49 protein-coding genes, 1 pseudogene and 2 riboswitches (1 of these 52 running past the window's edge) are annotated in these 57,254 nt (G+C 74.7%); of the genes and pseudogenes, 24 read left to right on the plus strand and 26 right to left on the minus strand.

What is annotated here, in order from left to right:
• Positions 1-64 precede the first annotated feature (64 nt).
• Positions 65-646 carry a peptide deformylase gene (locus AC0GKK_RS18085; protein ID WP_489882171.1) on the plus strand — a complete coding sequence of 194 codons (582 nt, stop codon included), beginning with the start codon at positions 65-67 and terminating at the stop codon, positions 644-646.
• A gap of 106 nt (positions 647-752) precedes the next feature.
• Positions 753-1,019 (plus strand): hypothetical protein, encoded by a 267-nt coding sequence (locus AC0GKK_RS18090; RefSeq protein WP_489882172.1) that lies wholly within the window; start codon positions 753-755, stop codon positions 1,017-1,019.
• Positions 1,020-1,030: 11 nt separating this feature from the next.
• Here the strand turns inward: AC0GKK_RS18090 and AC0GKK_RS18095 are convergent, their stop codons facing one another.
• Both AC0GKK_RS18095 and AC0GKK_RS18100 read right to left on the minus strand, forming a co-directional pair.
• The gene (locus AC0GKK_RS18095; protein WP_251783011.1) at positions 1,031-1,636 is read right to left on the minus strand and encodes a response regulator transcription factor; all 606 of its coding nucleotides are present in this window, start codon (positions 1,634-1,636) and stop codon (positions 1,031-1,033) included.
• A gap of 35 nt (positions 1,637-1,671) precedes the next feature.
• Positions 1,672-2,826 (minus strand): sensor histidine kinase, encoded by a 1,155-nt coding sequence (locus tag AC0GKK_RS18100; RefSeq protein WP_489882173.1) that lies wholly within the window; start codon positions 2,824-2,826, stop codon positions 1,672-1,674.
• 121 nt (positions 2,827-2,947) lie between these two features.
• On the opposite strand from AC0GKK_RS18100, the gene AC0GKK_RS18105 reads away from it, so the two are divergent.
• Entirely contained in the window at positions 2,948-3,760 is an 813-nt protein-coding gene (locus tag AC0GKK_RS18105; RefSeq protein WP_226367756.1) for an ABC transporter ATP-binding protein, read from the plus strand.
• Positions 3,757-5,871, plus strand: coding sequence for an FtsX-like permease family protein (locus tag AC0GKK_RS18110; RefSeq protein WP_489882174.1), 2,115 nt, complete (start codon positions 3,757-3,759; stop codon positions 5,869-5,871). The genes AC0GKK_RS18105 and AC0GKK_RS18110 overlap by 4 nt, the downstream gene beginning before the upstream one ends.
• Positions 5,872-5,918: 47 nt before the next feature.
• Here the strand turns inward: AC0GKK_RS18110 and AC0GKK_RS18115 are convergent, their stop codons facing one another.
• Complete coding sequence (locus AC0GKK_RS18115) at positions 5,919-6,350, minus strand: nitroreductase family deazaflavin-dependent oxidoreductase (RefSeq protein WP_251782921.1); 432 nt, start codon at positions 6,348-6,350, stop codon at positions 5,919-5,921.
• Between the two features lie 199 nt (positions 6,351-6,549).
• On the opposite strand from AC0GKK_RS18115, the gene thiC reads away from it, so the two are divergent.
• The 5 genes from thiC to AC0GKK_RS18140 all read left to right on the plus strand — a co-directional run bounded on the left by thiC (position 6,550) and on the right by AC0GKK_RS18140 (position 13,055).
• A complete protein-coding gene (gene thiC / locus AC0GKK_RS18120) occupies positions 6,550-8,187 on the plus strand; it encodes a phosphomethylpyrimidine synthase ThiC (protein WP_251782920.1) in 1,638 nt (545 codons plus the stop codon).
• A gap of 195 nt (positions 8,188-8,382) precedes the next feature.
• Complete coding sequence (gene thiD, locus AC0GKK_RS18125) at positions 8,383-9,234, plus strand: bifunctional hydroxymethylpyrimidine kinase/phosphomethylpyrimidine kinase (protein WP_489882175.1); 852 nt, start codon at positions 8,383-8,385, stop codon at positions 9,232-9,234.
• Between the two features lie 190 nt (positions 9,235-9,424).
• The gene (locus AC0GKK_RS18130; RefSeq protein WP_489882176.1) at positions 9,425-11,695 is read left to right on the plus strand and encodes a xanthine dehydrogenase family protein molybdopterin-binding subunit; all 2,271 of its coding nucleotides are present in this window, start codon (positions 9,425-9,427) and stop codon (positions 11,693-11,695) included.
• Complete coding sequence (locus tag AC0GKK_RS18135) at positions 11,692-12,240, plus strand: (2Fe-2S)-binding protein (RefSeq protein ID WP_073576649.1); 549 nt, start codon at positions 11,692-11,694, stop codon at positions 12,238-12,240. Before AC0GKK_RS18130 ends, AC0GKK_RS18135 begins: the two co-directional genes overlap by 4 nt.
• A complete protein-coding gene (locus AC0GKK_RS18140) occupies positions 12,237-13,055 on the plus strand; it encodes an FAD binding domain-containing protein (RefSeq protein WP_482638461.1) in 819 nt (272 codons plus the stop codon). Before AC0GKK_RS18135 ends, AC0GKK_RS18140 begins: the two co-directional genes overlap by 4 nt.
• Before the next feature lie 51 nt (positions 13,056-13,106).
• On the opposite strand, the gene AC0GKK_RS18145 is transcribed toward AC0GKK_RS18140, so the two are convergent.
• Both AC0GKK_RS18145 and AC0GKK_RS18150 read right to left on the minus strand, forming a co-directional pair.
• Positions 13,107-13,793 carry a response regulator gene (locus AC0GKK_RS18145; RefSeq protein WP_489882177.1) on the minus strand — a complete coding sequence of 229 codons (687 nt, stop codon included), beginning with the start codon at positions 13,791-13,793 and terminating at the stop codon, positions 13,107-13,109.
• On the minus strand, positions 13,790-15,130 hold the full coding sequence (locus AC0GKK_RS18150) for a sensor histidine kinase (RefSeq protein ID WP_489882178.1): 1,341 nt from the start codon (positions 15,128-15,130) through the stop codon (positions 13,790-13,792). The genes AC0GKK_RS18145 and AC0GKK_RS18150 overlap by 4 nt, the downstream gene beginning before the upstream one ends.
• A gap of 110 nt (positions 15,131-15,240) precedes the next feature.
• On the opposite strand from AC0GKK_RS18150, the gene AC0GKK_RS18155 reads away from it, so the two are divergent.
• Both AC0GKK_RS18155 and AC0GKK_RS18160 read left to right on the plus strand, forming a co-directional pair.
• Positions 15,241-15,840, plus strand: a complete 600-nt coding sequence (locus AC0GKK_RS18155; RefSeq protein ID WP_489882179.1) for a hypothetical protein — start codon at positions 15,241-15,243, stop codon at positions 15,838-15,840.
• Positions 15,830-16,966, plus strand: coding sequence for a DUF418 domain-containing protein (locus AC0GKK_RS18160; RefSeq protein ID WP_489882180.1), 1,137 nt, complete (start codon positions 15,830-15,832; stop codon positions 16,964-16,966). The genes AC0GKK_RS18155 and AC0GKK_RS18160 overlap by 11 nt, the downstream gene beginning before the upstream one ends.
• Here AC0GKK_RS18160 and mftM read toward each other — a convergent pair.
• Together mftM and AC0GKK_RS18170 are read right to left on the minus strand one after the other, a co-directional pair.
• Positions 16,920-17,630: a mycofactocin oligosaccharide methyltransferase MftM gene (gene mftM / locus AC0GKK_RS18165; protein WP_073576643.1), complete on the minus strand. Its 711-nt coding sequence runs from the start codon at positions 17,628-17,630 to the stop codon at positions 16,920-16,922. The two genes, AC0GKK_RS18160 and mftM, sit on opposite strands and share 47 nt — an antisense overlap.
• A gap of 128 nt (positions 17,631-17,758) precedes the next feature.
• Positions 17,759-18,319, minus strand: a complete 561-nt coding sequence (locus tag AC0GKK_RS18170) for a hypothetical protein (RefSeq protein ID WP_482638459.1) — start codon at positions 18,317-18,319, stop codon at positions 17,759-17,761.
• Positions 18,320-18,496: 177 nt separating this feature from the next.
• On the opposite strand from AC0GKK_RS18170, the gene AC0GKK_RS18175 reads away from it, so the two are divergent.
• Positions 18,497-19,492 carry a zinc-binding alcohol dehydrogenase family protein gene (locus AC0GKK_RS18175; protein WP_251782914.1) on the plus strand — a complete coding sequence of 332 codons (996 nt, stop codon included), beginning with the start codon at positions 18,497-18,499 and terminating at the stop codon, positions 19,490-19,492.
• A gap of 54 nt (positions 19,493-19,546) precedes the next feature.
• Here the strand turns inward: AC0GKK_RS18175 and AC0GKK_RS18180 are convergent, their stop codons facing one another.
• The 3 genes from AC0GKK_RS18180 to mdo (AC0GKK_RS18190) all read right to left on the minus strand — a co-directional run bounded on the left by AC0GKK_RS18180 (position 19,547) and on the right by mdo (AC0GKK_RS18190) (position 23,802).
• Entirely contained in the window at positions 19,547-21,088 is a 1,542-nt protein-coding gene (locus AC0GKK_RS18180; protein ID WP_489882181.1) for a VWA domain-containing protein, read from the minus strand.
• A gap of 13 nt (positions 21,089-21,101) precedes the next feature.
• Complete coding sequence (locus tag AC0GKK_RS18185; RefSeq protein WP_350663360.1) at positions 21,102-22,373, minus strand: AAA family ATPase; 1,272 nt, start codon at positions 22,371-22,373, stop codon at positions 21,102-21,104.
• 136 nt (positions 22,374-22,509) lie between these two features.
• Complete coding sequence (gene mdo, locus AC0GKK_RS18190) at positions 22,510-23,802, minus strand: NDMA-dependent methanol dehydrogenase (RefSeq protein WP_073576638.1); 1,293 nt, start codon at positions 23,800-23,802, stop codon at positions 22,510-22,512.
• A 233-nt stretch (positions 23,803-24,035) separates the two neighbouring features.
• Positions 24,036-24,244: riboswitch (cobalamin riboswitch) on the plus strand.
• A gap of 127 nt (positions 24,245-24,371) precedes the next feature.
• Between mdo (AC0GKK_RS18190) and metE the strand changes: the two genes are divergently transcribed.
• The 4 genes from metE (at position 24,372) to AC0GKK_RS18210 (ending at position 30,051) form a co-directional block, all read left to right on the plus strand.
• Complete coding sequence (gene metE / locus AC0GKK_RS18195; RefSeq protein ID WP_489882182.1) at positions 24,372-26,681, plus strand: 5-methyltetrahydropteroyltriglutamate--homocysteine S-methyltransferase; 2,310 nt, start codon at positions 24,372-24,374, stop codon at positions 26,679-26,681.
• A gap of 90 nt (positions 26,682-26,771) precedes the next feature.
• Positions 26,772-28,295: an ABC transporter substrate-binding protein gene (locus tag AC0GKK_RS18200; protein ID WP_489882183.1), complete on the plus strand. Its 1,524-nt coding sequence runs from the start codon at positions 26,772-26,774 to the stop codon at positions 28,293-28,295.
• Positions 28,292-29,236, plus strand: coding sequence for an ABC transporter permease (locus AC0GKK_RS18205; RefSeq protein ID WP_489882184.1), 945 nt, complete (start codon positions 28,292-28,294; stop codon positions 29,234-29,236). The genes AC0GKK_RS18200 and AC0GKK_RS18205 overlap by 4 nt, the downstream gene beginning before the upstream one ends.
• 8 nt (positions 29,237-29,244) lie before the next feature.
• Positions 29,245-30,051 carry an ABC transporter permease gene (locus AC0GKK_RS18210; RefSeq protein WP_405421500.1) on the plus strand — a complete coding sequence of 269 codons (807 nt, stop codon included), beginning with the start codon at positions 29,245-29,247 and terminating at the stop codon, positions 30,049-30,051.
• Between the two features lie 2 nt (positions 30,052-30,053).
• On the opposite strand, the gene AC0GKK_RS18215 is transcribed toward AC0GKK_RS18210, so the two are convergent.
• Positions 30,054-30,185, minus strand: coding sequence for a hypothetical protein (locus AC0GKK_RS18215; RefSeq protein WP_255624188.1), 132 nt, complete (start codon positions 30,183-30,185; stop codon positions 30,054-30,056).
• Positions 30,186-30,271: 86 nt separating this feature from the next.
• Between AC0GKK_RS18215 and AC0GKK_RS18220 the strand changes: the two genes are divergently transcribed.
• Positions 30,272-31,273: a DUF6925 family protein gene (locus AC0GKK_RS18220; RefSeq protein ID WP_489882185.1), complete on the plus strand. Its 1,002-nt coding sequence runs from the start codon at positions 30,272-30,274 to the stop codon at positions 31,271-31,273.
• 118 nt (positions 31,274-31,391) lie between these two features.
• On the opposite strand, the gene AC0GKK_RS18225 is transcribed toward AC0GKK_RS18220, so the two are convergent.
• Together AC0GKK_RS18225 and AC0GKK_RS18230 are read right to left on the minus strand one after the other, a co-directional pair.
• Entirely contained in the window at positions 31,392-32,468 is a 1,077-nt protein-coding gene (locus AC0GKK_RS18225) for a ribonucleotide-diphosphate reductase subunit beta (RefSeq protein ID WP_489884033.1), read from the minus strand.
• Between the two features lie 5 nt (positions 32,469-32,473).
• Positions 32,474-35,362, minus strand: a complete 2,889-nt coding sequence (locus AC0GKK_RS18230) for a ribonucleoside-diphosphate reductase subunit alpha (protein ID WP_489882186.1) — start codon at positions 35,360-35,362, stop codon at positions 32,474-32,476.
• Positions 35,363-35,493: 131 nt separating this feature from the next.
• A riboswitch (cobalamin riboswitch) is annotated at positions 35,494-35,696 on the minus strand.
• A 169-nt stretch (positions 35,697-35,865) separates the two neighbouring features.
• Between AC0GKK_RS18230 and AC0GKK_RS18235 the strand changes: the two genes are divergently transcribed.
• On the plus strand, positions 35,866-36,615 hold the full coding sequence (locus AC0GKK_RS18235; RefSeq protein ID WP_489882187.1) for a class I SAM-dependent methyltransferase: 750 nt from the start codon (positions 35,866-35,868) through the stop codon (positions 36,613-36,615).
• Here AC0GKK_RS18235 and AC0GKK_RS18240 read toward each other — a convergent pair whose 3' ends face one another.
• Together AC0GKK_RS18240 and AC0GKK_RS18245 are read right to left on the minus strand one after the other, a co-directional pair.
• Positions 36,616-38,136, minus strand: coding sequence for an ABC transporter substrate-binding protein (locus AC0GKK_RS18240; RefSeq protein ID WP_489882188.1), 1,521 nt, complete (start codon positions 38,134-38,136; stop codon positions 36,616-36,618). It abuts the gene before it with no gap.
• Positions 38,133-38,519 (minus strand): hypothetical protein, encoded by a 387-nt coding sequence (locus AC0GKK_RS18245; protein WP_482638450.1) that lies wholly within the window; start codon positions 38,517-38,519, stop codon positions 38,133-38,135. Before AC0GKK_RS18245 ends, AC0GKK_RS18240 begins: the two co-directional genes overlap by 4 nt.
• Positions 38,520-38,639: 120 nt before the next feature.
• On the opposite strand from AC0GKK_RS18245, the gene AC0GKK_RS18250 reads away from it, so the two are divergent.
• Positions 38,640-39,002 (plus strand): four-helix bundle copper-binding protein, encoded by a 363-nt coding sequence (locus tag AC0GKK_RS18250; RefSeq protein WP_073576628.1) that lies wholly within the window; start codon positions 38,640-38,642, stop codon positions 39,000-39,002.
• Here the strand turns inward: AC0GKK_RS18250 and AC0GKK_RS18255 are convergent.
• The 7 genes and pseudogenes from AC0GKK_RS18255 to AC0GKK_RS18285 all read right to left on the minus strand — a co-directional run bounded on the left by AC0GKK_RS18255 (position 38,956) and on the right by AC0GKK_RS18285 (position 46,687).
• Positions 38,956-40,458 (minus strand): ABC transporter ATP-binding protein, encoded by a 1,503-nt coding sequence (locus AC0GKK_RS18255; RefSeq protein WP_489882189.1) that lies wholly within the window; start codon positions 40,456-40,458, stop codon positions 38,956-38,958. The genes AC0GKK_RS18250 and AC0GKK_RS18255 overlap by 47 nt on opposite strands.
• A complete protein-coding gene (locus tag AC0GKK_RS18260) occupies positions 40,455-41,261 on the minus strand; it encodes an ABC transporter permease subunit (protein ID WP_346104739.1) in 807 nt (268 codons plus the stop codon). Before AC0GKK_RS18260 ends, AC0GKK_RS18255 begins: the two co-directional genes overlap by 4 nt.
• The gene (locus tag AC0GKK_RS18265; protein ID WP_476652902.1) at positions 41,258-42,232 is read right to left on the minus strand and encodes an ABC transporter permease; all 975 of its coding nucleotides are present in this window, start codon (positions 42,230-42,232) and stop codon (positions 41,258-41,260) included. Before AC0GKK_RS18265 ends, AC0GKK_RS18260 begins: the two co-directional genes overlap by 4 nt.
• A complete protein-coding gene (locus AC0GKK_RS18270; protein WP_489882190.1) occupies positions 42,229-42,600 on the minus strand; it encodes a hypothetical protein in 372 nt (123 codons plus the stop codon). The genes AC0GKK_RS18265 and AC0GKK_RS18270 overlap by 4 nt, the downstream gene beginning before the upstream one ends.
• A gap of 74 nt (positions 42,601-42,674) precedes the next feature.
• A pseudogene (locus AC0GKK_RS18275) lies at positions 42,675-43,475 on the minus strand (ABC transporter substrate-binding protein); the annotation flags it as partial.
• Between the two features lie 282 nt (positions 43,476-43,757).
• Entirely contained in the window at positions 43,758-45,047 is a 1,290-nt protein-coding gene (locus tag AC0GKK_RS18280) for an MFS transporter (protein ID WP_489882191.1), read from the minus strand.
• Entirely contained in the window at positions 45,044-46,687 is a 1,644-nt protein-coding gene (locus AC0GKK_RS18285) for an ABC transporter substrate-binding protein (protein ID WP_489882192.1), read from the minus strand. The genes AC0GKK_RS18280 and AC0GKK_RS18285 overlap by 4 nt, the downstream gene beginning before the upstream one ends.
• 42 nt (positions 46,688-46,729) lie before the next feature.
• Here AC0GKK_RS18285 and AC0GKK_RS18290 point away from each other — a divergent pair, with 42 nt between their 5' ends.
• Positions 46,730-47,317 carry an NADPH-dependent FMN reductase gene (locus tag AC0GKK_RS18290; protein WP_489882193.1) on the plus strand — a complete coding sequence of 196 codons (588 nt, stop codon included), beginning with the start codon at positions 46,730-46,732 and terminating at the stop codon, positions 47,315-47,317.
• Positions 47,318-47,324: 7 nt separating this feature from the next.
• Here AC0GKK_RS18290 and madC read toward each other — a convergent pair whose 3' ends face one another.
• From madC to AC0GKK_RS18310, 4 genes are all read right to left on the minus strand, one after another.
• On the minus strand, positions 47,325-48,857 hold the full coding sequence (gene madC, locus AC0GKK_RS18295; RefSeq protein WP_489882194.1) for a MadC family VWA domain-containing protein: 1,533 nt from the start codon (positions 48,855-48,857) through the stop codon (positions 47,325-47,327).
• On the minus strand, positions 48,854-49,972 hold the full coding sequence (locus AC0GKK_RS18300; RefSeq protein WP_251786786.1) for a MadB family AAA-type ATPase: 1,119 nt from the start codon (positions 49,970-49,972) through the stop codon (positions 48,854-48,856). The genes madC and AC0GKK_RS18300 overlap by 4 nt, the downstream gene beginning before the upstream one ends.
• 104 nt (positions 49,973-50,076) lie before the next feature.
• A complete protein-coding gene (mdo, locus tag AC0GKK_RS18305) occupies positions 50,077-51,348 on the minus strand; it encodes an NDMA-dependent methanol dehydrogenase (protein ID WP_489882195.1) in 1,272 nt (423 codons plus the stop codon).
• A 134-nt stretch (positions 51,349-51,482) separates the two neighbouring features.
• Positions 51,483-52,619, minus strand: coding sequence for a GNAT family N-acetyltransferase (locus AC0GKK_RS18310; RefSeq protein WP_251786784.1), 1,137 nt, complete (start codon positions 52,617-52,619; stop codon positions 51,483-51,485).
• Between the two features lie 158 nt (positions 52,620-52,777).
• Here AC0GKK_RS18310 and mftA point away from each other — a divergent pair, with 158 nt between their 5' ends.
• The 4 genes in view from mftA to AC0GKK_RS18330 are tightly spaced (at most 36 nt apart) and all read left to right on the plus strand, a layout consistent with a single transcriptional unit that may run on beyond the window.
• On the plus strand, positions 52,778-52,864 hold the full coding sequence (gene mftA / locus AC0GKK_RS18315) for a mycofactocin precursor MftA (protein ID WP_060710386.1): 87 nt from the start codon (positions 52,778-52,780) through the stop codon (positions 52,862-52,864).
• The gene (mftB, locus tag AC0GKK_RS18320; protein ID WP_405414622.1) at positions 52,854-53,165 is read left to right on the plus strand and encodes a mycofactocin biosynthesis chaperone MftB; all 312 of its coding nucleotides are present in this window, start codon (positions 52,854-52,856) and stop codon (positions 53,163-53,165) included. Before mftA ends, mftB begins: the two co-directional genes overlap by 11 nt.
• 36 nt (positions 53,166-53,201) lie before the next feature.
• The gene (gene mftC, locus AC0GKK_RS18325; RefSeq protein ID WP_100878817.1) at positions 53,202-54,437 is read left to right on the plus strand and encodes a mycofactocin radical SAM maturase; all 1,236 of its coding nucleotides are present in this window, start codon (positions 53,202-53,204) and stop codon (positions 54,435-54,437) included.
• 11 nt (positions 54,438-54,448) lie between these two features.
• On the plus strand, positions 54,449-57,254 hold the 5' portion of the coding sequence (locus AC0GKK_RS18330) for an oxidoreductase (protein ID WP_489882196.1). 1,742 nt of this gene lie beyond the right edge of the window; 2,806 of the gene's 4,548 nt are visible here — the first part of the coding sequence; its start codon is at positions 54,449-54,451; the stop codon falls past the right edge of the window.

Raw genomic sequence — 57,254 nt, forward strand, 5'->3', positions numbered from 1 at the left:
CGGGTCGGACGACACCGAAACCGCCCGGCCGGGTCACGCCCGGCGGCGACCGTAGGCTGCTCCGGTGACGGTTCTGCGCATCCGCATGGTCGGCGACCCCGTGCTCCACACCCCCACCCGCCCCGTCGGCACGGTCGACGACACGATCCGGACGCTGGTCGAGGACATGTTCGAGACGATGGCCGCGGCGAACGGCGTCGGGCTCGCGGCCAACCAGGTGGGAGTGGACCTGCGGCTGTTCGTCTTCGACTGCCCCGACGAGGGGACGCGCACGATGCGGCGCGGTGTCGTGGTCGACCCGGTGCTGGAGACCGACGGGATCCCGGAGGTCATGCCCGACCCGGACGACGACCAGGAGGGCTGCCTGTCGGTGCCCGGCGAGAACTTCGCGACCGGCCGGGCGGCGTGGGCCCGGGTCACCGGCACCGATCTCGACGGTGCGCCGGTCTCCTACGAGGGGCGCGGGTTCTTCGCCCGGTGCCTGCAGCACGAGACCGACCACCTCGATGGTCACCTGTACCTGGACCGGCTGATGGGCCGCCACCGGCGCGCGGCGAAGAAGATGCTCAAGCGCAACGGCTGGGGCTCGCCGTCGGACTCGTGGGACCCGTCGGCCGTCGAGGCCGAGGACGTCCCCCGGGGATGACCCCGGGTCCGACCCCGGGAGTCATACCCCGGTACTAGGGGTCGGCCCGGGAGACCGGCCCCGCGGCCGATGTGGCGGGGCGCCCCCGGCGGGCACCGTGGTCCCCATGCTGCTCTCGATCCTCGCCGTCGCCCCCGTCCTCGCGGTGCTGCTGGTCATGGCCGCGCAGCCGCTGTTCGAGCTGTGGGACGCCCACGCCTCCGACCACGACCGCGCCCGCTCCGCCGGTGCCGTGCTCGACACCGACGTCCCCGCGCTGCCGGTCGCGCCGGCCGCCTACCCGGAGGCGCTCGGCGACGTCGCCGCATCGCTGCGGATCCCCGCGCCGCGCGGCCCGCTCGCCCCGGTCGGCCGGAGCGCGGCCCGGGCCTGAGGGGTCCGGCCCTACTCGACCAGCCGGTTCTCCCAGGCCCACGCCGCGATCTCCACCCGGTTGCGGGCGTCCAGCTTGGACCCGATGTTGGCGATGTGGGTCTTCACCGTGGACAGCGAGACGAACAGGTCCCCGGCGATCTCGGAGTTCGTCCGGCCCCGGGCGACCGCCTTCACCACCTCCAGCTCGCGCGGTGACAGCGCGGCGTGGACCTCGGCACGGGCCGGCTCCGGCTCGGTCAGCCGCTCCAGCAGCCGCACGGTGACCGACGGCGACACCAGGGCGTCGCCCGCCGCGGCGGCCCGGACCGCCTCGACGAGCAGCCGCGGGCCTGCCGTCTTCAGCAGGAACCCGCAGGCCCCCGAGCGCAGCGCGCCGTAGACGTACTCGTCGAGGTCGAAGGTCGTCACCACCACGATCCGCGGGGGGAACGGGTCCGCGGTCAGCGCGCGGGTCGCGGCGATCCCGTCCATCCCCGGCATCCGGACGTCCATGAGCACGACGTCCGGGCGCAGCTCGCGGGCCATGGCGACGGCGTCGGTGCCGGTCGCGGCCTCGCCGACGACCTCGATGCCGTCCTCGGCGGAGAGGATCAGCCCGAAGCCGGTGCGCACCATCTCCTGGTCGTCGGCGAGCAGGACGCGGATCGCGGTCACCGGCCCGCCCCGGCGGGCACCTCGGCGACGACGATCCACCGGCCGGGCCCGTCCGGCCCGGCGTGCAGCGAGCCGTCGAGGGCCTCCACCCGCTCACGCATCCCGGCCAGCCCGAACCCGCCCGGGTCGCGCAGCGGGTTCTCGGTCCCGGTCCCGTCGTTGTGCACCACGGTCACCAGTCTCCCGGCCTGCAGGTGCACGCCGACCGACACCGTCGTCGCGCCGGGGGCGTGCCGGTGCACGTTGGTCAGGGCCTCGCGCACCACCCGGAACGCGGTCGCCGCGACCGCGGGCCCGAGCACGGCGGTCCGTACCTCGGGGGCGATCTCCAGCCGGGTGCGGGTCCGCTCGGGGTCGAACCGCGCGACGACGTCCTCGACGTCGGCGACGTCGTGGCCGGGGGCGCGGTCGGCGCCGCCGTCGGCACCGGCGCGCAGCACCCCGACCATGCGGCGCATCCCGTCGAGGGCCTCGGCGCCGGCCCGCTCGATGGACTCCAGCGCCCGGCCGGCCTCCTCCGGGCGGCTCCCCGCGACGACGACCCCGGCCTGCGCGGCCACCACGATCGCGGTCACGTGGTGGGCGACGGTGTCGTGCAGCTCGCGGGCCAGCTCCAGGCGCTCGTCGTTGCGGGCCTGGGCGAGCCGGGCCGAGCGGCGCTGCCACAGCTCGCGCGCCGCGGTCGCGACGACCATCGTCCCGGCCCAGCCGACCACGGTCAGGCTGGCGAACACCTCGCGGTCGATGTCCGGCACGCGCAGCAGCGGCATGCCCACGATGAGGCACAGCGACACCACCGCCGTCGCGAGCACGACCCGGACCGGTGCGGTCCGCACGACCGACACCGTGACCACGGCCAGCGCGAACAGCTCGGTCAGCGACACGAACGGGATCCCGCCGGTCACCAGCCCCGCGACCGAGCCGGCTGCGGACAGCCCGTAGGCGACCACCGCCACGGGGAGTGCCGTGCTGCCCGTCCGGTACCGGAGGAGCACCACGCCTGCCACGAGCAGGCCGTACACCGCTCCGCTCGGCACCCAGAAGCCCACGTAGTTCATCGCCAGGACGGCGTCGCACCCCGCCCAGAACAGGTAGGCGAGCAGCTCGAGCCCGGCCAGGAGCGGGCGGCCGCGGCGTGGTGCGGTGCTCATGGGACACACCGTAGGGCGGGCGGCGACCCTCCGACCTCGGTCGGAAGTACGACGACCCGGTCGGGCAACGCCCTACCACGGGCCGATGCCCCGGACCCCGTCGAGCGGCAGCCTCGTCGTCATGATCGAGGGGTTGAGGAATCCGGCCGACGTGCCGTCGCAGGTCGCCGCGGCGACGGTGAACCTGGTGCGCACCTACGGGCGGGGGCGCGCCACGGTCCGCGCGCTCGACGGCGTCACCCTGTGGCTGCCCGCGGGGCGGTTCACCGCGGTGATGGGCCCGAGCGGATCGGGCAAGTCGACACTGCTGCACTGCCTGGCCGGGCTGGACCGGCCCACGTCCGGGCAGGTGCTGCTGGGCGGGACCGACCTCGGGAGCCTCGACGACACCGCGCTGACCCGCGTCCGGCGCGACCGGATGGGCTTCGTCTTCCAGGACGGCAACCTGCTGCCGCACCTCACCGCGGGCGAGAACATCGACCTGGCCGCCTCCCTGGCCGGGCGCAGGCCGAACCACGCCTGGCGGGCCGAGCTCGTCGAACGGCTCGGCATCGCCGACCGGCTCACCCACCTGCCCTCGGAGCTGTCCGGCGGGCAGCGTCAGCGCGTCGCGGTGGCCAGGGCGCTGCTCGGCCGCCCGGAGATCGTCGTCGCCGACGAGCCGACCGGTGCGCTCGACACGCGTTCCGGGCGCGAACTGCTGGGTCTGCTGCGGGCCTGCGTCGACGACTACGGCCAGACCGTCGTCATGGTCACCCACGACCCGATCGCCGCCTCCGCGTCGGACCAGGTCCTGCTGCTGCGCGACGGCCGTGCCGCCGGCCGGTTGGACCGGCCCACCCCGGACCGGGTGCTGTCCGCGATGGGCGCGCTGACCGGCGCCGACGACCCCGCCCTGTCCGACGTCACGGCCACCGGGCCGGTGACCCGGTGAACCCCGCCACCCGCGCCGCGGTCGCCGGTGCCCGGCGCAGTCCGCGGCGGCTGCTGCTGACCGGGCTGGCCGTGCTGGTGGCGACGGTGTTCGCCGCCGGTGCGGTGCTGCTGACCGCGAGCCTGCGGGCCGACCTCGTCGGGAGCACGTCCTCGGTGCCCGCGGGCGCGACGTTCGCCGTGGAGACCGACACCTCTGCCGGGGCCGCCACCACGGAGCTGGAGGACCGGCTGCGCGCGGTGTCGGGCGTGACCGCGGTGTCGACCGCCCGGTCGGGGACGGCCGCCGTCGTCGCGGGCGGTGCGAGCGGCACCTGGCTGCTGAGCACCGACCCGATGACCGGGCCGCTGCAGGGGCTGGAGCCGGTGACGGCCGGTCGCCTGCCGTCCGGGCCGGGGGAGGCGCTGATCGGGGCGGGCACCGCGGAACGCACCGGGCTCGCCCCCGGCGCCACCGTCGGCCTCGGCGACCGCACGCTGACCGTCACCGGGGTGGTGCCGGTCCGGTCGGAGTACGGCGACGTGCTCGTCGTGCGCGACGACGACCCGGCCGCCGCCGGTCTGTCCGGCTTCCGGACCGCCGTCGCGGGGGACCCGGACCCGGCCGCGCTCGCCGCCGTCCCGGGCGTCACCGGGGTCCGGACCGCCGACGACCAGCGCACCGAGGACCTGGCGTCGGCCTCGGCGTCGGCGGACGCGCTGCTCGCCGGGCTGTCGGTGTTCGTCGGGCTGGCGCTGGTCGCCGCGGCCGTGGTGGTCGCCTCGACGTTCCGGATCGTCCTGGCCCGCCGTACCCGTGAGCTGGCGCTGCTGCGCTGCGTCGGCGCGGGCCGCGGGCAGGTGACGCGGTCGGTGCTGGTCGAGGCGGCGCTCACCGGGCTGGTCGCGGGGGTCGCCGGGGCGCTCGTGGCCGTCGCGGGCGGGTGGGCCGTCCTCGCGGCGGCGGGCGCGGCCGGGCTGGACGCCCCGGCGCTCGTGGTGCCGTGGGGGCGGCTCGCGGGGTGCGTACTGCCGGCGGTCCTCGTGACGGTGGCGGCCGCGCTGGCCCCGGCCCTCGCCGCCGGGCGGACCCCGCCGGTGGTGGCGCTCGGCGCGGCGGACGCGAGCGGGGCCCGTGCACCGCGGGCCCGGGTACGGCTGCCGCTCGCCGCGGTCGCGCTCGTCCTGGCCGTGGTCCTCGCCGTCGCCGGGGTGGGCATGGGGAGCCCGCTGGCGGGGACGGCGCTGGCCGCGCTGTCCGGGATGCTGGTGTTCGCGGCGCTCGTGGTGACCGGGCCGTTCGTGGTGTCCGGGGCGGCGGCGCTGGTGGCGCCGGTCGTCGCACGCTGGGCACCGGGCCGGATCGCGGTGGGCAACGCGCGGCGGATGTCGCGGCGCACCGCGGCGATGACGACGGTGCTGTCACTGGGCGTGGGCCTGACCGCGGCGCTGCTGGTGGCCGTGGCCGGCGCCTCGGCCGACGCGACGGCGTCGATCGAACGGAACTACCCTGCCGACGTCGTCGTGTTCGCCGGCGACGACGCCGAGGCCGCGACGCTCGTGGCCCGGCTCGACGCCGAGCCCGGGCTGACCGCGAGGGTGTCCGACGGCACGGTGCTCGTCGACCCGGCGCCGGGGGCCGACCCGGTCGCGGTGCGTACGGCGGTGGTGCGGGCCGCGGGCGAGGCGCCCGTCACGTTCACCGCGGAGCTGCGGGAGCAGACCGGGTCCGCGGTCGGGGCGGTCCGCGGGATCGGGCTGGGGCTGGTCGGGATCACGCTGCTCGTCGCCGTCGTGGGGGTCGGGGTGACCCTCGCGCTGTCGGTCAGCGAGCGGACCCGGGAGATCGCACTGCTGCGCACGCTCGGTCTGTCGCGGGCCGCGGCCCGGCGGGCGGTGGCGTTCGAGGCGGCACTCGCCGGTGCGGTCGCGGCGGTGCTCGGCGTCGTGCTGGGCGGTGTCTACGGCCTGCTGGCACTGCGGGCGACCGGCATCGGGTCGGTCACGGCGCTGCCGCTGGGCCAGCTCGGCGGGCTGGCCGCCGTGGTGGTCGCCGTCGCCGTGGTCGCCTCGGTGGGGCCGATGCGCCGCGCCGGACGGGTCGAGCCCGCGCACGGCGTCGCCACGGCCTGAGGGGCCGCCCGCGCGCCCGGTGCGGACCGGGAGCGCGGGCGCCGGGCTCAGCTCGCGGGCTCCAGCACGAACACCGGGATGATCCGGGAGGTCTTCTCCTGGTACTCGGCGTAGGGCGGGTAGGCGTCGACGGAGCGGTCCCACCACTCCTGGCGCTCGTCCCCGGTGACCTCGCGGGCGACGAAGGTGCCGGTCTGCGTGCCGTCCTGCACCTGGACCTGCGGGTTCGCGACGACGTTGTGGTACCAGGCCGGGTGCTCCGGGGTGCCGCCCTTGGACGCGATCATCGCGTACGAGCCGCCGTGCTCGACGCGCATCACCGGCACGTAGCGCTGCTTGCCGGACTTCGCGCCGGTCGTCGTGACCAGGATGATCGGACGGTCCATGACCGTGACGCCCTCGGTGGTGCCGTTCTCGAGGATCTTTTCGGTCTGCTCGCGGACCCAGTCGGTCGGGGAGAGCTCAGCGTTCTGCGTCATAACGGTGGAGAACCCGATACCTCCTGTGATCATTCCTCGCAGCCGGGTGAGGGGCTGGTGCGCGTCGCCGGACGGTGCCTACGGTGCGGGTGCACGACCAACTGAACACGCGGGAGCTCCGTCGCGCGGGGCTGAGAGGGCGACTCGCCGGTCGCCGACCGCAGAACCGGCCGGGTAATGCCGGCCAGGGAGGACTGTCATGACAACGGCACCAGTGCGCCCGCAGCAGGTCACCACCGGCCCGATCCAGGGGTCGGCCAAGGCCTGGATCCCCGGACCCGACGGCATCACCGTCCCGGTCCGGCGGATCCCGCTCTCCAACGGCGAGCACCACGACGTCTACGACACCTCCGGCCCGTACACCGACTCCGACGCGACCGTCGACCTGCACGCCGGGCTGCCCCGGCTGCGGGAGCCGTGGGTCGGGTCGCGGGAGCCGGGGACCCAGATGTCCTGGGCGCGGGCCGGGATCGTCACCCCCGAGATGGCCTACATCGCCGTCCGCGAGCGGTGCGACGCGGAGCTCGTCCGCGCCGAGGTCGCCCGCGGCCGGGCCGTGATCCCGGCCAACCGCAACCACCCCGAGTGCGAGCCGATGATCATCGGCAAGCGGTTCCTCACCAAGGTCAACGCCAACATCGGCAACTCCGCGGTGACCTCCTCGATCGCCGAGGAGGTGGAGAAGATGGTGTGGGCGACGCGGTGGGGTGCCGACACCGTGATGGACCTGTCGACGGGCCGGGACATCCACGAGACCCGCGAGTGGATCCTGCGCAACTCGCCGGTCCCCATCGGCACCGTCCCGATCTACCAGGCCCTGGAGAAGGTGAACGGTGACCCGGCCGCCCTGAGCTGGGAGGTCTACCGCGACACCGTGCTCGAGCAGTGCGAGCAGGGCGTGGACTACATGACCGTGCACGCCGGCGTGCTGCTGCGCCACGTGCCGCTCACCGCGAAGCGGGTCACCGGGATCGTCTCCCGCGGCGGGTCGATCATGGCCGCGTGGTGCCTGGCGCACCACGCCGAGTCGTTCCTCTACACCCACTTCGACGAGCTGTGCGAGATCCTGCGCCGCTACGACGTCACGTTCTCCCTCGGCGACGGCCTGCGCCCCGGCTCGATCGCCGACGCGAACGACGAGGCCCAGCTCGCCGAGCTCGCCACCCTCGGCGAGCTGACGAGGATCGCCCGCGGCCACGACGTGCAGGTCATGATCGAGGGTCCCGGCCACGTCCCGATGGACAAGATCGTCGAGAACGTGCGGCTGGAGGAGGAGTGGTGCGACGAGGCGCCGTTCTACACCCTCGGCCCGCTGGCCACCGACATCGCGCCCGGCTACGACCACATCACCTCCGCGATCGGCGCAGCCCGCATCGCCGAGGCCGGGACCGCGATGCTCTGCTACGTCACGCCCAAGGAGCACCTGGGACTGCCGAACCGCGACGACGTCAAGGTCGGGGTGATCAGCTACAAGATCGCCGCGCACGCCGCGGACCTGGCCAAGGGCCACCCGCACGCCCAGGCCCGCGACGACGCGCTCTCGCAGGCCCGGTTCGAGTTCCGCTGGCGTGACCAGTTCGCGCTCTCGCTCGACCCGGACACCGCGACCGCCTACCACGACGAGACGTTGCCGGCCGAGCCCGCGAAGACGGCGCACTTCTGCTCGATGTGCGGGCCGAAGTTCTGCTCGATGAAGATCACCCAGGACGTCCGGGACTACGCCGAGGCGCACGGGCTGACCAGTGTGGAGGCGATCGAGGCCGGGATGGCGGAGAAGTCCGGGGAGTTCCGGGACGAGGGCGGCCGGGTGTACCTGCCGATCTCCGCCACGGACTGAGGCCCGGACCGGGACGTGCACCGCCGGGGCCGCGGGGATCCCACCCGCGGCCCCGGCACCGTCTACCGTCGTCGGCGACCACGCACGACGCGGGAGCTCGCGGAGCAGGCGGGCTGAGAGGGCGGCCGGGTCCCACCGGACCGGCGTCGCCGACCGCGTACCGGCCGGGTAATGCCGGCCAGGGAGGACACGTCCATGGAACCCACCGTCGGCACCACACCCCCGCGGGTCATGACGATCGCCGGGACCGACTCCGGCGGCGGCGCGGGCATCGCCGCGGACCTGCGCACCTTCGCCGCCTGCGGGGTGCACGGCTGCCTCGCCGTCTGCGCGGTGACCGTGCAGAACTCGGTGGGCGTCACCGGCGTGCACACGATCCCGGTCGACACGATCGCCGGGCAGATCTCCACGGTCGCCTCCGACATCGGGCTGCAGGCCGCGAAGACCGGGATGCTCGCGAACGCCGAGATCATCGAGGCCGTCGCGCGGGCCTGCGACGGATGCGGCATCGGCGCCGGTCTGGCCACGCCGTTCGTCGTCGACCCGGTCGCGGCCTCGATGCACGGGGACCCGCTGCTGGCCGCCGAGGCGCTGGACGCCTACCGGCACACGCTGTTCCCGCGGGCCACGCTGGTCACCCCGAACCTCGACGAGATCCGGCTGCTCGTCGAGCACGACGTCCACGACCGCGCGGGCCAGTACGCCGCGGCGAAGGCGCTGCACGCGCTCGGCCCGCGCGCGGTCCTGGTGAAGGGCGGCCACCTCGCCGAGGACACCGACGGCTGCCTGGACCTGCTCTACGACGGCGAGACCGCCGTCGAGCTGCCCGGCCCGCGCTTCGACACCGGCCACACCCACGGCGGCGGGGACTCCCTGGCCGCCGCGATCGCGTCCGGGCTCGCCCGCGGGATGGAGCTGGAGGCGGCGGTCCGGTTCGGGAAGCGCTACATCGTCGAGGCGGTCCGCCAGGCCTACCCACTGGGCGCCGGGCACGGCCCGGTCTCGGCGCTGTGGGCCGTACGGCCGTGGTGGGACGAACGCGACTGACCCTCGCCGGTCCTTGGATACGAGATGGATGCGATCTCAACAGGTCCGAGGTCGGGGCCGACCGGCCCCCGGCGTGCCGCAGATGCGGTGATCAGCCCGCGCGTCGCTCCGCGAAGGGTGCCCTGACCTGGGGATCGGGCGCTGTGGTCTGCATCGCACAGGCCGGTCGAGATGTATACGCTCGCGTCCGATGAGCATCTTGGGCACCCGCGTCGTCCGCACCGAGGATCCGGTCTTCCTCACGCGCGGCGCGACCTACACCGACGACCTGACCGAGGAGCGGCTGACCGGGGCGTTGCACCTGACGCTCGTCCGCTCCCCGCTCGCCCACGCGACGATCACCTCGATCGACACCTCGGCGGCGCTCGCGTCGCCCGGCGTCGTCGCCGTCGTCACCGGGGCCGACCTCGACATCACACCGGCGCTGCTGTTCCCGGGCGCGAACAAGGCCATGACCCGCCCGTTCCTCGCGACCGACCGCGTGCGGTTCGTCGGCGAGCCGGTCGCCGCGGTCCTCACCGAGGAGTTCTACCAGGGTGAGGACGCGGCCGAGCTGGTCGACATCGAGTACGAGCCCCTGGACGTGGTGATCGACCCGCTGGCCGCCGCCCGCGACGAGACGCTGCTGTTCCCGGAGGCCGGGACCAACACCGCGGCCGCCTACGGGCACGACGAGGAGCAGGACGCCTCGTTCTTCGACGGCTGCGAGGTCGTCGTCACCCGGGACCTGGTGAACCAGCGCCTGGCCGCGGCCCCGCTGGAGACCCGCGCCGCGAGCGCCTTCTGGGAGGGCGACCGCGTCACCGTCTACATGTCCAACCAGAACGCCCAGGGCGGCCGCGACGAGATCGCCGGCTGGCTGGGTCTGGACAAGGAGAAGGTGCGGGTCGTCCTGCCGGACGTCGGCGGCGGCTTCGGCGCGAAGATCGGGTCCGACCCCGAGTTCGCCCTCGTCGCGTGGCTCGCCCGGCAGCAGGGCCGTCCGGTCCGCTGGAACGAGTCCCGCTCCGAGAACATGACCGGCATGGTGCAGGGCCGCGCCCAGCGCCAGACCGTCACGATCGGCGGCACCCGCGCGGGCAAGGTCACCCACTACCGGCTCGACGTCGTGCAGGACCTCGGCGCCTACCCGCGCCTGGGCACCTTCCTGCCGATGTTCACGCGGATGATGGCGCCCGGCACCTACGACATCGAGCACGTCGACTCCCGCGCGAAGGCCGTCGTCACCAACACGACTTCGGTCGCCGCCTACCGCGGCGCCGGCCGCCCCGAGGCGACCGCCGCGATCGAGCGTGCGATGGACCTGTTCGCGGCCGAGATCGGCAAGGACCCGGCCGAGGTCCGCAAGCTCAACGTCGTCGCCCCGGACCGGTTCCCGTTCCAGACCAAGGGCGGGGTGGAGTACGACTCCGGCGAGTACGCCAAGGCGATCGACCTCGCCCTGGAGAACGCCGGCTACGACCGGCTGCGCGCCGAGCAGAAGGCTCGCCGCGAGTCCGGCGACGCCCGCCAGATCGGCATCGGCGTGTCCTCCTACGTCGAGATCACCGGTGGTGGCGCGTTCGCCGAGGACGCCTCGGTCGAGGTGCACCCGGACGGCTCGGTGACCGTGCTGACCGGCACCTCCCCGCACGGCCAGGGGCACGCGACGGCGTGGGCGATGCTCGCGTCCGACCAGCTCGGCGTCCCGATCGAGAAGATCACCGTCAAGCACGGCGACACCGACCTCGTCCCGCGCGGCGGCGGCACCATGGGGTCGCGGTCGCTGCAGACCGGCGGGGTCGCGGTGCACCAGGCCTCGGCCGAGCTGATCGACCTGGCCAAGCAGCGCGCGGCCGACCTGCTCGAGGCGAGCGTCGAGGACCTGGAGCTCGACCCGGCGAACGCCGCGATCACCGTCAAGGGCGTCCCCGGCGCGAAGTCGGTGACGCTGGCGGAGCTGGCCGCCGCCGAGCAGCTCAAGGTCGACACCACCTGGGACGGTAAGAAGCCGACCTTCCCGTTCGGCGCGCACGTCTGCGTCGTCGAGGTCGACACCGAGTCCGGCAAGGTGACGGTCGAGAAGATCATCGCCGTCGACGACGCGGGCCCCATCCTCAACCCGCTGCTCTGCGACGGGCAGCGGCACGGCGGGATCGCCCAGGGCATCGCGCAGGCGCTGCTCGAGGAGGTCATGTACGACGAGGAGGGCCAGCCGCTCACCGGGACCTTCGCCGACTACGGCATCCCGTCGGCGGCCGAGCTGCCCAGCTTCGACCTGGTCGAGATGACGACCCCGACGCCGGTCAACCCGATGGGCTACAAGGGCATCGGCGAGGCCGGGACGATCGGCTCCACCCCCGCCACCCAGAGCGCGGTCATCGACGCCCTGTCCCACCTCGGCGTCACGCACATCGACATGCCCCTGACCCCGATGCGGGTCTGGGAAGCCATCAACGCTGCCCAGGAGGCGTCCGAGTGAAGGTCGAGATCACCGTCAACGGTGAGCCCACCAGCGCCGACGTGGAGCCCCGCCAGCTGCTCGCGCACTACCTGCGGGAGACCGTCGGGCTGAAGGCCACCAACATCGGCTGCGACACCACGTCCTGCGGTGCGTGCACCGTGCTGCTCGACGGTGACGCGGTCAAGTCGTGCACCGTGCTGTCGGTGCAGGCCGACCAGCAGTCGGTCACCACCATGGAGGGGCTCGACGGCGCGTCCGAGGGCCGCCCCGAGCACCCGGTCACCGCGGCGTTCCGGTCCGAGCACGGGCTGCAGTGCGGCTTCTGCACCCCGGGCATGGTCATGTCCGCGGTGTCGTTGATCAGCCACGACGACGACCTGGACGAGCGGAAGGTCCGTGAGGGCCTGGAGGGCAACCTCTGCCGCTGCACCGGTTACCACAACATCGTGCGCGCCGTGCTCGTCGCCGCGGGCAAGGACCCGGACGCCGCGCAGAAGGCCGAGGCCGAGTCCGACGCGCTGCGCACCGCGCCCGCCTTCTCCCGTGGGGAGGCCGGCGCATGATCCCCCTCGCGTTCGACTACGCCCGCCCCGACACCCTCGACGACGCCATCGCGCTGCTCGCCGAGAAGGGCGAGGACGCCAGCGTCCTGGCCGGCGGCCACTCCCTGATCCCGGTCATGAAGGTGCGCCTCGGCGCGCCGGAGTTCCTGATCGACATCGGCCGGCTGCCGGAGCTGAGCTACATCCGCGTCGAGGGCGACGAGCTCGCCGTCGGTGCGGCGACCAAGCACCGCGACGTGGTCGACTCGGCCGAGGTCGCGAAGGAGGTCCCGCTGCTCGGGGCCGTCGCCCGCACCGTCGGCGACCCGCAGATCCGGGCCCGGGGCACGCTGGGCGGCACCGTCGCCCACGCCGACCCGGCCGCGGACCTGCCCGCCGCGCTGCTCGCGCTGGACGCCACCGTCGTCCTGCAGGGGCCGCGCGGGAAGCGGACCGTGCCGATCGGCGAGTTCTACACCGGCGTGTTCACCACGGTCCGCGAGCCCGACGAGCTGATCGTCGAGATCCGGATCCCGCGCTGCGGGGACAAGGGCTGGGCGTACGAGAAGTTCACCCGTCGCAGCAACGACTGGGCGATCGTCGCCGTCGCCGTGTCCGACGACCGCATCGGCCTGGTCAACATGGGGTCGACGTCGTTGCGGGCGACCGCGACGGAGCAGGCGCTGAAGGACGGGAAGTCGGTCGCCGAGGCGGCCGCGCTGGCCGCCGAGGGTGCCGAGCCGCCTGCCGACACCCACGGGTCGGTCGCCTACCGCACCCACCTGGTGCAGGTGCTGACCCGCCGCGCCCTGGAGACCGCGCACGGCGCGCGCTGACCCGCGCACCCGCGGCCCGCGTCCCTCCCCGGGGCGCGGGCCGTGGTCGTGTCAGGGCCCGGGACGGACCAGCCCCGCCTCCTGGGCGGCGATCGCGGCCTGGGTGCGGGAGCGCAGGCCCAGCTTCGCGAGGACGCGCGAGACGTGCGTCTTCGTCGTCCCCTCCGAGATCATCAGCTCCGCGGACAGCTCCGCGTTCGAGAGCCCGCGGCCCAGCCCGGCGAGCACGTCGGTCTCGCGTGCGGTGAGCCTCTCCAGCCCCGGCACCGACGACGGCCGCGGCGCCCCCGCGTAGCGGCGGATCACCCGCCGGGTCACCTCCGGCGCCAGCACGCCCTCGCCGCGGGCGACGGCCCGGACCCCGTCGGTGAGCCGGGCCGCGTCGACCGACTTGAGCAGGAACCCGCCGGCACCCGCCGCGAGCGCGCCGTCGACGAGCTCGTCGAGGTCGAAAGTGGTCAGGACCAGGACCTGCGTGGCCCCTGCCGCGGTGCCGGCGGCGCCCGTTCCGGTGGGCCTGCTCCCGGTGATCCGCCGGGTGGCCTCGATGCCGTCGATGCCGGGCATCCGGATGTCCATCAGCACCACGTCGGGCCGGTGCTCGGCGGCGGCCCGCACCGCGGCGAGCCCGTCGGCGACCTCGGCGACGACGTCGATGTCCGGTGCCGAGCCGAGGATCAGCACCAGCCCGGTGCGGACGGCCTCCTGGTCGTCGGCGACGACCACCCGGATGGTCACCGCCCCACCTCCTCGCCGGTGCCGGTGCCGGTGCGGATGTCCGGGGTCGGGTCCGGGGCCGGTGCCGGGCCCAGGGGCAGGTCGGCCCGGACCAGCCAGCCGTCGTGGTCGGGGCCCGCGTGCAGGGTGCCGCCGACGGCCCGGGCGCGCTCGCGCAGCCCGTCGAGCCCGGTGCCGCCGTGCAGCCCCGGGCCCGCCGCGGGACGCCGGCCGGGGCCGTTGCGCACCTCGACGAGCAGCCGGCTCGTCGAGTGGCACACCACGGACCCGGACGGGGCCGGGCCGCGTGCCTGGTGTGCCACTCGGCGCGGGGTGCCGGCGGTGCCGTGGGTGACGGCGAGGTGCACCGTCGCGTCCGAGCCGGGCGCGTGCTTCGCCGCGTTGGTCAGCGACTCCTGCACGATCCGGTACCCGGCGAGGTCGACCGGGGCGGGCAGCGGGGCCGCACCGCGACCGTCGTCGAGGGCGGGGGACAGGCCGGCGGCGCGGGCCTCGTCGAGCAGGGTGTCGACCTCGGACAGCCGGGCGGGCGCCCCGGGCGGGTCGGTGGTGTCGCCGTCGCGCAGCAGCCCGATCATCGTGCGCATCTCCCCGAGCGCGGCGACGCCGGAGGACCGCACCGTCCCCAGCACCCGCCGGACCAGCGCGGGGTCGGCGCCGGGCTGCAGTGCCGCCTCGGACTGCAGCGCGATCGCCGACAGCCGCCCGGCGACGACGTCGTGCAGGTCGCGGGCCATCCGGGCACGTTCCGCGGCGACGGCGGCGTCCCGCTCCCGGGCCGCCGTCCGCTCCGCCGCGACGGCCCGTTCCCCCTCGACGGCCGCCAGGTCCCGGAACCGGCGCACCTCCAGCCCCCAGACCAGCGGGAGCCCGACCACCAGCGTCAGGTTGAGCACGGCGTAGGTGCCGGTGCGGGTGCCCGCCACGAGCAGCGCGGCGACACCGAGGACGGTGGCGACCCCACCGGCGGCGACGGCCACCGCCCGCGCGGTGCGCCGTGGCGGGAACACCACGGCGCAGTAGAGCAGGTCGGTGAACACGAGCACCGTCCCGATCTCGGTGCGGCCGCCCAGGACGGGGCCCGCGACCAGGGCCGCCGTGCCGACCAGCAGGCCGGCGGGCACCGCGATCCGGCGCACCGCCGACGCGGCGCAGCCCAGCCCCATGACCAGCAGCGACGCCGTCGTCGCCCCGGTGTCCGCGCCCCACCAGGTGATCCCCGCGTCGGGCAGCGCCCAGATCAGCAGCAGCCCGACCACGAACCACACCACGCCGGTACCGGCGTCCCGCAGCACCGAGGGTGCGCCGCCGTCGCGGTTCACCAGGTACGTGATCACACCCCATCCCAGCACGCCCGGCGCCCGCGCGGCGTCCGTCGAAGGTGGTACGCGCGGATCGGTCGCACGCCGGACGCGTCACCGCGGCCGGGTCGGCACGATCACCGGCCATGGGGGAGTCCTTGTTCGCCGAGCCGCTGCTGTGGCTGATCGTCGGTGCCGAGATCGGGTTCTGGGTGTTCCTGCTGGCCGGGCTGGGGGCGCGCTACGTGCTGCGCCGCCGGGGCCTGGGGGCGGTGCTGCTGCTGGGGGTGCCGCTGATGGACCTCGTGCTGGTCACCGCCTCGACGGTGGACCTCGCGACCGGCGGCGCACCGTCGCGGGTGCACGGGCTGGCCGCGCTCTACCTCGGGATCACCGTCGCGTTCGGGCACTCGCTGGTGCGGTGGGCCGACGTCCGGGGCGCCCACCGCTTCGCGGGCGGCCCGGCACCGGTGCGCCCGCCCCGGGGCGGGGTCGCCCGGACGCGGTACGAGTGGCGCGAGTACGGCAAGGTCGTCGCCGCCTGGGTGGTCACAGCGGCGGTGCTGGTCCTGCTGTCGGTGGCCGGCGGCCGCACGTTCCCGGCGCCGGGCGCCTGGCCGGAGGACCCGATGTGGTCCTGGCTCGCGACGGCGTCGCTGGCCGCCGGGATCTGGTTCGTCGTGGGGCCGCTGTGGGCGACCGTCTTCCCCGGCAGCGGGGACCGGGAGCGCACCGGTGTCCGGTGACCGCCTCGCCGCCCCGGACGTGCTCCGTGGCCTCGCGATCGCCGGGACCTTCGCGACGAACGTCTGGGTGTTCGCCGACCCGCGCGGGCCGGGCGCGGTGTTCGCCGGGTTCGCCGGGGGCTGGTGGCTCGACACCGCGCTCCGCGCCGTCGCGAACGGGAAGTTCCTCGCGCTGCTCACGCTGCTGTTCGGGATCGGGATGGAGCTGCAGTACCGCTCGGCGGTGCGCCGCGGCCTGCGGTGGCCGGGCCGCCACCTCGCCCGCGCCGCGATCCTGTTCACCGAGGGACTGCTGCACTACGTGCTGGTCTTCGAGTTCGACGTGCTGATGGGCTACGCGACCGCCTCGGTGCTCGTCGCGTGGCTGGTGGGGCGGTCGGCGCGGGTGCGGGTGGCGGCCGCCTGCGTCGCCGGGGCGGTCACGGTGCTGCTGGTGGGCGGTGCGACCGTCGCGACGGCCGGGAGCACCGGCGCAGACGTGCCGCTCCCGCCGTACCCGGCGACCTGGACCGGGCAGGTGGCCGCACGGCTGGCCGACCCGCTGCTGTACCGGGTCGAGCTGGCGCTGATCGTCCCGTCGGCGGTGGTGCTGTTCCTGGCCGGGTCCGCGCTGCTGCGCGCCGGGCTGTTCGACGCCGGTGCGACCACCCTGCGCCGACGGATGATCGGCACCGGGGTGGCCGGCGCGCTGCTCACGGTGCTCACCACGCTGGGCGGTGACCCGTGGTTCCTCGTCGAGCGCTACCTGGTCGCCCCGCTGGTCGCGCTGGGGCTGCTCGGCCTGGTCCCGGAGGTCCTGGCCCGGCTGCGCGGCCCGGCCGGTCCGGTGCGGTGCGGGCTCATCGCGCTCGGCCGGACCGCGATGAGCTGCTACGTCGGCCAGAACGTCGTGGCCGCGGTGCTGTTCGGCGCCTGGGGGCTCGGCGTGGCCGGGGGGCTCGCCGGTGTCGCGGCGCCGCTGCGGACCGGGGCGGTGGTCGGGATGTGGGTCCTCGTCGTCGCCGGGTCGGCCGCGGCGGCGGGGTGGTGGCTGCGCCGCCACGACCGCGGGCCGCTGGAGGCACTCACCCAGGCCCTGCTCAGAGGTCGATCACCAGCCAGCCGCCGTGGTGCTCGGACACCGTGAACGGATGGCCGGTGCGCTCCCCGATCCGGGTCAGGACGCGCTCGTCGAAGACCCGGACGTGACCCCAGGCGGGGTTCGGCTCGTTCTCGAACGGGACGGCGACGACCACCCGTCGCCGGGCCAGGCGCAGCATCTCGACGACGACCTCGTCGCCGTCGGACTCGGACAGGTGCTCGACGAGGTGCACGGCGAACACGGTGTCCGCGCAGCCGTCGGGCAGGGCGACGGCACGCGCGTCGGCGACGTGGGTCTCGACGTCGGCGCCGAGCTGCGGCGCCATCCGGGTCAGCAGCTCGACGGTGCCTCCGGTCAGGTCGGTGGCGGTGACGCGATGGCCGTCGCGGGCCAGCTGCAGCGACAGGAAGCCGAAGCAGCAGCCGAGCTCCAGCACCTCCTCGCCCAGCACGAGGGAGCGGGCGCGGGCGTGCACCGGCGCCATCTCGGCGTTGGTGCCGCCGGGCTCGGGCTCACCGGCCAGCGCGTCGAGGGTGTTGCGGTAGAAGGCGAGCCACGCGTCGTCCGGGAGGTCGGGGTCCTTCGCGGCGCTCGCGACGCAGGCGACGAACGCCTCCTCGAAACGCTCGGCCGGCAGGATCCCGGGCTGCACCAGGGTGCGGTCCAGCCAGCCGGCGAGGTCGTTGGAGAGCCGGTCGGTTCCGATCATGGATCGCTCCTGTGCGTGCGGGGGCCCGCTCCACGCTAGGCGGTCGCGGGCACGCCGCACCACGTCCGACGGCCGGGTCCCTCCCCGTCCGGACGGTGGGGGCGGGCTCCGGTGCCGGTCCGGGATGCTCAGGCGCCCTGGGCGGCGAGCAGCCGGGCCTTCAGCGCGGCGTCCTTGTTGACCGGGTCGTGGGCGCCGTCCGGGGTCGTCCCCGCAGCGACGGCGATCGCGTTCATGGTGCCGACCATCCGGCACAGGTGGGCGATGCGGCGCTCGTCGGCGTCGACGGGCGGGGCGCCGTCGAGCAGGGCCAGGGTGCGGTTCACCCAGATCACCTCGGCGTGCATCCCGGCCTCCTCGAGCACACCGCGCAGCCGCAGCCCGATCTCGCGGCGGGACAGCCCGTTCCAGCTCTCGAGGGTGCGGGCATCGAGCGGGAACAGCAGGTCCCGGTCGCGCAGGTGGATCAGCTCCAGGGCGTGCGCACGACCGTAGGCGCAGTACGTGCACCCGTTCACCAGGGAGATCGTGAGCCCGGCGAGGTGGGTGCGTACGGGGCCCAGCACGCGCAGGGTGACCAGGAAGCGCGGGAAGTTGGCCGCGAACCAGCGCAGCGCGGGCCCGCTGCCCATCATGGTGACCATCGCCGGGATCACCCCCGGCGTGTAGCCCCACAGCGCGGTGCACACGCGACCGACGATCCGGAGGACCGCTCCGCCACCGTCCGACATCCGGCCCTCCTTCCCGAAGGGGACGCCCGATCGTACTCCGGGCCGCCCCTGCGGCGGCACGAAATCGGCCGATCGGCCCAGCGGGGGGCATCGGTGCGTCGGGCGGCGGCCCGGTGGGGCGGATAGTGTCCGGTCATGGCTTCCGTACCCGCCGTCGTGGCGCCCCGACCGCTGCCCGTCGACGACCCCGAGTGCCTCGTCGACGCCGAGATCGAGGTCGGTGCGCCCGGCCCGCACGACCTGCTCGTCGACGTCCGCGCCGTCTCGGTGAACCCGGTGGACGGCAAGGTCCGCTCGTCGTTCGACGCGGCCGACGGGCCGAAGGTCCTCGGCTTCGACGCCGCGGGCGTCGTCGTCGAGGTGGGCGACCGGGTGCAGGGGTACGCCCCCGGCGACGAGGTCTACTACGCCGGCGCGATCGACCGGCCCGGCAGCAACGCCCACCGCCAGCTCGTCGACTCCCGCATCGTCGGGCGCAAGCCGTCGACCCTGGACTTCGCCGCCGCGGCCGCGCTGCCGCTGACCTCGATCACCGCGTGGGAGTGCCTGCACGACCACCTGCGCGTCACCGCCGACACCACCGGGACGCTGCTCGTCGTGTCCGCCGCGGGCGGGGTCGGGTCGATGGTCCTGCAGCTCGGCCGGCGCACCGGGCTGACGCTGGTCGGCACCGCCTCCCGCACGGAGTCCGCGGACTGGGCGCGGCAGATGGGTGCGCACGCGGTCGCCGACCACCACGACCTCGTCGGCACGGTGCGCGAGGTCGCCCCGGACGGCGTGCAGTACGTGTTCTCGCCGGTGTCGGCGGGCAACGTCGAGGCCTACGCGGAGCTGATGACCCCGCGCGGGATCGTCGTCGCCATCGACGAGCCGGAGGGCCTGGACACGCTCCCGCTGAAGACGAAGTCGCAGGCCTGGCACTGGGAGCTGATGTTCACCCGGCCGCTGTCGGAACCGGGCTCGACGGTGCAGCGGGAGATCCTGGACGAGGTGTCCCGGCTCGTGGACGCCGGGGAGCTGCGGACCACCGAGACGCGGCGCCTGCAGGGGCTGACCGCGGCGTCGCTGCGGGAGGCGCACCGGCTCATCGAGTCCGGCGGCACCGTCGGGAAGATCGTCGTCGAGCGGTAGGTGGACCCCGGTGGGTGGCCCCGGCGCGGACACCGGCACCACCCACCGGCGGGGTCAGCGGCCGATCAGCTCGCCGGCCATCTCGTTCGTGGTCGCCTCGAAACCGGACAGGTCCCGGACCACGCGGACGCGGTCGCAGTACTCGGCGTAGGCGGGCAGGTCGCAGCGGCCGAGCCCCCACGAGTACCGCGGCTCCGGGGTCAGCCAGATCGTCTCCCGGGCCCGCCGGGTGATCTCGACGAACGCCTCCATGTTGGGGTCGTTGCCGTTCCCGCGGCCGTCGCCGAGCACCAGGACCGTGGTCCGGCGGGTGACCGCCGAGCCGTGGTCCTCCAGGAACTGGCCGAAGGCCAGGCCGTAGTTGGAGTTGGCGTCGACGTCGAGCTGGTCGCCCCCGAAGATTAGACCGAGGGCGTGCTCGACGGGGTGGTCGGCGAACAGGTCGGTCACCTCGACGAGGTCGGCCACGAACGCGAACGAGCGCACCTGGCCGAACAGGTCCTGCAGCCCGTGCACCAGGTGCAGGGTGAACCGCGCGGTGGCCCGGACCGACAGCGAGACGTCGGCCAGCACCACCAGGCGCGGCTTGTCCTCCTGGCGCTGCACGGTGACCGGGGAGAACGGGACGCCGTCGTAGCGCATGTTCTTGCGCATGGTGCGGGCCGAGTCGATCCGGCCCCGCGGCGAGACCCGTCTGCGGTGCGTGAGCGCACCGTGCAGCGACTTGGCCAGCCGCCGCAACGAGTCCTCCAGCTGCATGCGCTCGGTCTCGCTCGCCCGGTCGACCTCGGCGACGCGTTCGGCGTCGTCGTGGCCCTCGACGATCCGCTGCTCGATCGCGAGCAGCTTCTCCAGGTGCGCCTTGAGCAGCTCCGGGAGGTTGTCGAGCACTCCGGTGAGGCGCCGGCGCAGCGCAGCGGCGTCGTCCTCGGTGCCCTGCTCCTCCTCCGACAGCCGGTCCTCCTCGGAGTTCAGCCAGCCCAGCAGCGCGTCCTGCTGGGCGACCGACAGGTCGGCGTCGACCTTGGTGCCCTGCTGCTGGGAGATGTCGCCGGGTTGACCGCCGCCGGAGAACCGGTCGGTCTCGATCTGCACGCGCTGGCCGTCGGTGACGTCGTTGGCCTGCTCCTTGGAGAGCACGATCTCGTCCGTCATCGAGGCCATGTCGATCTTGTTGGCCTCCTGGTGCAGGTTGTACTGCTCGGCCAGGTCCTCCGGGTCGAAGAACTCCTTGATGTCGACCGGTGAGCCGTGGTCGTGCCCCTCCTGCGGGGTCTCCGACGGCTCCTCGGACAGCGTGAAGTTCTCCAGTGGGGTGTCGTCGGACAGATCGCCGTGGCCGTGGCCGTGCCCGTGGCCGGTGTCCGCCTCGCCCACCCTGACCAGGGCGAAGAACAGGTCGAAGACCTCGTCGAAGGTCGACTCGTCACGCCGGTCCTTGATCAGCGCGATGCGCAGCGCCTCCTTGAGCACCGCCTTGTCGGACAGCACCCCGGGCTGGGCGGCGCAGGCCATCGCGTCGAGTGCCTCGGACACCGAGATGCGCACCGCCCGGATCCGCAGGAGCCGGACGAAACGGTGGATGCTCGCTTCCACGCCGACGCCCCGATCAGACCGGGCGCTTGCGGGAGCCGCCGAAGGACCGGGAGCCCTGGCCGGGCGAGACCTTCCGGACCGCCGACGGCGGCGGGGCGACGCCGCCCGGCAGGCCGCCGTAGATGCCGCCGTGCCGGCCGGCCTGGTCCTTCGCGGCCCGCTTGGCGCGGCCGTCGATGTCACCGTCGTCCGGGTCGTCGTCGCGGGCGCTCGGGGTGCGCGCGGCGCGCGGCGCGGGCTCGTCGTGGCTGTGGTCGCCGTCGTGTCCGTGTCCGTGGCCGTGCCCGTGTCCGTGGCCCTGCTCGGCGACGACCGCGTTCGGGTCGACCAGGTTCGGCAGCGCGTCCAGCGCCTTCTTGACGTCCTTGTCGTACTTGACGACGACCGAGACGGTGTCGGACAGGATCTGCGAGCTCAGCTCGTCGACCCCCAGGACGGCCAGCGTGCGCGCCCAGTCGATGGTCTCCGAGATCGAGGGCGACTTGCGCAGCTCCAGCTCGCGCAGCCCGCGCACGACGTTGACGAGCTCCTCGGCCAGCTGGTCCGACAGCCCGGTCTTCTTCGACTTGACGATCTCCAGCTCGCGGGAGGCCGACGGGTAGTCGAGGAACAGGTGCAGGCAGCGGCGCTTGAGCGCGGCGGCGAGGTCGCGGGTGTTGTTCGAGGTCAGCAGCACGTACGGGCGCTGCTCGGCGACGAAGGTGCCGATCTCGGGCACGGAGATCTGGAACTCGCCCAGGGTCTCCAGCAGGACGGCCTCCAGGGCCTCGTCGGCGCGGTCGACCTCGTCGATCAGCAGCACGACGGGCTGTTCGGAGCGGATGGCCTCCAGCAGCGGGCGCGGCGCGAGGAAGCGCTCGGAGAAGAACACGCTCTCCTGGGACCCGATGCGGTCGACCGCGGAGGCGAGGTCGGGGGCGTCCTCGACGAGCTGCCCGATCTTCTCGCGGAGGATCTGGGTGTACATGAGCTGCTTGCCGTAGTCCCACTCGTACAGGGCCTTGGTCTCGTCCTGGCCCTCGTAGCACTGCAGGCGCAGCAGCCGGCGCCCGGTGGCGACGGCGAGCATCTTCGCCAGCTCGGTCTTGCCGACCCCGGCGGGCCCCTCCAGCAGCAGCGGCTTGTCCAGCCGGGTCAGCAGGAACACCGTCGTGGCCAGGCGGGTGTCGGCGATGTAGCCCTGCTCCCGCAGGGTCTCGATCACCTGGTCGACGGACTCGAACGGACCGGTCGAGGCGACGGCGTCCGCCGCCTCGGTCACAGTGGGGACGACAGCCTCGGACACGCGGATATCTCCTTCGCGGGCCGCACCGGCTCTGGTGCGGAGAAGAGCGGGGCCGCAGCCAGCGGGCCCACCCACCCGAGTATCACCTCGGATGGCTGGGCCCGCTGGTGCGACGGTGGACGTACTGACCTGCGGATCAGGTCAGCAGGTCGTCCAGGTCACCGTTGATGGAGTGGTCGACGACCGGGCGGACGGTCTCGAACGTGCACTCCTTCGGGTTGCCCGGGGTGCAGGCGTCGCCGAGGACGTGGTTGGTGATCCGGTCGACGTCGGCCGCGTCACCGACGATGGTGGGCGCGTTCTCGTAGAACTTGGTCGGGCCGGTGCCCAGCCGGTTCTTCGAGTAGGTGTCCTGCTTGACGTCGGCGAACTTCTCCGGGATGCCCACGTCGCGCAGCAGCCGGATGGAGGCGGCGAGCGCGGCGTCGGCGGCCTGCGGCTTGGTCATGCCGCGGGTGTCGACCCCCATCGCCTCGGCGATGTCGGCGAAGCGCTCGTACACGACGGGCATGTTGAACGCCCACACGCGGGGCAGCGCGATGGCGTTGTTCAGGCCGTGGTGGGTGTCGTAGAACGCCGACACCGCGTGGCTGATCGAGTGGATGATGCCGAGGCCACCGGAGTTGAACGCCTGGGCGGCGATGTACTGCGCGTACATCATGCCCTCGCGGCCGGAGAGCTCCTGGCCGTTCCAGACGGCCTTGCGCAGGTTCTGCGAGGTCAGCTTGATCGCGTGCAGCGCGTTGCCCAGCGACGGCTGGAAGTCCAGCCGCGAGACGTAGGGCTCCGAGGCGTGCGCGAGCACGTCGAACCCGCACTGCGCGGTGTAGTCGATCGGGCAGTCGTAGTAGAGCACCGGGTCGTCGATCGCCAGGGTGGTGACCGAGGCGTCGTCGAACGCGACGTACTTGTGCGGGTTGTCGGGGTCGGTCGTGGTGTCGGTGATGACGTAGGCCCACGAGGTCTCCGAGCCGGTGCCGGCCGTGGTGGAGACCGCGATGTGCGGCGGGTTGGCCGGGTTCTCGGACTTGTTGAAGCCCTCGAACTCGTTGACGTTGCGGCCGTCGTGCGCGACCGAGATGCGCGCGCCCTTGCAGGCGTCGTGCGAGGAGCCGCCGCCGATGGAGACGAACGAGTCGCAGTTGTTCTGCTGGTAGAGGCCCACAGCGTCCATGACGTTGTAGTCCTTGGGGTTCGACTCGACCTTGTCGTACAGCACGACCTCGAGGCCGTGGTACTTCATCGACTCGACGATCTTGTGGACGATGTCGGTGCCCCGCAGGCCCGACGTCATGACCAGGGTCTTCTTGAAGCCCAGCTTCAGGGCCTCCGGGCCGATGAGCTCGTGCGACCCCGGACCCATGAGCGCACGGGGGAACGGGTGGAACTCCTTGATGGGGAACGGCTTGAGCAGCTCGTCTACCTGCATGTCAGCCCTTTCTGAGGCAGGTGGATGGGTCGAGACCGCACGCTATGCCCCCTGTGGCCGCGGGCACAGGGGTGCTCGCCATTACCCCTCGGGAGACCGGGCAGGTTCCCCCTCCGAACGGAGGGGCACAGGGTGAGGTCGCCCTCGACCCGGCCGCCGGGGAGGGTGTGACAGTAATGCCAATGTATGGCAACAGGGATCGCTCGGCAACAGTCTGTCCGGCCGGTCCGGGGTACTGTCGGCTCGCCGACGGTTCGTGCCGGCCCGACGACGGGGCGTCACGAGGCAAGAGGGAACCCGGTGGGAATCCGGGACTGCCCCGCAGCGGTGAACGGGAACGACCGCCGTCAACAGCACTGGGAGTGATCCCGGGAAGCGACGGCCAGTAGGTGTGCGCAGTGCGCCCGTGAGTCCGAAGACCTGCCGCCGGTGCGTGCGCCGTCCGGCGTGCGCGGATCCGTGGCCTCGCGGGAGGACCGGGCGGACGACCGGGCACCGTCGTGCCCGGCGGTCGCAGGCGCCCCGTGCCGGCGACGGGTCCTCCACCGCACTCGCGAGGAGAGAGGGCCGTGAGCATTCCTTCCAGCAGCACCATCGGCAGCACCGTCCTGGGGTACCCCCGGATCGGACCGGACCGGGAGCTCAAGCGGGCGACCGAGTCGTACTGGGCCGGGCGGACCGATGCGTCCGCACTGCACGACGTCGCCGCCGGGCTGCGCCGCGACACCTGGACCGGGCTGCGTGACGCCGGGCTCGGCTCGGTGCCGGGCAACACGTTCTCGTTCTACGACCACGTCGGAGACACCGCGCTGGCGGTCGGGGCTGTGCCGGAGCGCTTCGCCGGCGTCGCCGACCCGCTGGAGCGGCTGTTCGCGATGGCCCGCGGCCGCACCGGCGCCCCGGCCTGCGAGATGACCAAGTGGTTCGACACGAACTACCACTACCTCGTCCCCGAGGTCGGCCCGGACACCCGGCTCGCGCCGGGCAGCCGCAAGGCCCTCGACGAGTTCCGCGAGGCCCTGCGCTGCGGGATCACCACCCGTCCGGTGCTGGTCGGGCCGGTGACCTTCCTGCTGCTGTCCAAGCCGGCCGACGGTGCACCGGAGGGCTTCCGCCCGCTGCACCTGCTCGGGCCGCTCGTCGAGGTCTACCGCGACCTGCTCGCCGAGCTCGCCGAGGCGGGCGCGGAGTGGGTGCAGCTCGACGAGCCCGCCTTCGCCGCCGACCGGACGCCGCAGGAGGTCGCGGCGCTGCGCCGGGCCTACGACCGGCTCGCCTCGGCGACCCGGCGGCCCAAGATCCTCGTCGCGTCGTACTTCGGGGAGCTGGGACCCGCCCTGCCCGCGCTCGCCGCCACGGCCGTCGAGGGGCTGGCGCTCGACCTCGTCGCGGGGGCCACCGACCTGGACGCCCTCGATGTGGGAGACCCGGCGGTCCCGGGGCTGGACCGGAAGGTGGTGCTGGCCGGCGTCGTCGACGGGCGCAACGTGTGGCGCACCGACCTGGACCGGGCACTGGCGACGGCGCAGCGGCTGGTCGGCGTCGCGGGGCGGGTCGAGGTCTCGACGTCGTGCTCGTTACTGCACGTCCCCTACGACCTGACCGCGGAGACGGCTCTGCCCGGCGACGTCGTCGACATGCTGGCGTTCGCCCGGCAGAAGGTCACCGAGGTCGTGCTGCTCGGGCGGGCCCTGCGCGAGGGACCCGACGCGGTCGCGGCGGAGCTCGACGCCGCACGGGCCGTCCGGGAGCGGGTCGCCGCCACCGCGCGCCGCGACGAGCGGGTGCGGTCCCGGCTCGACGCGCTCGGCCCCGACCACTACCGGCGCGGTCCCGGCGACGTCCGGGCGAAGGTCCAGCGCGCGGCGCTCGGCCTGCCCGTCGTCCCCACGACGACGATCGGTTCTTTCCCGCAGACCGCGCAGATCCGGCGCGACCGGGCCGCGCACCGCTCCGGTGTGATCGACACCGGCACCTACGCCGAGCGGATGCGCCAGGAGATCGTCCGCGTGGTGCGGCTGCAGGAGGACATCGGGCTCGACGTCCTGGTGCACGGTGAGCCCGAGCGCAACGACATGGTCCAGTACTTCGCCGAGCACCTCGACGGCTTCGCCACCACCGAGCACGGCTGGGTGCAGTCCTACGGCTCGCGGTGCGTACGCCCGCCGATCCTGCACTCGGACGTGTCCCGGCCCCGGCCGATCACGGTGGAGTGGGCGCGGTTCGCCCAGTCGCTGTCCGACGCGCCGGTCAAGGGGATGCTGACCGGCCCGGTGACGATCCTGGCCTGGTCGTTCGTGCGTGACGACCAGCCGCTGGGTGACACCGCCCGGCAGGTGGGGCTGGCCCTGCGCGACGAGGTAGGAGACCTGGAGGCCGCCGGGATCCGGATCATCCAGGTCGACGAGCCCGCGCTGCGCGAGCTGCTGCCCCTGCACGAGCGGGACCGGCCCGGGTACCTGGACTGGGCGGTGGACGCGTTCCGGCTGGCCGGCGGGGCCGTCGCCGACGCCACCCAGATCCACACCCACCTCTGCTACTCCGAGTTCGGCGAGGTGGTGGGGGCGATCGACGGGCTCGACGCCGACGTCACCACCGTCGAGGCGGCCCGGTCGCGGATGGAGGTGCTGGCCGACCTCGGACCGGGGGTCCCGCGCGGGCTCGGCCCGGGCGTCTACGACGTCCACTCGCCCGAGGTCCCCGGCGCCGACGAGCTGGTCGAGCAGCTCGGCGCGGCCCTGCGCCACATCGGACCGGACCGGCTGTGGGCCAACCCGGACTGCGGGCTGAAGACCCGCGGTGAGGCGGAGACGGTGGCGGCCCTGACCAACCTGGTCGCCGCGGCCCGCCTGGTCCGGGACTCGGCGACGACCGGCTGAGCCCGCGTCGCGACGCCCCGCGGCTCCCCGGCCGCGGGGCGTTGCTCACGCGCCATTGATTGAACAGATGATCAGATGTAGTCATATGGAGTGATCGCACGAAAGATGGCCGCGCTGCTCGCGGCCGCCGCCCTGGTGCTGACCGGCTGTGGTGCCGGCACCGGCGGCGCCGGGACCCCGGACCCGGCCGGTGAGCTGACCGTGGCCCTGCAGTTCCCGCCGCGCGCCGACTACGCCTTCGACGCCGACGACGGCGCCCGGCTGCAGTCCCTCGGCGTCGCCGAGACCCTGACCACTGTCGACGCCGACGCCCGCCCGGCGCCGATGCTCGCGACGGGCTGGGAGCAGCAGGGCAACGCCTGGCGGGTCACCCTGCGCCAGGACGTGCGGTTCCACGACGGCACCCCGCTCACCCCGGACGCCGTCGTCACGGCGCTGCGCTACGTCGCGGGCGTCGAGGCCCCGCCGCGGGCGATCCGGGGCATCGGCTTCGCCGTCACCCCCGACGGCGCCGACGCCGTGCGGATCACCACCACCGAGCCCGACCCGGTGATGCCGTTGCGCCTGTCCAGCGGCAACCTCGGCATCCTCGCGCCCGCCGCCTACGCCGGCGGCGGGGCGCCGGCCTACCTGCGCACCGCGACCGGCCCGTTCGTGCTGGACTCGGTCAGCGGCGCCGACTCCGCGCAGCTGGTCCGCAACGACGACTACTGGGGCGAGCCGGCGGGTGCCGCCCGGGTCACCGTCCGCTACGTCGAGGACCCGCAGGCCCGCGCGCTGGCGATCCAGGCCGGCGACGTCCAGTTCGCCGAGGGGCTGCCGCAGGCCCAGCTGGCGCAGGTCCGCGCCGCCGGCGCCGAGGTCGTCGAGTACCCCAACGCGCGCACCGTGCCGCTGCAGCTCAACCAGTCCGCGGCGCCGTTCTCGGACCTGCGGGTCCGCCAGGCCGTCACCGCGGCGATCGACCGCCCGGTGCTGGCCGAGCAGGTCCTCGCCGGGGGCGCCGCACCCGCGGCCGACCTGTTCGGCGCGGCCGTGCCCTGGGGCGAGACCGCGCCGCCGCCCGGGGCCGACGTCGCCCGCGCCCGGCAGCTGCTCGCCGAGGCCGGCTACACCGAGCAGAACCCGCTCACCGTGCGGCTGTGGACCTTCCCGAACCGGCCCGAGCTGCCCGCGCTGGCGAACGCGATTCAGGCGATGCTCGGTGCCGCCGGGGTGAAGGTCGACATCACCGTCGGGAACTACGAGGCCCAGGAGCCGAAGGTCCTCGCCGGTGACTACGACATGTTCCTCAACTCGCGCAGCTACCTGTCCGACTTCCCGGACGCGGCGAGCACGCTGACCTCGGACTACACCTGCGACGGCAGCTACGCCGTCGACCAGTACTGCAGCCCCGCCTACGACGCGCTGGTCGACCGGCTCAACTCCACCGAGGACCCGACGGCCCGCCAACAGCTGTTCCGCGAGGCCGCCGCGATGCTGACCCGCGACGCCGTCGGCGTCATGGTCGTGCACCCGCGCAACACCGCCGTGCTGCGCGGCGCCACGGGCTTCGTCCCCGATCCGCTGCAGATCCGCCCGGTGCTGCCGCAGCTCTCCCCGACCACGGGGTGATCGGGCTCCTGCTGCGCCGGCTCCTCGTCGTCGGGCCGGTGCTCCTTTCCGCGTCGGTGCTGGTGTTCGCGCTGCCGCGGCTGGTCGGCGTCGACCCGGCGCGGGCGGTCCTGCGTGCCCGCAGCGCCGAGGCGGTGCCGGACCCGGCGACCGAGGCGCGGCTGCGGTCATCGCTCGGCCTGGACGCGCCGGTCACCGAGCAGTACCTGCGCTGGCTGGGCGGGGTGCTGCGCGGCGACCTCGGCCACGGCTACGTCGCGCGGACCCCCGTCGCCGGCCAGATCGCCGACGCCGCGACGGTCTCCGGGCTGCTCGCGGTGCTCGCCCTCGCCCTGGCTGCGGTCGTCGGCATCCCCGCCGGGGTGTACGCGGCGCGCCGTCCCGGAGGGGCGCTCGACCGGTTCCTCGGGCTGGGCACGGTCGCCGGGGTCGCGGTGCCGGAGTTCGTGCTCGCCCCCTGGCTGGTGCTGGTGTTCGCCGTGTGGGCCGGGGCGCTGCCCGCGCTCGGCTGGGGTGACCCCGCCCACCTGGTCCTGCCGGTGCTGACCCTCGCCGCCTACCCGGGGGCCCTGGCCGCGCAGCTCGTCCGCGCCGAGACCGCCGGGGTGCTGACCCGGCCGCACGTGCTCGTCGCCCGGGCCAAGGGCCTCGGTGCGCACCGGGTCCTGTGGCGGCACGGCGCCCGGCTCGCGACGACGTCGGTGACCGCGCTGGCCGGGATGTTCGTCGCCGGGCTGCTGGGTGGCTCGGTGGTGGTCGAGGTCGTGTTCGGCATCCCGGGGCTGGGGCGGCTGCTGCACCGGGCCGTCGTCGCGCAGGACCTGCCGGTGGTGCAGGCGGGCACGCTGCTCGTCGTCGCGGTCGCGGTGGTCGCGGGGGTGCTGGTGGAGGTGCTGGCGACGGCGCTGGACCCGGTGCTGCGCTCGGCGGGGTCACGGTGAGGCCCCGGGTGCGGACGGGGTGGTGGGTCGCGGCCGGGGTGGCCGCCCTGGCCCTGGCCGCGCCGGTGCCGATGCTCGTTCCGGCGGGCCTGCTCTCGGTACTCCTGCCCGACCCCGACGCCGTCGACTTCGCCGGGATGCTCGCCGGGCCGTCCGCGGCGCACCCGCTGGGCACCGACCAGCTCGGCCGGGACCTGCTCGCGCGCACCGTCCACGGCGGACGGCTGACCGTCGGGCTGGCGCTGTCCGCGGTGCTGGTCACCGGGGTGTCCGGGGTGGCCGTCGGGTCGCTCGCCGCGGTCGCGGGCCCGGTCGGGCGGGCGGCGATGCGGGTGGTCGACGTCCTGGCCGCGATCCCGGTGGTGCTGTTCGGGCTGCTCGCCGCGGTCGCGCTGGGTCCCGGCGTCGGGTCGCTGCTGGTGGCGGTCACGGTGATCGCCTGGACCCCGTTCGCCCGGCAGGCCTACCTGCTCGCGCTCGCTGAGCGGCAGCGGGAGTACGTGATGGCGGCGGTCGCCCTCGGCGCGGGGCCCGGGCGGGTCCTGACCCGCCACGTCGCGCGGAACCTCGTCCCGCCGCTGGCCGCGCACGCCTGCGTCCGGTTCGCGAGCACCCTGCTCACCGTCTCCGGGCTGTCCTTCCTCGGGCTCGGCGTCCAGCCGCCGACCGCGGAGTGGGGCGCGATGGTGGCCGAAGGCCGCGAGTACCTGTTCGGCGCGCCGCAGGTGGTGCTCGTGCCCTCGCTGGCGGTCGTGCTGACGGCCGGGACGGCCCTGTGGTGGGGACGCCGGTGGGAACGGGTGGGTGCCCGGTGAGCTCAGGCCGCGTGGACCTGCCCGCCCGCGGGGTCGAGGGGCCTGCCCAGCTCGGGGAACCAGCGGAACGCCTCCGGCCTGCCCTCCCAGTCGCAGCCGGCGCACTCCGGGCCGTCGTGCGGGTGCTCGTCCACGATGCCTCCCGATCGTTGTTGCCATCACTGTGCAACAGAGCGTGTCGGGGTGTGAACCCTCCGGTCGGAGGGGCAGGGTGAGGGACGTGGGCGACGGGGACGACGTGGACGACGTGGCCGGGCTGCTGAGCGCGTACCTGGCCGACCCGTACGCGGGCTGGAGCATGGGTGCGCCCGGCGCGATCGCGGAGTTCGTGCGGACCCCCGACGAGCCGGTCGGGTCGTCCGGGCGGGGCACGGTCGTCACCGCGCGCGGCGGGATCCGGATCGAGCCGCACCCGTCGACCCGGCCGCTGGCCTACCGGACGCCCGTCGGCCCGCACGAGCACTGGAACCACGCCGTCGCGCTGTGCCTGCCCACCGCCTGCGCCCGTGGCGCGGTCCGGACCGCGGTCACCGTGCTCGGCCCCGACCGGGCCGCGCTGCGCCCGGCCGACCGTGACGCCGTGCTCGTCGACCTCGGGCTGGGCACCCCGATGGTCGACGCCTGCGTCCGCACCGGCGATGCGGACCTGCTCGCCCTGCTGCACCGCGCCGCCGGCCGGCCGCTGGACGGCGCGCTGACCGCCGTACTGGTCGCCGCCGGCCCGCACCGCGTGTTCACGACCGCGCTCGGCCGGGTCGAGGTGTACGCCGCGATCCCGCCGCCGGAGGGCCGCTCCCCGGACGGGCCGCACACCCACCTGCTCCCGCACGTGCTGCGCGAGGGCCGTACGCACGCGGCGACCGTGCCCGTGCCCGCCGGTCACCTGGCCTGCGCGCACCTCTACCCGGCGCACCCGCTGACCGACCTCACCGGGCGTCCGATCCCGTTCGACCCGACCCGGGCGGCCGCCTTCGACGGGCTGCTGGAGCGGTTCGGGGATCCGGACCAGTGGGCGGTGACCGCCGGGGTGGTCCGGGCGGTCGCGGCGGGGGAGGCGCCCGGGCCGCGTCCGGCGACGGCGCCCGGCCGGGCCGCGCAGGCGGTCGCGTTGCGGGTGCTCGCCGTCGCCGGTGGGGCGGACCCGGCCGTGCTCGACGCCTGGCGCGGCAGGACCGGCGCGGACGGGCTCCTCGACCCGAGCGGCGACCGCAACGCCGGCTGACGGCCCTCGGACCTCCGCGGCCAGTTCGGGCGCACCGGTGGCGGACCACCGCTGCTCGACCCGTCCCCGGAAGGTCAGGTCCGCGGGCCGGGCCGGTCACCCGGCCCGGCCCACCCTCTCAGTCCCAGTCCAGCGACCCACCCGTCCGGTACTCGGTCACCCGCGTCTCGAAGAAGTTCTTCTCCTTGCGCAGGTCCATGGCCTCGCTCATCCACGGGAACGGGTTCTCCGGCTCCCCGAACAGCGGGGCGAGCCCGATCTGCTCGGCCCGCCGGTCGGTGATGAACCGCAGGTAGCGCTCGCAGGACTCGGCGGTCAGGCCGAGCATCCCGCGGGGCATGGTGTCGCGGGCGTAGGCGACCTCCAGCTCGCACGCCTCGTACAGCATCGTCCGGATCTCGGCGGCGAAGTCGGCCGTCCAGAGGTGCGGGTTCTCGATCTTGATCTGGTTGATGCAGTCGATGCCGAAGTTCAGGTGGATCGACTCGTCCCGCAGGATGTACTGGTACTGCTCGGCGATGCCCACCATCTTGTTGCGCCGGCCGAGCGAGAGGATCTGCGCGAACCCGGTGTAGAACCACATGCCCTCGAACACCACGTAGAACGCGACGAGGTCACGCAGGAACGCACGGTCGTTCTCCGGGGTGCCGGTCCGGAAGTCCGGGTCGGACAGGGCCCGGGTCCAGCGCAGCGCCCAGGCGTCCTTCTCGGTGATCGAGGGGACCTCGCGGTACGCGTTGAACAGCGCGCCCTCGTCGAGCCCGAGCGACTCGCACACGTACTGGAACGTGTGGGTGTGCACGGCCTCCTCGAACGACTGCCGCAGCAGGTACTGGCGGCACTCGGGGTTGGTGAGGTGGCGGTACACCGCAAGCACGATGTTGTTCGCGACCAGCGACTCCGCGGTGGCGAAGAACCCGAGGTTGCGGGTGAGCATGAGGCGCTCGTCGTCGGTGAGCCCGCCGGGGGAGCGCCACAGCGCGATGTCGGCCTGCATGGCGACCTCGGTCGGCATCCAGTGGTTGGCGCAGCCGGCCAGGTACTTCTCCCAGGCCCAGGTGTACTTCAGCGGCAGGAGCTGGTTGACGTCGGCGCGCGCGTTGATCATGCGCTTGTCGTCGGCGTCGATCGGGGCGGCGCCGCGGGCGATCTCGCCCAGGCCGCTGGCGTTCTCGGTGCTTCCGGTGGGCTGCAGAGTGGTCACTGGCAGGCCTCGCAGTCGGGGTCGTCGACCGAGCAGGCACGGCCCGGATCGAGGTCGGGGGCGGTGGCGGGCACGGCGGTGGCCGGGACCGCGGGCACCCCGGCCGTGGGCGACGCGGCGGGGGCGGCGGCCGGGGTGCTCGGCACGCCGGTCAGCCGGCCGTCGGTGCCGGTGAGGGTGGACTTCTCCACCGACGTCGCCGCGCGGGTGCGCAGGTAGTAGGTGGTCTTGAGCCCGGAGCGCCAGGCGAGACGGTAGAGCTCGTCGAGCGCCCGGCCGCTGGGGGCGGCGAGGTAGAGGTTCAGCGACTGCGCCTGGTCCAGCCACTTCTGCCGGCGCGAGGCGGCGGCCACGAGCCAGCGCGGCTCGATCTCGAACGCGGTCGCGTAGAGCTCCTTCAGGTCGGCGGGGACCCGGTCGATCTCGGCCAGCGACCCGTCGAAGTACTTGAGGTCGGCGACCATCACCTCGTCCCACAGCCCGCGGTCCTTGAGGTCGCGGACCAGGTGCGGGTTGATCACCGTGAAGTCGCCGGACATGTTGGACTTCACGTACAGGTTGAGGTGGATCGGCTCGATCGACTGCCCGACCCCGCAGATGTTCGAGATCGTCGCCGTCGGGGCGATGGCGAGCACGTTGGAGTTGCGCATCCCCTGGGTGCGCACCTTCTCCCGCAGCGCGTCCCAGTCCAGCGTGGACGACCGGTCGACGTCGAGCTCGCCGTCGCCGCGGGCCGCGGCCAGCAGCTCGAGCGAGTCCAGCGGCAGGATCCCGCGGCTCCACAGCGACCCGTCGAAGCTGGCGTAGCGGCCGCGCTCGACCGCCAGGTCCGACGAGGCGGTGATCGCGTGGAACGACAGCGCCTCCGCGCTGCGGTCGGCGAACTGCACCGCCGCGTCGCTGCCGGGCGCGATGCGCCGGGTGAACAGCGCGTCGGAGAAGCCCATGAGGCCCAGGCCGACCGGGCGGTGACGGAGGTTGGACCGGCGGGCCTCGGGAATCGTGTAGAAGTTGATGTCCACGACGTTGTCGAGCATCCGCACCGCGGTGGTCACCGTGCGGCGCAGCTTGTCGGCGTCGAGCCCGTCCGCGGTGACGTGCGCGGCGAGGTTCACCGAGCCCAGGTTGCAGACCGCGACCTCGCCCTCGTCGCCGGCACGGGTGTTGAGGGTGATCTCGGTGCACAGGTTCGACGAGTGCACCACGCCCGCGTGCTGCTGCGGGCTGCGCAGGTTGCACGGGTCCTTGAACGTGATCCACGGGTGCCCGGTCTCGAACAGCATGGTCAGCATCCGCCGCCACAGCTCGACCGCGCGCACCGTGCGGTGCACCCGCACCTCACCGCGCGCCGCGGCCGCCTCGTACTCGCGGTACCGCTGCGCGAACGCGGTGCCGTAGAGGTCGTGCAGGTCGGGGACCTCGTCCGGGGAGAACAGGGTCCACTCGCCGTCGGCCTGCACGCGGCGCAGGAACTCGTCGGGCACCCAGTTCGCGGTGTTCATGTCGTGGGTGCGGCGACGGTCGTCGCCGGTGTTCTTGCGCAGGTCGAGGAACTCCTCGATGTCGACGTGCCACGTCTCCAGGTAGGCGCACGCGGCGCCCTTGCGCTTGCCGCCCTGGTTCACCGCGACGGCGGTGTCCCCGGCGATCTTGAGGAACGGCACCACACCCTGGGAGACGCCGTTCGTACCCCGGATGTGCGCGCCGAGTCCCCGGACCGGGGTCCAGTCGTTGCCCAGCCCGCCGGAGTACTTCGCCAGCAGCGCGTTGTCGCGGTAGCCGCCGAAGATCGACTCCAGGTCGTCGTCGACGGTGGTGAGGAAACACGACGACAGCTGCGGGCGGGTGGTGCCGGAGTTGAACAGCGTGGGGGTGGAGGCCATGAAGTCGAAGCGCGACAGCAGCTCGTAGAACTCGACCGCGCGCGCCTCGCGGTCGACCTCGCGCACCGCCAGGCCCATCGCGACCCGCAGGAAGAACGCCTGCGGCAGCTCGAAGCGCACGCCGCGCTCGTGCAGGAAGTAGCGGTCGTAGAGGGTCTGCAGGCCGAGGAAGCCGATCTGCAGGTCGCGCTCGGGGCGGATCGCGGCGGTGACCCGGTCCAGGTCGAAGGTCGCGAGCTCGGGGTCGACCAGGCCGATCGCGATGGCGTGGCGCAGGTAGTCCTTCGTGTAGGCCGCGTACCGCCCGGCCATCGTCGCGTGGTCCGGGGTCTCCCGGGCGCCCGACAGGTGCGAGACGGCCTCGGCGCGCAGGCGGTCCAGCAGCAGCCGCGAGGCCACCAGTGAGTACGCGGGCTCGCGCTCCACCAGCGTGCGCGCGGCCAGGACCAGGGCCTGGGCCAGCTCGTCGGCGGTGATGCCGTCGTAGACGGTGCGGTCCAGCTCGGCGAGCACCCTGTCCGGGGTCACGTCCTCGACGCCGGCGCAGGCCTCGTCGAGCACCGCGGCGACGCGGACCCGGTCCAGCGGGGCCCGGCTGCCGTCGGGGTGGGTGACGTGCACGACCGGGGCGTCCGCGACGGCGGTGTCCCCGCCGTCGTGCGCGCGGGCCCGGGCCTGCTGCTCGCGGTAGAGCACGTAGGAGCGGGCGACCTTGTGGTGGCCTCCGCGCATCAGGGCGAGCTCGACCTGGTCCTGGATCTGCTCGACGTGCACGGCGCGCGCCGGGTGCCGGGTCAGCGCCGCGACGACCTGGTCGGTCAGTCCGGCCACGAGGTGGTGCACCCGCGACGACGCCGCGCCCGAGTCCCCCTCGACCGCCAGGAACGCCTTGGTCGTCGCCACCGAGATCTTCGTGGCGTCGAACCCGGTCTCGGACCCGTCGCGCCGGATGACGCGCAGGGCCGGTGGTGCTGCTGCCGGTGCAGCGGTGGAAGCCGTCACGGGCTCTCTCCTCGCGAGTCGCCGTCCCTCCGGGGGCGGGCGCGGTACGAGGAGGCGGTGGGTCGGCGTGTCGTCGGCGGCCCACCGCACCCTGGCGCCGTCCCACGAGGCCCCGGAGCAGCGCGCGCCGGTCGGCACGCGCACCGGTGGCAGGTCTTCGGACTCACGGGCGCACTGCGCAGACCTACTGGCCGTCGCTTCCCGGGATCACTCCCAGTGCTGTTGACGGCGGTCGTTCCCGTTCACCGCTGCGGGGCAGTCCCGGATTCCCACCGGGTTCCCTCTTGCCTCACCGGCCCGTGCGGACCGGTGAACCACCAGCGCCCCGGACACTACATCTGGGGTCCGGACACGATCGACCCCCCTATCAGTTCCGGTTTCGACGACCATCGAGTCACGCACGGTGAACGTCGCCGGTCACGTGCCCGGCGGTCCCTTCCGTGCGACGGGTCCGCGCGGATACCGTCGGGCGCACTGTTGCCACCGTTGTGCAGGAGAGTGCGATGACCACCGGAACGGACCTCGACGCCGAGCACTGGCTGCGCCGGTGGGACGCCCAGCAGGAGCGCTACATCCCCGACCGGGAGGAACTGTTCGCGCTGGCGCTCGACGTCGTCGACCGGCTCGCCGGCACCCCCGCCCGGCTGCTCGACCTCGCCTGTGGGCCCGGGTCGTTCGCGGCCCGCGCGGCGGCGCGCTGGACCGGGGCCGAGGTGGTCGGCGTCGACGTCGACCCGGTCATGCTGGAGCTGGCCCGGCGGACCACCGGCGAGCGCGTCCACTGGGTCGACGCCGACCTCTCGCGTCCCGGGTGGACCGACGCCGTCGGCGGCGGGCCGTTCGACGCGGCCGTCTCGGCCACCGCCCTGCACTGGCTGCCCGAGCACGCGCTGCCCGGGCTCGCGCAGCGCCTCGCGTCCGTGCTGCGCCCCGGCGGGGTGTTCGTGAACGTCGACACCCTGCTCGCCGACCCCGCCCGGCCGCGCCTGGCCGAGCTGACCCGGACCCTGCGGGTCGAGCGCACCGACCGGGGACTGGCGACCGGTGAGGACTTCCGGACCTGGTGGGACGCGCTCGCCGACGAGCCCGCCCTGGCCGCCGGGTTCGCCGAGCGGGAGCGCCGCTTCGCCGACCGGGCCACCGGCGGGTCGTCGCTACCGGCCTGGGAGCAGGCGCTGTCCGGCGCCGGGTTCGCCGAGGTCGGGACGCTCACCCAGACCTTCGACCGGCGGACCCTGGTCGCGATCCGCTGATCACCCGAGCCGGGCGCGCGCGAAGTTCGCCCAGGCGAACGTGTTCGGCCGGGCCGCCTCCAGCCCGGTGAGCCCGGCCGCCACGCCGACGTTCCAGTCCCGCACACCCCACACCAGGGCGCCCGACTCGGCGCGCAGCAGGCCGAGGATCCGGGCGAACGCGTCGGTGCGCGCGGCGTCGTCGGTGGTGGCGACGGCGGCGTAGTAGAGGCGGTCGATCTCCGGGCTGCGGTAGCCGGTGAAGTCGTAGGTCGGGGTGCTGGTCAGCATCCGGCGTCCGATGTAGTCCGGGATCGGCAGTGAGCCGGTGCTGTTCTGGGAGAACACGCCCTGCTGCCGGATGGCCCGGAAGTAGCCCGACGACGGCAGCGGCCGTGCCGTGACCCGCAGCCCGACCTCGCCGAGCTGGCGCGCGACGAGTGCGGTGGCGGCGTCGAAGGTCGGGTCGGCGCCGCTGGTCTGCAGCTCGATCGCCGCCCCCTGTGCCCCGGCCTCGGTGACGAGCGCGCGGGCCCGCGCGACGTCCCGTGCCACCGGGCCCACCCCCGCCGGGTGGTAGCGCAGTCCCTGGCCGAACATGTCGTCGCCGACCCGGCCGCGCCCGAGCAGCACGACCCGCACGAGCTCCTCGCGGTCGATGCCCAGCCGCACCGCCTCGCGCAACCGCGGGTCGGAGAACGGTGCCCGGTCCACCCGCATCACCAGGAACTGGCTCGCCGAGGCCGGCGCGGACAGCGCCGAGGCGCGCTGCTCGCCCCCCAGCCGGGCGGCGCCGGTGGGGGTGAGGTCGTGGGCGTAGTGCACCTGGCCGGACAGCAGGGCGCCGATCCGGGCGGCCTCGTCGTCGACGGGAAGGAACTCCAGCTCACGTACGCCGGGCGCGCCGTCCCAGTGGTCCTCCGACGCGGTGTAGACGGTGGACCCGCCCGGGGTGAACGACGCGAGCCGGAACGGCCCGGTCCCGTTCGGACGGTCGAACGACGTCGTCCCGGCCTTGACGATCTCGGTGCCGGGCGCGCCCCAGGCCAGCGGGAACAGCGTGTTCGGCCGGGTCAGTACCAGCTCGACCTCGGTCGGCGACACCGCCCGCGAGGCGGTCGCGTCGAGGTCGCGGAACAGGGTCGCGGCGATCGCGGTGGTCGCCGGGTCGGTGATGCGGGCCAGGGTGGCGAGCACGTCGTCGGCGGTGAGCGGGGAGCCGTCGTGGAAGCGGGCCGCGCGCAGCCGGATCCGCCACCGCCGCCCGGTCGCGTCGCTCTCCCAGGACTCGGCCAGCCGCGGCTCGGGGGTCATGTCCTGCGACCACCCGGTGAGGGTGTCGAAGCACGCCTTGGCCCGGGCCTGGTCGAGGTAGAGCGGCAGGACGTGCGGGTCCAGCGACTCGCGCGAGCCGCCCGTCGCGAAGGCGACCCGCAGCCGCTCCTCGCCCGTCCCGCCGCCGGAGCAGCCGGTGAGGGCGAGCGCGGCGACGCCGAGCGCGCCGGTCAGCACCCGGCGCCGGGACAGCTCGGGCGGGGTCATCCGGCGGCCCGCCCGGTGTCCGAGGCGCGCAGGCCGGGGGTGAACACGTGACCGTCGAGGACGGCCGGGCGGGGCGCCGTACCCGGTCCGCCCGCGCGGACCCAGTCGGCGACGGCGTCGGTCGTCGCAGCGTCCAGGACCGCACGCAGCCACACGGGCCGCGCACCGGCCCGTCGGGCGACCGGGGTGGGTCCGACCACGACGACGTCGGAGTCGGCGCACGGGCCGAGGCACGCGCTGGTCCGCAGCCGCGCGTGGCCCTCGATGCCCCGGGTGAGCCGGTCGAGCAGCCCGTCGTGGTGGGGCCGGTCCAGGCCCGGGTGCTTGCGACCGGAGCCGCAGCAGCATCCCCGGCAGACGGTGACGGCGGACAGCGCAGACATGATCCGACCCTACGCGACATATGACGGACTGTTCAGACGTCGAGGGTGACAATCAGGTGAGTGCGGCCACCGCCACGCGGGAACCCTCGGGTCCCACACCCCGGACACCAGGAGATCCCCATGAGCCACCACGTCCTCGAGGCCGCCGGCGTCAGCACCCCGGCCACCGTCGTCGAGAAGCTGCACGACGCCGCCCGCGCGAGCACCGCCTGCGCCTCGGCCATGGTCGCCTCCGGCGGCATGGAGACCGAGGTGCTCCTCGCCCTCGACGCCGCCGACCTCTGTACCGCGGCCGCGAGCGTGCTCGGCCGCCGGACCGGGGACAAGGCGGTCGGCGAGGCCGCCGCGTCGGCCGCCGCGCTCGCCTGCGAGGCCAGCTCGGCCGCCTGCGGCGCGCACGCCGACCACCACGAGCACTGCCGGCTGCACGCCGAGGTCACCCGGGAGACCGCGCAGCTGCTGCGCGAGCACGCGGGCGCCTGAGCGCTCCGGCTCCGCCGGCCGGGACCGGTTGCGGTGCCGCGGCCACCCGGCCGTCGACGAGGGTCACGACCCGGTCCGCCGACGCGACGGCGACCGGGTCGTGGCTGATCAGCAGCACCGCGGTGCCGTCCTCGCGGCAGACGCGCCGCAGCTCGGCGAGCAGCAGCGCGCGGTGCCCGCCGTCCAGCGCCGAGGTGGCCTCGTCGGCCACCAGTACCGCGGGCCCGGCGAGCAGGGCCCTCGCCACCGAGGCGCGCTGGAGCTGACCGCCGGACAGTCCGCCCGGGCGGCGCGCGGCCGTCGCGGCGGGGACCCCGAGCCGCTCCAGCAGCGCGACGGCGGCGGCGCGGGCGTCGGCCGGGGACCGCCCGCGCAGCAGCACGGCCGGCCGGGCAACCTGGTCGAGGACCGGGCGGTGGTCGAGGAACGCGGACCGGCAGTCCTGGTGGACGTACTGCACGGCGCGCCGGTCGCCCGCCGGGTCCCGGCCGCCGACGCGGACGGTCCCCGAGCAGGGGGTCAGCCCGGCCAGGGCCCGGCCGAGCGTCGTCTTGCCCGCCCCCGAGGGCCCGGTCAGCGCGACGAACCCGCCCCGCCCGACGGCGAGGTCCACCCCGGACAGCAGCTGCGCCCCGCCCGCGGTCCGGACCCCCAGACCCGTCACCTCGAGCATCGCCCCGACCGCCGCCGGTGGTGGCGGGGACGCGGTCGGGGCGGGTGCACCGAGCAGCGCGGCGGCCGGGCCGGTGCGCACGACCCGGCCCGCGGCGAGCTCCAGCAGCGTCACCGGGACGGCGGCGGCGAGCCTGCGGACGGCGTCGAGGTCGTGGGTGAGCAGCACGAGCGCCGTGGAGCCGGCGGCCAGCACGGCGAGCCGGTCGAGCACCGCGTCGGTGGTGACCGGGTCCAGTCCGGTGGTCGGCTCGTCGAGGACGACGACGGCCGGCCCGGTCACCAGCGTCTGGGCCAGCGCGACCCGCTGCTGCTGCCCGCCGGAGAGCCGGTGCGGGTGGCGGCGGAGCAGGTGCGGCTCGGCTCCGAGGCCGGCCCGCTCGCAGGCCTCGGTGACCGCCCGGGCCCGGGCGGTCCGGTGCCGTCGACCGCGACCGTGCACGGTCGCGGCGAGCTCGTCGAGGACCGGCCCGACCCGACGCACCGGGTCCAGGACCCGGCCCGGGTGCTGCGGGAGGTGCCCGACCCGCCCGGCGCGGCGCGTCCGCAGCTCCCGCGGGGCGACGCCGAGCAGCTCGGCGGGCCCGATCCGTACCGACCCGTCGAGCGCCACCCCGGTGGCGGCCTCGCCGAGTACCGCCAGCCCGAGCGTCGACTTCCCCGCCCCGGACGACCCGACGACGGCGAGCACCGCACCCGGCGCGAGGTCGAGGTCGACGCCGTCGAGGAGCACCGTCCCGTCGACGGTGCGTGCGGTCAGCCCGCGGACCGACAGCGCGCTCACACGACCGCCCCCGTCCGGTCCGCGAGCCGGTCCACCAGCACGTTCGTCCCCGCGGCGAGCGCCACGAGCAGACCCGCCGGCACCAGCAGCGCGTACGGGGCGAGGAACAGCGACGCCGCGTTCTGCTCGATCACCACCGCCCAGTCGACGGTGTCCGGTGGCAGCCCGACCCCGAGGAAGCTCGCGCTGGTCAGCACGGTCAGCACGAGCACGCCGCGCGTCCCGGCGTCGACGAGCACCGGCCCGGCGACGAACCGCCCGGTCTCGGCGAGGTGGATCCGCCACCACCGCTCGCCGTTCTGCGTCATCGTCTCCAGCGCCACCCGCCGCGCGGGGGTCCCGGCGGCCCCCCGGACCACCCGGACGACCGCGGGCAGCTGCAGCAACGCGGTGGCGACCAGCAGCCAGCCGACACCGCGCCGTCCGGTGCCGGCGAGCACCAGCAGCACCAGCAACGACGGCAGGACCAGCAGTACGTCCAGCGTCCGCTGGGTGAGCAGCACCGCCCACCGGCGCCCGGACGCGGCCAGCACCAGCCCCAGCGGGACCCCGGCCGCGTAGGCCAGCACCAGCGTGCCGACGACGAGCGTGACGACGGTGGTGCCACCGGTGAGCGCGAGCGTCAGCACGTCGCGGCCCAGCGCGTCGGTGCCCAGCGGGTGACCCGGCCCGGGCGGGAGCAGCGCGCCGGACCCGCCCGGGACCGGGAGCAGCGGCGCGAGGACGGGCCCGGCGACGGCGCACAGCAGCGGCACCCCGGCGAGCAGCGCGGCGACCGCGGTCGTCACCGGCACCCGGCTCACGGCTCGTCCTCCCGAACCGGGCTCAGCCGTGCGGTCGCCGCGTCGGCCACCAGGTTGACCGTGATGGTGACGAGGGCGGCGAGCAGCGCGTAGCCCTGGATCAGCGGGATGTCGCGGTTCTGCACCGCGTCGACCACCCCGGCCCCCACCCCGGGCAACGCGAACAGCGCCTCGACGACGACGACCCCGCCGAGCGTGCCCTCGACGATCCGGGCGAGCTGCTGCACCGACGGCGCGAGCCCGCCGGGGAGCACGTGGCGCAGCAGCACGTCGCGCTCGGGCAGGCCGAGCCGGCGCAGGTGGGTGACGTGCGGTGCCCGATCGGTCTGCAGCACGCCCTGGCGGATCTGGCGTGACAGCCACCCCAGCTGCGCCGCGACCAGCACGACGACCGGCAGCACCAGCACCGCCGGGCCGAGCAGGGACCCGCCGCCCGCGGTCGCGGGGAGCCAGCCGAGCTGCAGCGAGAAGAGCCCGACCAGCAGCAGCCCGGTCGCGAACTGCGGGGCGGCCTGCAGCGCCGACACCGTCGCCGTGGAGACCCGGTCCACGACGCTGCCCGGCCTGCGTCCCGCCGCGGTGCCGACGGCGACCCCCAGCGGGACCATGACGGCGAGCCCCAGCGCGGCGAGCAGCACGGTGCTCCCGAGCCGGTCCGCCACCTCGTCGACGACGGGCCGCCCGGTCACCAGCGAGGTCCTCAGGTCGCCCGTGACGAGCCCGCCGAGCCAGTCGCCGAGCCGCTCCGCGGCCGGGAGGCCGGTACCCAGCTCGGTGCGCAGCCGTTCCACCTGCTCGTCGGTCGCGTCGGGCCCCAGGACGACCTCGGCCGCGTCGCCGGGCAGCAGCGTCGTCAGCGCGAAGATCGCCACGACGGCGGCGAGCAGCTGGGCGGCCGCGACCGCCACCCGTCCGGCGGTGGAACGTCCGCCCCGGGCGTCGACGACGGGCGGGGCCGCGCCGGTGCTCATCCGGCGGCGGCCTTGTCGAAGCGGCCCCACAGGTGGCTGTTGGGCTTGGCGGCCTCGATCCCGGTGACCCCCGCGGCGACACCGACGTTCCAGTCCGACAGCGCCCACACCAGTGCCCCCGACCCGTCGCGCAGCAGGGTCTGGATCCGGGTGAGGTCCGCCCCGCGGGCGCTCTCGTCGGGGTTCGCGACGGCCTGGGCGTAGAGCCGGTCGACCTCGGCGCTCCGGTAGCCGGTGTAGTTCGAGTTGTCGGCGGACGACAGCCGGCGACGCCCGATGAAGTCGGGGATCGGCAGCGCCCCGGTGCGGGTGAACGACGCGACCCCGGAGGTGCGGACGGTGGTGAAGTAGGTCGGGGCGTCGAGCACCCGCGGGGTCGGGCCAGGCCGATCTCGCGCAGCTGCTCGGCGACGAGTGTGGCCGCGGGCTGGAAGTTCGGGTCGCTGCCCGAGGTCTGCAGCTCGAACGCCAGCCCCTCGGCCCCGGCCTCGCGCAGCAGTGCCCGGGCGCGCCCGACGTCGCGCGGGGCCGCCGTCGCACCGGCCGGGTAGTACTCCAGGTCCGGCCCGCCGAACAGGTCGGCGCCGACCTGCCCGGTGTCGAGCAGGACCACCCGGACCAGCGCCTCGCGGTCGATGCCGAGCCGCACGGCCTCCCGCACCCGTGGGTCGGCGAACGGTGGCCGGTCGACACGCAGGTTGAGGAACTGGGTGGTCGACTGCGGTGCGGTGAGCAGGGTGGCCCGCCCGCCCTGGGCCTCCACCTGGCGGGCACTCGCCGGACGCAGGTCGTGGGCGTAGGCGACCTGGCCGGACAGCAGCGCCCCGAGACGGGCCTGCTCCTCGTCGATGGGCGTGAGCTCCAGCCCCGGGGCGGGCGGGGCGCCGTCCCAGTAGGCGTCGTTGCGGGTGTAGACGGTGGGGCCGCCGGGGGTGAAGGACACGAACCGGAACGGCCCGGTCCCGACCGGTGTGGCGAACCCGGTGGTGCCCGCCGCGACGATCTCGCTGCCGGGCGCGCCCAGCCAGAGCGGGAAGGTGAAGTCCGGCGCGGTGAGGACGACCTCGACCTCGCGCGGTCCGGCGGCCCGGCTCGCCGTGAGGTCGACCCGGGCGAACAGCGACGCGGCCGAGGCGGTCGTGGCGGGGTCGGCGATGCGCCGGAAGGTGAACAGGACGTCGTCGGCGGTCAGCGGGCGGCCGTCGTGCCAGCGGGTGTCACGCAGCCGGATCCGCCAGCGCATGCCGGTGGCGTCCGGCTCGACGGACTCGGCCAGCCGGGGCTCGGCGGTCTCCTGCGACCACCCGGTGAGCGTGTCGAAGGTGGCCCTGGCCCGGACCTGGTCGACGAACTGCGGGACGACGTGCGGGTCGAGCGACTCGCGGGAGCCGCCGCCGGGGAAGGCGGCGCGCAGCCGCTCGGAACCCCCGCCGGTGCCGCCGCCGCAGGCGGCGAGGGCGGGGACCGCGGCGAGCGCGGCGGCGCCGCCCAGGAATGTGCGTCGGGTCAGCTCCACGGGTGCTCCTCAGGCGGTGGTGGCGGTGCTGGTCGTGACGGCGCGCGGTTCGAGCCTGCCGGTGCGCTGCATCCAGGCGATGACGGCGGCGCCGACGAGCCCGATCGCGAGCAGGACGGCGAACGGGATCCAGCGGCCGGCGCCGTCGGGATGGCGGTCGAGCAGGTTCCCGACGGCGGTGTTGCTCACCGCCACGACGGCGGCGGAGACGAGGTAGTACCAGCCGTAGTAGGTGCCGGCGAGCTGCTCGCTGCCGACCCGGGGCAGCAGCGCGAGCGAGAACGGGTTGGTCATCGCCATGCCGACGGTGAACACGACCGTGCCCGCGAGGACCGGCGTGACCGCGAGCAGCCCGGCCGCGGTCCACTCCCCGGCGGGCGCGGTCGGCACGAACGGCGCCGCGACACCCAGCGGGACGAACCCGGCGCCCATCAGCACGAGCCCGGCGGACATCGTGCGCCCGTCGGTCCAGCGGGCGCGGCACCACGCGGTGATGCGGACCTGGCCGAGGATGCCGACGAGGGTCGACACGACGAACAACGCGCTGACCGCACCGGCGACGCCGGACACGCGCTGCGCCTCGACCGGCAGCACCAGGTACAGCTGGTTGAACAGGGCGAAGTAGCCGGCCCCGCCGAGTGCGAACAGCAGGAACCGGCCGTTGCCGACGACCTCGCCCCAGCTGCCGAGCAGCCCACGGTCCTGCGGCGGCGCCGGACGGGCGGGCAGGACGAACAGCTGCGCGACGGTCAGGACCGTGAACACGGCGCACGCCACGGCTGCGACGAGGCGGAAGTCCACTGCGAGCAGCGCGGCGCCGAGCAGCGGCCCGAGCAGGGCCCCCGCATGACCGAACACGTTGAACACGGAGAAGACCTCGGCGCGGCGATCGCCGGCCTCGGCCATCAGGTAGGCGCGCACCGCGGGGTTGAACAGCGCCCCGGCCAGCCCGGTCAGCACCGCGGCGGCGATCAGGCCGGGCAGGGAGTCGGCGACGACGAACAGCCCGAACGCCACGATCCGCAGCGCGCACCCGACGATGATCACCGGACGGCAGCCGATCCGGTCCGCCGCCGAGCCGCCGACCAGGAACATCCCCTGCTGCGACAGGTTGCGCAGGGCGAGGACGAGTCCGATCGTCGCCGCCGCGTAGCCCAGGCTCCCCATGTGGGTGGCCAGGAACGGCAGCACGAGGTAAAAGCCCAGGTTGATGCCGAACTGGTTCACCACGAGCATCCGGCTCGGCGCGGTCAGCTCGCCGAAGGAGCGCAGCACGACGTCCCCCCGTCGGTTGATCACCTGAACGGGATCACATACGTCCCTGCGAACGCAAGTGCCACTGATGCGCACCTGCCGATCGGATGCAGCGCGGTCAGCCGAGGCGGGCGCGGTGGAACCGGGCCCAGGTACCGGTGTCCGGGCGGGCCGGTCCGACGCCGGACAGGTCCGCGGTGACGCCGACGTGCTCGTCCCCGACCGACCAGGCGGTGGCGTCGGTGCGCAGCAGGAGCTGGGCGCGGCGCAGGGCGTCGGAACGGCGGGCCTCGTCCGGGGCCCGGGCGGCGACGGCGAGCAGCGCCCGCACGTCGGGGCGGCCCCCGCGGCGTCCCCGCTCCCGGTGGCCCCGCCGGTCCCGGGACCGGCCGCGCCGTCGGTCGCGGTGTCGTCGCCGGTGTCGCCCGCGGTGTCGTCCCCCGGCACCCGGGGTGCCGCGGCCACGGCCTGCAGGTAGAGCGGGATCGGCTGCGCCGCGGCACGGCGGAACCGGATGCCCGGGTCGGCTCGACGTCCGGCGGCTCCGGCTCACGCGGCTCGCACCGCAGCCCGACCGCCGCCAGCTGCTCCACGACGAGGTCGGCGGTCGGCCGCGACATCGGGTCGAACGGGTCGAAGAACAGTGGCACCCGCGCCCCGTCCGCCCCCGCCGCGACGACCAGCTCCCGGGCCCGCGCGACGTCGCGCACCACCGGCGCGAGCCCGTCCGGGTGGTGGGCCAGCCCGACCCCGAACAGGTCGTCGCCGGGTTGCGCGAGGTCCAGCAGGATCTGGCGCACCAGCTCCACCCGGTCGATCCCGAGCCGCACCGCCTCGCGCAGCCGCGGGTCGGCGAGCGGACCGGGCCCGGTGTCGAGGAAGCGGGTCACCGAGCCCGGTGCGGACAGCACGGTCGTCCCGGTCCGCCCGAGCAGCCGTCGTGCGCTGTGCGGGAACAGGTCGTGTGCCCAGTGCACGTAGCCGTCCACCAGGGACTGGTAGCGGTTCTCCTCGTCGTCGTCGACCAGGAACTCCACCGCGGGCGCGGGCGGGCGGCCTGCCCAGTGGCCGTCGTGCCGGTAGAGGGCGTCCGGCGAGCCGGGCAGGAAGCGGAACGCGCCGGTCCCGACGGGCACGTCCCCCCGCCCGCCGCGCACGATGCCGGTTCCCGGTGCGGCCAGGGCCAGGGCGAACAGGAAGTCGGGCCGGCCCAGCACGAGCTCCACCTCGGTCGCCGACACCGCGCGGCTGGCGGTCAGGTCCAGGTGCGCGAGCAGCGGCGCCGCCGTCGCCCCGGTCGCGGGGTCGAGCACCCGGCGCAGCGACGCGAGCACGTCGGCCGGGGCCAGCGGCCGCCCGTCGTGGGCGACGGCGTCGCGCAGCCGGATCCGCCACCGCGTCCCCGTCCGGTCGGGTGCCGCGGAGGCCGCCAGGTGCGGACGCGGGGTCATGTCCTGGTCCCACACCAGCAGCGTGTCGGCGACGGCGGCGGCCCGCGCCCGGTCCACCGGCCGCCACACCCGGTGCGGGTCGGGTGCCCCGAGCGGGCCGGTCCCGGCGAACGAGGTGACCAGCCGCGGCGACGTCGCGTCGGCCGGCGCGCCGCACGCCGCGAGAGCCGGGATCCCCGCGAGCGCCGCGGACGCACCGGCGGCCCGCAGGAACGAACGACGGCTCAGCTGCACGGCACCAGGGTGCCGGGTCGGGTGACGGTTAGGGTCGCCGGGATGGACCTCCTCGCGATCTCCGGCAGCCCGTCCGACCCGTCGAAGACCGCGCTGCTGCTGGAACGGGCGGTGGCCAGGGCGGCCGCGCACGACGGTGTGTCGGCGGAGCTGCTCGCGCTGCGCGACCACGACGTCGTCCTCTCCGACGGCCGCGACCCCGCCGACTACACCGGCGACACCCGCGCGGTGATCGACCGGGTCGTCGCGGCGGACGCGCTCGTCGTCGGCACCCCGATGTACCGCGGCAGCTACACCGGCCGGCTGAAGAACCTGTTCGACGTGCTCCCCAACGACGCACTGGCGGGCAAGCCCGTCGGGCTCGTCGCGACCGGGGGCACCGACCACCACTTCCTCGCGGTCGAGCACGAGCTCAAGCCGCTCGTCGGGTTCTTCCGGGCCTGGGCGGTCCCCGGCGCGGTGTACGCGAACAACACCCACTTCGACGGCGGCGCGCTCGTCGACGACGGCGTCCGCGACCGGCTCGACGCGCTGACCGACGCCGTCGTCACGTTCGCACGGCGGATGCCCCGCGACGCCGCGGGCGCGGCCGCCCCGGACATCCCGCGCCGGTCGCTGCGCGAGGGCTGAGCACCGCTCAGGACAGGGCGTGCCCCAGCTCGCCCGCTCCGGCGAGCAGCTCGTCGGCGTCGCGGGCGACCAGCACGTGGTCGAGGACCTCCTCGTACTCGCCCATGGCGCAGGACGCCTGGTCCCAGTAGCGGCGCTGCTCCGGGGTGATCCACCCGACCCGGTACGCGCGGCGGGCGAGGCGGCGCAGCTCGTCGGTCCCGGGCGGAAGGCCGTTGGACCGGCCGTCCCCTACGAACAGGACGGCGGTCCGGGAGTCGACGGCGTCGGCGAAGTCCTCGTTCAGGGTCCGGAGCACCCGCCCGTAGTCGCTGGTGGCGTCCAGGTCGATGCCGGGCGCCGCGAGCACGGCGGCCAGTGCGTGGTCGTCGTGCGCGGCCATCAGCAGGTCGGTGACCTCGACCGGGGTGTCGACGTAGGCGAGCACCCGGCAGCGGAACGCCTGCCGGTGCAGGGTGCGGGCGAGCCGGAGCACGAACGCGGTGATCGACCGCACCGACAGCGACACGTCCGCGACGACCAGCAGCCGCACCCGGTCGGGGACCTTCGCGCGGTGGTGCAGGTGGAACGGGACGCCGTCGCTGCGCATGCTGCGCCGGACCGTGTGCCGCACGTCGAGCGGACCGTGCGCGTGCTCGCGGGGCACCCGGCGCGGCGCGCCGCGCATCCGGTGCAGCAGCTCGTGGCAGGCCTGCGCCATGTCCGCGGAGTCCAGCGTGTTCCCGCCGGCCCCGGTCTCCGGGCGCTCGGCCCCGGTGGTCGCGACCCGCTCGGCCAGCTGGGCGACGAAGTCGGTGATCGCGTCGACCAGCCGGTCGAGCTGGATCTGCGAGAGGTTCTCGCCGTCGGGACCGTCGGCGTAGACGGCGTGCAGGTCGTACTCCGCGAGCCAGGCCAGGATCGCCTCCGGGTCGTCGAAGGCGATCTCGCCCGACGCCTGCGTGGCGGCCCCCGAGGTGAGCTCGCGGCCGACCGCGGCCCCGGCGCGTTCGAGGTCGACGGTGTAGGTCGTGCCGCGCCGGCCCCGGTCCTCGCCGGAGGAGACCGACAGGTCCTTGTCCGAGCCGCCCAGCGAGGCGTCGTCGTCGTCGCGGTGGGGGTTGAACCCCTTCTCCTGCTCCGGCGCGTCGAGCAGGTCGCCCACCTCGGCGGCGCTGGGGTCGTAGCCGGCGTAGCGGCCCAGCGGGTCGTCGTCCTCGGTGAGGTCCAGGTCCCCGGGCAGGCCGTCGCCGCCGGGCTCGCGCAGGGCGGGCCCCGAGCCGCCGGCCGCGCCGGGACCGTCCCCGGCGACGAGGCCGAAGAACGCGTCGAAGGCACGCTCGAACCCGGGCCGCTCGTGGGCGTACTTCACCGTCACGGCGCGCAGCCCTGCGCGCAGCCGCCCGGTGTCCGCCGCGCCGAGCAACGCCAGCACCCGGCGGACCTCGATCGCCTCCGCGGGGGACACCGCCACCCGCTGCGACCGCAGCACCCGGGTGAACGCGGCGGCCAGCACCGACAGCAGCCGCGTGCCGGGGTCTCCGGCCGCGGACGCGGTCATCGCCGCATCCGCCGGGCCCGGTCGGCCTCGGCGCGCGTCGCACCGGAGCTCGCCCGGCCCTTCCCGAAGGCGCCGGAGGTGGTGTCGGCGGGCCGGGAGGACCGGCGGACCCAGCCCTCGTCGGTCGCGACGTCCACCTCGGCCTCCGGCTCGCCCTCGTCGAGACGGCGCACGGCGAGCTCGCGGTCCGAGCCGTACTTGAGCAGCGCGGACAGCAGCGCCGAGCGCACCTTCTCGACCTCGCCGGTCGTGGCGAGCCCGAGCACGGCCGCGGCGCGGGCGGCGTCGATGACCTCCGAGATCGACGGGGACTTGCGCAGCGGGAACCCCCGCAGCCTGCGGGCCAGCTCCACGACGTCGGCGACGACGTCGGCGGCCACCTCGGGTGCCCGCCGGGACACGATCTCGGTCTCGCGCTCGGGGGTCGGGAAGTCGACCTGGTAGTGCAGGCATCGGCGCTTGAGGGCGGGGGAGAGCTCCCGGGTGTCGTTGGAGGTCAGCACCACCCACGGGGTGGAGCGCGCGGTGAAGGTGCCGATCTCGGGCACGGTGACCTGCCGCTCGGCCAGCACCTCGAGCAGCAGGGCCTCCATCGACTCCTCGGTGCGGTCGACCTCGTCGACGAGCAGTACCACCGGGTCGTCGGACAGGACCGCCTCGAGCAGCGGGCGGGCGGAGAGGAAGTACTCGGTGTAGAGCCCGGTGTCCTGCTCCTGGAGCCGGGCGGTGGCCTCGGCCATCGTCGTGGTCCCCGACAGCAGCTCCCCGATCCGGTCGCGGAGCATCTGGACGTGCATCAGCTGCTTGCCGTAGTCCCACTCGTACAGGGCGCGGCCGTCGTCGAGGCCCTCGTAGCACTGGAGCCGGATCAGCCGGCGCCCGCTCGCCGCGGCCAGGGACTTCGCCAGCTCGGTCTTGCCGACGCCGGCGGGGCCCTCCAGCAGCAGCGGGCGTTCGAGTGCCGTGGCGAGGTGCACCACCACGGCGAACCCGGGGTCGATGACGTAGTCCTGACCGGACAGCGCCTCGGTGAGCGCCTCCGCGCTCTCGAAGGCCGGCGGGCCGGACGCCGCGCCGCCGGATGGTGCCTTGCCGAACTCCGTGCTGTCGGACACCGTTCTCCTCGACTGCTGAGCCGCACGCAGCCGTGCGGCGGACGGACGGCCGCCGCCGCGCCCGGGGGCTGATCCGGGCGCGACGGCGGGTGGGGCGGTACGTCCTAGTAGGACTTGCCGAACGCGTGGTCCACCATCGGGACCAGCGCCTCGACCGTGCACTCGCGGGGGTTGCCCGGGGTGCAGTAGTCGCCCATCATGTGCTCCGCGATCCGGTGGACGGTGTCGCCGTCGGTGGGGATCGTGTCGCCGACACCGGAGTACTTGCCGGTGTTCATCCGGTTCTTGTCGTAGCTGTCGGACCGCAGCGCGCCGAAGTTGTCGGGGATCCCGACGTCCTTGGACAGCCGGATGGCCTCCTCGACCGCGGCGTCCGCGGCCTGCACGGTCGTCATGTTGCGGGTGTCCACACCGAGCGCGGTGGCGATCTTCGCGTAGCGCTCGTAGCGCGACGGCAGGTTGTACTCCCACACGCGCGGCAGGGCGATGGCGTTGTTCAGGCCGTGGTGGGTGTCGAAGAACGCCGAGACCGCGTGCGATGCGGAGTGCACCAGGCCCAGGCCGCCGGAGTTGAACGCCTGGGCCGTGATGTACTGCGCGTGCATCATCTTCGACCGCGCCTCGAGGTTGCGCGGCTCGTACACCGCCTCGCGCAGGTAGCGCCCGACGAGCTCGATCGAGTAGATCGCGTTCCCCAGCGAGGGCTCGAAGTCCAGCCGCGAGACGTACGGCTCGGACCCGTGGGCGAGGACGTCGAACCCGCAGAAGGCGGTGAAGTGCTGCGGGCAGCTGTAGTAGAGCAGCGGGTCGTCCAGCGCCAGGGTGGCGACCACGGCGTCGTCGAACCCGACCCACTTCTTCGGGTTGTCCATGTCGCTGGTGTTGGTGATGACGTACGCCCACGAGGTCTCGGACCCGGTACCGGCGGTGGTGGAGACCGCGATGTGCTTCGGGTTCTCCATGTTCGTGGACTTCGAGAAGCCCTCGAACTCGTTGATGTTGCGGCCGTCGTGGGCGATGACGACGCGGGCGCCCTTGGCGGCGTCGTGCGAGGAGCCGCCGCCGATCGAGATGATGCCGTCGCAGCGCTCGCTCGTGTAGAGCGCGGCGGCGTCCATGCAGTTGTAGTCCTTGGGGTTGGACTCGACCTGGTCGTAGACGACCACGTCGACGCCCTGGTACTCGACCTTGCCCTTGAGCTCCTCCACGATCCCGGAGCCGCGCAGGCCCGAGGTGACGAACAGGGCGCGGGTCATCCCCATGTTCTTCGCCTCGACGCCGAGGATGTCGTGGGCGCCGACGCCCAGCAGGGCTCGCGGGAACGGGTGGAACTCCTTGATCGGGAAGTCCCAGATCTGGTTGAGCTCGATGGCCATGACTCTCCTCGACGGCTTCGTCGGCTGGCGGACGAGCACAACCTTGGTTGTTGCGAACTACTGGCAACAGCTACAGATGGGTACCTGACCACCCGGTCGTTCGCCGGGGCAGGTCCACCCTCCGTCCGGAGGGGTCACCGGCGTGGGGCGGAGGCCTCGAGGTGGGTGCCGACCGGGGTGAACCCGCTGCGCCGGTACCAGTCCCGCGGCCAGTCGGCGGCGTCCGCGCCCAGCGCGAGCAGGTCGCAGCCGTGCTCGGCGGCGAGCTCGCGGGAGCGGGCCAGCAGTGCCCGGCCGTGCCCGCGGCCGCGGTGGGCCGGGTCGGTCTCCAGGGCGTCGAGCCAGGCCGTGGCCCCGTCGCGGCGCAGCGTCGCGGCCGCCACCACCCGGTCGTCGGCGACGACGGCGAGGCGGTGCAGGGCCAGCACCCGGTCGTCGCCGGTGTCGCGGTCGACCAGCTGGTCGAGGTCGCCGGGTCCGGCGCCGGGGAGGTCCCGGGCCCAGGAGGCGCGCCGGAACCCGCGGAGCTCGTCGTGGTCCAGCTCGGTGACCGTCGACGCGCCGGCACCCGTGGCCGCGCCGGTCGTGGTGGGGGCGGTCATGGCCTCGTTCGCCGAGACCGACCACCCGGCGGCGCGGAGGCCGTCGGCGAGCTCGTCCGCGCCCGGGCCCCACAGCAGCGCCCCCGGGTGCAGGCCGTGCGCGGTGAGCGCCCGGTCGGCCTCGGCGAGCACGGTGGCCGGGTCGGTGCGGTCCGGTCGGCCGAGCAGCAGCTGGTTGTGCATCCGCGACACCGGCCAGGCGTCGGTCCGGACGGCGACGCCGCCGGTCACCGGCTCCTCGGCGGTCGCGCCGCGCCGCAGCATCGACGGCTCGAACCCCATCGCCCGCGCCGCCGCGCCGGGCTCGGGGACCTCCGGTGCGGCGAAGCCGTCCGGGCCGGGGCGGTAGGGCAGCACCATCAGCACTGCCGACGCCGGCACCGCCCCGTAGGCGTGCGGGAACCGCATCGACGCCGGGTCGGTCGGCACCCCCGGCTCCCACCGGACGTCGACCCCGGCGACGTCGATCCGGGCCGGGTCGAGGACGAGCAGGACCAGGTCGGTCCGGCCCGCGAACAGGCGTTGCGCAGGCAGGGCCACCTGGTCGGGCGTCGACAGGTGCACGAACCCGACCTCGTCGAGGGAGGGGGGTGCCACGGCTCCGGTGCCGAGCCACCTCCGCCACTCACCAGGGGTGCACAGGTGCAGCAGGACCGTCCCGACCGTCATGGGAGACAGCCTGCACGCCCGTCCGATCGGACGGGCGTGGACGTCGAGTATTGATTTCCGGCACCGGGTGCCAATAGCGTCCGATCCGCTGCCACCGCCGGCCGGCGGGGCGGTTCACCACCTCTCTCGCCGAGAGTCGGATCCAGCGGAGGTTGCGCATGAGCGAGCACCAGAACGAGGACGCCCTGACCGAGGAGACCCTCGTCGAGGAGGTCTCCATCGACGGCATGTGCGGTGTCTACTAAGCCCCTCGACACCACGGTTCCGGACGGCGCCGCGGGGGCCTTCGACCCCGCGGCGCCGTACCGGCTCAGCGAGAGCGTCTCGCTGCGTCCGGAGCCCTTCGGCGCCCTGGTGTACGACTTCGTGACCCGCAAGCTCTCCTTCCTCAAGACGCCCCAGCTGGTCTCGGTCGTGCGCGACCTGGAGAACCAGCCGGACGCCCACTCGGCGGTCCGTGCCGCCGGCGTCGAGGAGCCCCAGCACGACGCCTACCTGCGTGCCCTCGCCGGACTGCTGAAGTCCCGCACGATCGTCGCCCGCTAGTCCCGCCCGCCCGCCGACCACCACAGTGAGGTGCCCGTGAAGCTGGTCGACCACTTCCAGTACGGCCTGAACTCGCCCATCTGCCTGACCTGGGAGCTCACCTACGCGTGCAACCTCGCGTGCGTGCACTGCCTGTCCAGCTCCGGGCGGCGTGACCCGCGCGAGCTGAGCACCGCCGAGGCCAAGGCCGTCATCGACGAGCTGCAGCGCATGCAGGTCTTCTACATCAACATCGGCGGTGGCGAGCCGACCGTGCGCCCGGACTTCTGGGAGCTGCTGGACTACGCCATCGCCCACGACGTCGGCGTCAAGTTCTCCACCAACGGCGTCAAGCTCGACAAGCAGCGGGCCGCGCAGCTCGCCGCGACCGACTACGTCGACATCCAGATCTCGATGGACGGCGCGACGGCCGAGGTCAACGACTACGTCCGTGGCCCGGGCTCGTTCGACACCGCGATCACCGCGCTGGAGAACCTCGCCGAGGCCGGGTTCAAGCATCCCAAGATCTCGGTCGTGATGACCCGGGAGAACGTCGACCAGCTCGACGAGTTCAAGGCCATCGCCGACAAGTACGGCGCCCAGCTGCGCATCACCCGGCTGCGCCCGTCCGGCCGCGGTGCCGACGTCTGGGACGAGCTGCACCCGACCCAGGCCCAGCAGAAGCAGCTCTACGACTGGCTGGTCGCGCACGGCGACCAGGTCCTGACCGGTGACTCGTTCTTCCACCTGTCCGCCTACGGCGAGGCCCTGCCCGGGCTGAACCTGTGCGGCGCGGGCCGCGTGGTCTGCCTGATCGACCCGGTGGGCGACGTCTACGCCTGCCCGTTCGCCATCCACGAGAACTTCCTGGCCGGCAACGTCCGCGACGAGGGCGGCTTCAAGGAGGTGTGGGAGCACTCCGAGCTGTTCACCGAGCTGCGCCAGCCGCAGACCGGCGGGGCGTGCGCGTCGTGCCCGCACTACGACACCTGCCAGGGCGGGTGCATGGCCGCGAAGTTCTTCACCGGCCTGCCGCTCGACGGCCCGGACCCGGAGTGCGTGCAGGGCTACGGCGAGGCGATGCTGGCCGCGCGCGACGGCGGGACGGTCATCCCGAAGTCCGACGTCGACCACTCGCGCTCCGCGCCGCGCAACACCCGTGCGCCGAAGCAGCCGACGATGCTCTCGCTCACCCCGCCGCCGCGCCGGCCGGACCGGGCCTGCGACGAGAACCCGCTCGCCGGGTTCGCGCCGGACGCCGTGCCCGTGGCACAGCCGGTCGCCGGGAGCTGACCACGGACCTGTTGCTGACGGGGCCCGTCGACCTGCGTGGTCGGCGGGCCCCGTCGCGTGTGCTGTTCGGGCCGCACGAGACCAACCTCGGCGACGCCGCACGCGGGATCACGGCCGACCACGTCGCCTACTACGCGGCGCGGGCCGCCGGGGGCGCGGGGATCGTCGTGGTCGAGCCGGCGTCGGTGCACGCCTCGGACCACCCCTACGCCTACGCCCCCGCCGCGTTCCCCACCGCGTCGCCCGGTCCTGCCGCGTCGCCCGGCTCGGCCGCGGCGTCGGGGCGCGTCGAGATGCAGCTCAGCGGGAGTTGTGGATCTTTCGCGCCCGCTGAGCTGCATCTCGGCGACCGGGACGGCGCGCGGGTGCCCGCCGCGGCCGGGTGGGCGGCGGTCGTCGCGGCGTGCCGGCCGCACGGGACGCTCGTGCTGGCCGGGCTCGCGCACGCCGGTGGGCAGGGCAGCTCCGCGCACTCCGGGCACCCGCTGTGGGCGCCGTCGCCGGTCCCGGACGTCGTGTCCCGCGAGGTCCCGGTCGCGATGGGGGCCGCGGAGATCGGCGCCGTGGTCCGCGGCTTCGCTGACGCCGCCCGCGCGGCTGTGGACAGCGGTGTGGACGGTGTGGAGATCTCCGCCGGGCAGCACTCGGTGCTGCGCCAGTTCTGCTCCGGCCTGACCAACCACCGCGACGACGCGTACGGCCGCGACCGCACCCTGCTGCTGCGCGAGGTCCTCGACGCCGTGCGGGCGGCGATCGGGCCGGACCCCCTGCTGGCGCTGCGCCTGTGCGTCGACGAGCTCGCCCCCTGGGCCGGCATCACCCCCGACGACGGCCTCGCCCTCGCCCGGGCCGTCGCCGACCGGGTGGACCTGCTCGTCCCCGTCGTCGGGAGCGCGCTGTCGATCGCCGCGACCCGGCCGGACCTGCACACGCCCGAGGCGTTCCTGCGGGCCCGGTGCGGCGGGCTGCGGCGTGCCCTCGGCGGTGCGACGACGGTCGTCCTGGCCGGCAGCGTCGTCACCCCGGCCCTCGCCGAGGACGCCCTGAGCAGCGGCGACGCGGATATCGTCGAGATGACGAGAGCGCAGGTCGCGGACCCGCGGCTCGTCGCGCTGACCCGGGCCGGGACGCCGGAGCGCATCCGGCCGTGCCTGCTGACGAACGCCCTCGCCGCGGCCCGGGACCCGCGCAACCCCGTGGTCGGGGACGAGCTGGAACCGCGGTCGGGACACGAACGGACCGACCCGGACCCGGACCCGTCGCGTTCCGCGGAACGCGGTCCGGACGCCGCGGCGGGCCCCGGACACCGCGATGCGGAACGCGGGGTGGGAGCGCGACGGCCGGTGCTCGTCGTCGGCGGCGGGCCCGCGGGGCTCGAGGCGGCCCGGACACTGGCGCTGCGCGGGCACCCGGTGACGCTGCACGAGCGCACCGACCGGCTCGGCGGCCTGCTCCCCGCGGCCGCGGTACTGCCCGGGCGGGACCGGCTCGCGCTGCCGGTGCCCTGGTGGGCCGCGGAGCTCGACCGGCTCGGCGTCCGGGTCGTGCTGGGATCCGAGGTGGACACCGCCGCGCTCGGCGCCGCCCGGGCACGGAGGGAGACGGTGGTGCTCGCGACCGGGTCCCGGCCGTCGCCGCCGGTGGTCGACGCGGACGTCCCGGTGCTCACCGCGGCGGAACTCTGCGCGGGGGTGGCGCGGTCAGCCCGTGTCGTCGTCCCGGCCGCTGCCGGGCGCGGTGTCGGTGCGGCTGAGGGCGTCGGCGATCCCGGCGCGGACCGCGCGACGCACCACGTGGTGGAGGACGTAGAAGAACGCGAACGCCATGACCAGCCAGAACAGGACGACGACAACCTCCATGGCGGGCACCGTAACGCAGTCGTCGCGGTGCTCGCCGCCGCGCGCGTTCCGCGGAACGCGCCGGTGCTCGTCGCCGACCCCCTCGGGGACTGGACCGGGCCGGGGGTCGCGGAGCTGCTCGCCGGCGCCGGGTACCGGGTGGTGCTGTCCACTCCGGACGCCGTCGCCGGACACCAGCTCGGCCGCTGCGGAGACATGGCCGCGGCGAACGCGCGGCTGGAACGGGCCGGTGTCCGGCGGGCGTTGTTCACCCGGCCGGGAGCGGTGCGCGGCGGTGTCGCGGAGCTGGTGGACGTCCACACCGCTGCGGTGACGACGGTGCCGTGCGCGGCCGTCGTCGACTGTGGACCGCGGCTGCCGCAGGACGCGCTGCCTGCGCTCCCCGGCTGCGCGGTCGCGGGTGACCGGGTGGCGCCGCGGACGCTCGCCGAAGCGGTGCGGGAGGGGCGGCGGGCCGGCGTCGCGCTGGCCGACGCCGACAGCACGGCCGGTGCCGCGGCCGACGACGCGACCGCCGCGCTGCCGGCCGCCGCCCTGCCGGAGCCCGTGTCCCCGGATGCCGCGCTCCCGTCGCGCGTGTCCCCCGGGACCCGCAGAGGTGTGGCGCCGCATCCGGGGCCCGTCGCGGTCGCGACGCGGGAGGTGGCGGACCGGGCGCATCCGCGGCCCCGGCTCGGCGACCCCCTGCGCCTCGGCCGCGCCACGTTGCGCAACCGGATCGTCTTCACCGCCCACCTCACCGGTTTCGCCGAGGGCGGTATGCCGACCGACCGGCACACCGCCTACTACGCGGCCCGCGCCGCGGGCGGCGCCGCACTGGTGATCACCGAGGAGCACGCGGTCCACCCCGGCGACCGGCCCTACGAGCGGCTGATCCGTGGCCACGACCCGGCCGTGCTGCCCGGCTACCGCGCCCTCACCGACGGGGTGCACGCCCACGGCGCCCTCGTCCTCGCCC

This window comes from Pseudonocardia sp. P-1, assembly GCF_058111925.1.

Bases quoted from the DNA above. Each gene is read 5' to 3' on its own strand.
- AC0GKK_RS18130 (WP_489882176.1), top strand. From the start codon at position 9,425: ATGAGCATCTTGGGCACCCGCGTCGTCCGCACCGAGGATCCGGTCTTC.
- AC0GKK_RS18265 (WP_476652902.1), bottom strand. From the start codon at position 42,232: ATGAGCACCGGCGCGGCCCCGCCCGTCGTCGACGCCCGGGGCGGACGT.
- AC0GKK_RS18235 (WP_489882187.1), top strand. From the start codon at position 35,866: ATGACCACCGGAACGGACCTCGACGCCGAGCACTGGCTGCGCCGGTGG.
- AC0GKK_RS18155 (WP_489882179.1), top strand. From the start codon at position 15,241: ATGGGGGAGTCCTTGTTCGCCGAGCCGCTGCTGTGGCTGATCGTCGGT.
- thiC (WP_251782920.1), top strand. From the start codon at position 6,550: ATGACAACGGCACCAGTGCGCCCGCAGCAGGTCACCACCGGCCCGATC.
- thiD (WP_489882175.1), top strand. From the start codon at position 8,383: ATGGAACCCACCGTCGGCACCACACCCCCGCGGGTCATGACGATCGCC.
- mdo (WP_489882195.1), bottom strand. From the start codon at position 51,348: ATGGCCATCGAGCTCAACCAGATCTGGGACTTCCCGATCAAGGAGTTC.
- AC0GKK_RS18245 (WP_482638450.1), bottom strand. From the start codon at position 38,519: ATGTCTGCGCTGTCCGCCGTCACCGTCTGCCGGGGATGCTGCTGCGGC.
- mdo (WP_073576638.1), bottom strand. From the start codon at position 23,802: ATGCAGGTAGACGAGCTGCTCAAGCCGTTCCCCATCAAGGAGTTCCAC.
- AC0GKK_RS18240 (WP_489882188.1), bottom strand. From the start codon at position 38,136: ATGACCCCGCCCGAGCTGTCCCGGCGCCGGGTGCTGACCGGCGCGCTC.
- AC0GKK_RS18310 (WP_251786784.1), bottom strand. From the start codon at position 52,619: ATGACGGTCGGGACGGTCCTGCTGCACCTGTGCACCCCTGGTGAGTGG.
- AC0GKK_RS18100 (WP_489882173.1), bottom strand. From the start codon at position 2,826: ATGAGCACCGCACCACGCCGCGGCCGCCCGCTCCTGGCCGGGCTCGAG.
- mftM (WP_073576643.1), bottom strand. From the start codon at position 17,630: ATGATCGGAACCGACCGGCTCTCCAACGACCTCGCCGGCTGGCTGGAC.
- AC0GKK_RS18095 (WP_251783011.1), bottom strand. From the start codon at position 1,636: ATGGTGCGCACCGGCTTCGGGCTGATCCTCTCCGCCGAGGACGGCATC.
- AC0GKK_RS18115 (WP_251782921.1), bottom strand. From the start codon at position 6,350: ATGACGCAGAACGCTGAGCTCTCCCCGACCGACTGGGTCCGCGAGCAG.
- mftA (WP_060710386.1), top strand. From the start codon at position 52,778: ATGAGCGAGCACCAGAACGAGGACGCCCTGACCGAGGAGACCCTCGTC.
- AC0GKK_RS18290 (WP_489882193.1), top strand. From the start codon at position 46,730: ATGGACCTCCTCGCGATCTCCGGCAGCCCGTCCGACCCGTCGAAGACC.
- madC (WP_489882194.1), bottom strand. From the start codon at position 48,857: ATGACCGCGTCCGCGGCCGGAGACCCCGGCACGCGGCTGCTGTCGGTG.
- AC0GKK_RS18175 (WP_251782914.1), top strand. From the start codon at position 18,497: ATGGCTTCCGTACCCGCCGTCGTGGCGCCCCGACCGCTGCCCGTCGAC.
- AC0GKK_RS18090 (WP_489882172.1), top strand. From the start codon at position 753: ATGCTGCTCTCGATCCTCGCCGTCGCCCCCGTCCTCGCGGTGCTGCTG.
- AC0GKK_RS18250 (WP_073576628.1), top strand. From the start codon at position 38,640: ATGAGCCACCACGTCCTCGAGGCCGCCGGCGTCAGCACCCCGGCCACC.
- AC0GKK_RS18105 (WP_226367756.1), top strand. From the start codon at position 2,948: ATGATCGAGGGGTTGAGGAATCCGGCCGACGTGCCGTCGCAGGTCGCC.
- AC0GKK_RS18140 (WP_482638461.1), top strand. From the start codon at position 12,237: ATGATCCCCCTCGCGTTCGACTACGCCCGCCCCGACACCCTCGACGAC.